General features: G+C 73.1%; 42 protein-coding genes (1 of these 42 cut by a window edge). 25 read left to right on the top strand and 17 right to left on the bottom strand.

The window, feature by feature from the left end; genetic code table 11:
* Positions 1-221: 221 nt before the first annotated feature.
* Positions 222-557, bottom strand: a complete 336-nt coding sequence (locus ACFYM0_RS20605; RefSeq protein ID WP_266905387.1) for a WhiB family transcriptional regulator — start codon at positions 555-557, stop codon at positions 222-224.
* 379 nt (positions 558-936) lie between these two features.
* Between ACFYM0_RS20605 and ACFYM0_RS20600 the strand changes: the two genes are divergently transcribed.
* The 4 genes from ACFYM0_RS20600 to ACFYM0_RS20585 all read left to right on the top strand — a co-directional run bounded on the left by ACFYM0_RS20600 (position 937) and on the right by ACFYM0_RS20585 (position 5476).
* Positions 937-1548: a response regulator transcription factor gene (locus ACFYM0_RS20600; protein ID WP_003948568.1), complete on the top strand. Its 612-nt coding sequence runs from the start codon at positions 937-939 to the stop codon at positions 1546-1548.
* A 370-nt stretch (positions 1549-1918) separates the two neighbouring features.
* Positions 1919-2566 carry a sigma-70 family RNA polymerase sigma factor gene (locus ACFYM0_RS20595; protein WP_388503306.1) on the top strand — a complete coding sequence of 216 codons (648 nt, stop codon included), beginning with the start codon at positions 1919-1921 and terminating at the stop codon, positions 2564-2566.
* Between the two features lie 125 nt (positions 2567-2691).
* On the top strand, positions 2692-4206 hold the full coding sequence (gene guaB / locus ACFYM0_RS20590) for an IMP dehydrogenase (protein ID WP_388503303.1): 1515 nt from the start codon (positions 2692-2694) through the stop codon (positions 4204-4206).
* Between the two features lie 145 nt (positions 4207-4351).
* Positions 4352-5476, top strand: coding sequence for a GuaB3 family IMP dehydrogenase-related protein (locus ACFYM0_RS20585; protein ID WP_243333436.1), 1125 nt, complete (start codon positions 4352-4354; stop codon positions 5474-5476).
* Positions 5477-5560: 84 nt separating this feature from the next.
* Here the strand turns inward: ACFYM0_RS20585 and ACFYM0_RS20580 are convergent, their stop codons facing one another.
* The 3 genes from ACFYM0_RS20580 to ACFYM0_RS20570 all read right to left on the bottom strand — a co-directional run bounded on the left by ACFYM0_RS20580 (position 5561) and on the right by ACFYM0_RS20570 (position 7916).
* Positions 5561-5830, bottom strand: coding sequence for a hypothetical protein (locus ACFYM0_RS20580; protein ID WP_388503300.1), 270 nt, complete (start codon positions 5828-5830; stop codon positions 5561-5563).
* A 158-nt stretch (positions 5831-5988) separates the two neighbouring features.
* Positions 5989-6534: a hypothetical protein gene (locus ACFYM0_RS20575; protein ID WP_388503298.1), complete on the bottom strand. Its 546-nt coding sequence runs from the start codon at positions 6532-6534 to the stop codon at positions 5989-5991.
* Between the two features lie 152 nt (positions 6535-6686).
* Complete coding sequence (locus tag ACFYM0_RS20570) at positions 6687-7916, bottom strand: nucleotide sugar dehydrogenase (protein WP_266880659.1); 1230 nt, start codon at positions 7914-7916, stop codon at positions 6687-6689.
* 345 nt (positions 7917-8261) lie between these two features.
* Here ACFYM0_RS20570 and ACFYM0_RS20565 point away from each other — a divergent pair, with 345 nt between their 5' ends.
* From ACFYM0_RS20565 to ACFYM0_RS20535, 7 genes are all read left to right on the top strand, one after another.
* The gene (locus ACFYM0_RS20565; RefSeq protein WP_388503296.1) at positions 8262-9980 is read left to right on the top strand and encodes a glycerol-3-phosphate dehydrogenase/oxidase; all 1719 of its coding nucleotides are present in this window, start codon (positions 8262-8264) and stop codon (positions 9978-9980) included.
* A gap of 206 nt (positions 9981-10186) precedes the next feature.
* Positions 10187-12736 carry a protein kinase gene (locus ACFYM0_RS20560; RefSeq protein ID WP_388503293.1) on the top strand — a complete coding sequence of 850 codons (2550 nt, stop codon included), beginning with the start codon at positions 10187-10189 and terminating at the stop codon, positions 12734-12736.
* A 117-nt stretch (positions 12737-12853) separates the two neighbouring features.
* Positions 12854-15943, top strand: coding sequence for a hypothetical protein (locus tag ACFYM0_RS20555; protein WP_388503290.1), 3090 nt, complete (start codon positions 12854-12856; stop codon positions 15941-15943).
* Positions 15944-16060: 117 nt separating this feature from the next.
* Positions 16061-17827 carry a serine/threonine-protein kinase gene (locus tag ACFYM0_RS20550; RefSeq protein WP_388503288.1) on the top strand — a complete coding sequence of 589 codons (1767 nt, stop codon included), beginning with the start codon at positions 16061-16063 and terminating at the stop codon, positions 17825-17827.
* 127 nt (positions 17828-17954) lie between these two features.
* On the top strand, positions 17955-19583 hold the full coding sequence (locus tag ACFYM0_RS20545; protein ID WP_388503285.1) for a succinic semialdehyde dehydrogenase: 1629 nt from the start codon (positions 17955-17957) through the stop codon (positions 19581-19583).
* Positions 19584-19682: 99 nt separating this feature from the next.
* Positions 19683-21500, top strand: coding sequence for a GMC oxidoreductase (locus tag ACFYM0_RS20540; RefSeq protein ID WP_388503283.1), 1818 nt, complete (start codon positions 19683-19685; stop codon positions 21498-21500).
* A gap of 169 nt (positions 21501-21669) precedes the next feature.
* Positions 21670-23325 carry an LPXTG cell wall anchor domain-containing protein gene (locus tag ACFYM0_RS20535; protein WP_388503281.1) on the top strand — a complete coding sequence of 552 codons (1656 nt, stop codon included), beginning with the start codon at positions 21670-21672 and terminating at the stop codon, positions 23323-23325.
* Between the two features lie 343 nt (positions 23326-23668).
* On the opposite strand, the gene ACFYM0_RS20530 is transcribed toward ACFYM0_RS20535, so the two are convergent.
* Positions 23669-23968 (bottom strand): chorismate mutase, encoded by a 300-nt coding sequence (locus ACFYM0_RS20530; protein ID WP_388503279.1) that lies wholly within the window; start codon positions 23966-23968, stop codon positions 23669-23671.
* Between the two features lie 295 nt (positions 23969-24263).
* On the opposite strand from ACFYM0_RS20530, the gene guaA reads away from it, so the two are divergent.
* From guaA to ACFYM0_RS20510, 4 genes are all read left to right on the top strand, one after another.
* Positions 24264-25850: a glutamine-hydrolyzing GMP synthase gene (guaA, locus tag ACFYM0_RS20525; RefSeq protein WP_266905358.1), complete on the top strand. Its 1587-nt coding sequence runs from the start codon at positions 24264-24266 to the stop codon at positions 25848-25850.
* 126 nt (positions 25851-25976) lie between these two features.
* Positions 25977-26786 carry a class II aldolase/adducin family protein gene (locus ACFYM0_RS20520; protein WP_388503277.1) on the top strand — a complete coding sequence of 270 codons (810 nt, stop codon included), beginning with the start codon at positions 25977-25979 and terminating at the stop codon, positions 26784-26786.
* 102 nt (positions 26787-26888) lie between these two features.
* The gene (locus ACFYM0_RS20515; RefSeq protein ID WP_388503275.1) at positions 26889-28145 is read left to right on the top strand and encodes a hypothetical protein; all 1257 of its coding nucleotides are present in this window, start codon (positions 26889-26891) and stop codon (positions 28143-28145) included.
* 18 nt (positions 28146-28163) lie between these two features.
* A complete protein-coding gene (locus ACFYM0_RS20510) occupies positions 28164-28694 on the top strand; it encodes a DoxX family protein (protein ID WP_388503273.1) in 531 nt (176 codons plus the stop codon).
* Here ACFYM0_RS20510 and ACFYM0_RS20505 read toward each other — a convergent pair.
* Positions 28640-28864 (bottom strand): hypothetical protein, encoded by a 225-nt coding sequence (locus ACFYM0_RS20505; RefSeq protein WP_388503270.1) that lies wholly within the window; start codon positions 28862-28864, stop codon positions 28640-28642. The two genes, ACFYM0_RS20510 and ACFYM0_RS20505, sit on opposite strands and share 55 nt — an antisense overlap.
* Positions 28851-30242 (bottom strand): PspC domain-containing protein, encoded by a 1392-nt coding sequence (locus tag ACFYM0_RS20500; protein ID WP_388503267.1) that lies wholly within the window; start codon positions 30240-30242, stop codon positions 28851-28853. The genes ACFYM0_RS20505 and ACFYM0_RS20500 overlap by 14 nt, the downstream gene beginning before the upstream one ends.
* Positions 30243-30373: 131 nt before the next feature.
* Here ACFYM0_RS20500 and ACFYM0_RS20495 point away from each other — a divergent pair, with 131 nt between their 5' ends.
* Both ACFYM0_RS20495 and ACFYM0_RS20490 read left to right on the top strand, forming a co-directional pair.
* A complete protein-coding gene (locus ACFYM0_RS20495) occupies positions 30374-31669 on the top strand; it encodes a PspC domain-containing protein (RefSeq protein ID WP_388503264.1) in 1296 nt (431 codons plus the stop codon).
* The gene (locus ACFYM0_RS20490; protein ID WP_327305035.1) at positions 31666-32361 is read left to right on the top strand and encodes a response regulator transcription factor; all 696 of its coding nucleotides are present in this window, start codon (positions 31666-31668) and stop codon (positions 32359-32361) included. The genes ACFYM0_RS20495 and ACFYM0_RS20490 overlap by 4 nt, the downstream gene beginning before the upstream one ends.
* Positions 32362-32429: 68 nt before the next feature.
* Here the strand turns inward: ACFYM0_RS20490 and ACFYM0_RS20485 are convergent, their stop codons facing one another.
* The 4 genes from ACFYM0_RS20485 to ACFYM0_RS20470 all read right to left on the bottom strand — a co-directional run bounded on the left by ACFYM0_RS20485 (position 32430) and on the right by ACFYM0_RS20470 (position 36306).
* Positions 32430-33482, bottom strand: coding sequence for an NlpC/P60 family protein (locus ACFYM0_RS20485; RefSeq protein WP_388503260.1), 1053 nt, complete (start codon positions 33480-33482; stop codon positions 32430-32432).
* Between the two features lie 137 nt (positions 33483-33619).
* On the bottom strand, positions 33620-34279 hold the full coding sequence (locus ACFYM0_RS20480; RefSeq protein WP_388503258.1) for a class F sortase: 660 nt from the start codon (positions 34277-34279) through the stop codon (positions 33620-33622).
* A gap of 159 nt (positions 34280-34438) precedes the next feature.
* Entirely contained in the window at positions 34439-34969 is a 531-nt protein-coding gene (locus tag ACFYM0_RS20475) for a hypothetical protein (protein WP_388503256.1), read from the bottom strand.
* A gap of 272 nt (positions 34970-35241) precedes the next feature.
* A complete protein-coding gene (locus ACFYM0_RS20470) occupies positions 35242-36306 on the bottom strand; it encodes an NlpC/P60 family protein (protein WP_388503253.1) in 1065 nt (354 codons plus the stop codon).
* Positions 36307-36475: 169 nt separating this feature from the next.
* Between ACFYM0_RS20470 and pcrA the strand changes: the two genes are divergently transcribed.
* Entirely contained in the window at positions 36476-39010 is a 2535-nt protein-coding gene (gene pcrA, locus ACFYM0_RS20465; protein WP_388503251.1) for a DNA helicase PcrA, read from the top strand.
* Positions 39011-39096: 86 nt separating this feature from the next.
* On the opposite strand, the gene ACFYM0_RS20460 is transcribed toward pcrA, so the two are convergent.
* Together ACFYM0_RS20460 and ACFYM0_RS20455 are read right to left on the bottom strand one after the other, a co-directional pair.
* Positions 39097-40830, bottom strand: a complete 1734-nt coding sequence (locus ACFYM0_RS20460; RefSeq protein ID WP_388503248.1) for a M23 family metallopeptidase — start codon at positions 40828-40830, stop codon at positions 39097-39099.
* A gap of 113 nt (positions 40831-40943) precedes the next feature.
* The gene (locus ACFYM0_RS20455; protein ID WP_388503246.1) at positions 40944-41705 is read right to left on the bottom strand and encodes an esterase/lipase family protein; all 762 of its coding nucleotides are present in this window, start codon (positions 41703-41705) and stop codon (positions 40944-40946) included.
* Between the two features lie 175 nt (positions 41706-41880).
* Between ACFYM0_RS20455 and ACFYM0_RS20450 the strand changes: the two genes are divergently transcribed.
* On the top strand, positions 41881-42288 hold the full coding sequence (locus ACFYM0_RS20450) for a cobalamin B12-binding domain-containing protein (RefSeq protein ID WP_243333486.1): 408 nt from the start codon (positions 41881-41883) through the stop codon (positions 42286-42288).
* Between the two features lie 233 nt (positions 42289-42521).
* On the opposite strand, the gene ACFYM0_RS20445 is transcribed toward ACFYM0_RS20450, so the two are convergent.
* On the bottom strand, positions 42522-44087 hold the full coding sequence (locus ACFYM0_RS20445; RefSeq protein ID WP_388503625.1) for a DUF5691 domain-containing protein: 1566 nt from the start codon (positions 44085-44087) through the stop codon (positions 42522-42524).
* 280 nt (positions 44088-44367) lie between these two features.
* Positions 44368-45768 carry an SWIM zinc finger family protein gene (locus ACFYM0_RS20440; protein WP_388503243.1) on the bottom strand — a complete coding sequence of 467 codons (1401 nt, stop codon included), beginning with the start codon at positions 45766-45768 and terminating at the stop codon, positions 44368-44370.
* A gap of 134 nt (positions 45769-45902) precedes the next feature.
* Between ACFYM0_RS20440 and ACFYM0_RS20435 the strand changes: the two genes are divergently transcribed.
* The 5 genes from ACFYM0_RS20435 (at position 45903) to sucD (ending at position 53099) form a co-directional block, all read left to right on the top strand.
* Positions 45903-47009, top strand: coding sequence for an AAA family ATPase (locus tag ACFYM0_RS20435; protein WP_388503240.1), 1107 nt, complete (start codon positions 45903-45905; stop codon positions 47007-47009).
* The gene (locus ACFYM0_RS20430; RefSeq protein ID WP_388503238.1) at positions 47006-49342 is read left to right on the top strand and encodes a DUF5682 family protein; all 2337 of its coding nucleotides are present in this window, start codon (positions 47006-47008) and stop codon (positions 49340-49342) included. The genes ACFYM0_RS20435 and ACFYM0_RS20430 overlap by 4 nt, the downstream gene beginning before the upstream one ends.
* Positions 49343-49511: 169 nt before the next feature.
* Positions 49512-50675, top strand: coding sequence for a vWA domain-containing protein (locus tag ACFYM0_RS20425; protein ID WP_388503235.1), 1164 nt, complete (start codon positions 49512-49514; stop codon positions 50673-50675).
* A 333-nt stretch (positions 50676-51008) separates the two neighbouring features.
* The gene (gene sucC, locus ACFYM0_RS20420) at positions 51009-52187 is read left to right on the top strand and encodes an ADP-forming succinate--CoA ligase subunit beta (protein ID WP_388503234.1); all 1179 of its coding nucleotides are present in this window, start codon (positions 51009-51011) and stop codon (positions 52185-52187) included.
* A gap of 21 nt (positions 52188-52208) precedes the next feature.
* Entirely contained in the window at positions 52209-53099 is an 891-nt protein-coding gene (gene sucD / locus ACFYM0_RS20415; RefSeq protein WP_388503233.1) for a succinate--CoA ligase subunit alpha, read from the top strand.
* Between the two features lie 112 nt (positions 53100-53211).
* On the opposite strand, the gene ACFYM0_RS20410 is transcribed toward sucD, so the two are convergent.
* The gene (locus tag ACFYM0_RS20410; protein WP_388503232.1) at positions 53212-55206 is read right to left on the bottom strand and encodes a helix-turn-helix domain-containing protein; all 1995 of its coding nucleotides are present in this window, start codon (positions 55204-55206) and stop codon (positions 53212-53214) included.
* Between the two features lie 119 nt (positions 55207-55325).
* Between ACFYM0_RS20410 and ACFYM0_RS20405 the strand changes: the two genes are divergently transcribed.
* Positions 55326-57125 (top strand): DUF6350 family protein, encoded by a 1800-nt coding sequence (locus tag ACFYM0_RS20405; RefSeq protein ID WP_388503230.1) that lies wholly within the window; start codon positions 55326-55328, stop codon positions 57123-57125.
* Positions 57126-57137: 12 nt separating this feature from the next.
* Here the strand turns inward: ACFYM0_RS20405 and ACFYM0_RS20400 are convergent, their stop codons facing one another.
* Positions 57138-57671, bottom strand: partial view of a hypothetical protein gene (locus ACFYM0_RS20400; RefSeq protein WP_388503229.1) — the 3' portion only. Its footprint extends 183 nt past the window's final position; only the last 534 of its 717 coding nucleotides appear in the window; the start codon falls outside the window, past its right edge — the gene reads right to left on this strand; its stop codon occupies positions 57138-57140.

Below are 57671 nucleotides of genomic sequence, written 5' to 3'. Positions count from 1 at the left end.
GCGGTCCGGCGCCGGCGGTCCGGCCACCCGGCCTATCGGTGCCGGACCGGTTGCGCCGGACGGGGCCGCCACGCGAAGGACCGTACGGCGGTACGGCCGGTCGGGTGACGGGCCCGGTCCGGTACGCGGCACGCGGGTGCGTGCCGGTGCTGCGCTGGTCGGTGCTGTGCTGGTCTACGAGTCGAGGAAACGTTCCTTCGGTCGTTTCGTGTGAAGCCCGCTCAGTGCGGAGCGATCGGCGTGCTCGGTCCGATCGCGCTCGTCGCCGGGATCAGGCGATGGCGTGCGCGGCCCATCAGTTCTTCGCGTTCGTCCTCGGTGAGGCCGCCCCACACCCCGTAGGGCTCGCGGACGGCGAGTGCGTGCGCGGCGCATTCAGAACGCACCGGGCAGCGCATGCAGACCTCTTTAGCCGAGGTCTCGCGCGCGCTCCTGGCCGCGCCCCGCTCGCCTTCCGGGTGGAAGAAGAGGGAGCTGTCGACCCCGCGGCAGGCAGCCAGCAGCTGCCAGTCCCAGAGGTCGGCGTTCGGTCCGGGGAGGCGGGAGAAATCTGCCATTGGTAGTCCTCTTGGTGCCGGTACTGAGGCGGATACGGTCCATGTCTCCACACCTACTGTCGTAGTAGATGTAAATATGACTCATTGGGAATCTAGCCTCAGACATGCGCCAAACGGAAGGAAAGCCGCCAAATAGGGCATACCGTCATCTGGAGGACACGCGGAGAGTGGTGCCTGCCTTGTGTTCGCTTCCTCACGTAGAGTGCCGAAGGTGTCCGTCCGACCCGTAACTCTTTCGAGTGACCATCGTTGAGAGTGCGAAGGCGGTTGAACCAAGAAGTTCTCGGACAGGTGTCCGGGGGCATCGACCGCACAGGTGACGATACGTACCAGCCTGGAGGCTCAAGGTGACGCGCATCAGCAGCTGCGGAGGGCGGTCATGACATCCGTCCTCGTCTGCGACGACTCCCCGCTTGCCCGAGAGGCGCTCCGCCGCGCGGTTGCCACCGTGCCCGGCGTCGAGCGTGTGACGACGGCCGCCAACGGCGAGGAAGTCCTCCGCCGCTGGGGTGCCGACCGTTCCGACCTGATTCTGATGGATGTACGGATGCCCGGGCTCGGCGGTGTGGAGACGGTTCGCCGGCTGCTCTCGGCCGACCCCGGCGCCCGCATCATCATGCTGACGGTCGCCGAAGACCTGGACGGCGTGGCCCTCGCGGTCGCCGCCGGCGCCCGGGGCTATCTGCACAAGGACGCCTCGCGCGCCGAACTGCGGGCCACGGTCACCCAGGCCCTCGCCGACCCGACCTGGAGGCTGGCCCCGCGCCGGCTCCGCTCGGCCGAGATGGGCGCCGCGCCCACGCTCACCGCGCGCGAGATCCAGGTGCTGGAGGGCATGAGCCACGGCCGGTCCAATGCGGAGATCGGGCGCGAGCTCTTCCTCTCCGAGGACACGGTCAAGACGCACGCCCGCCGGCTGTTCAAGAAGCTCGGCGCGTCCGACCGGGCGCACGCCGTGGCGCTCGGGTTCCGCTGGGGCCTGGTCCGCTGACCGTGCGACCGCCGGCCCTCACCGGCCGGCGGTGCCGCGGGCGGGCAGGCCCGCCCGGCTCCCCGGATCTCCCGGTCCCGACCGCCCACCGGAATCTCCCGCCGTCGGATCCGCCGCACCCTGGTGCGTACCGGGGATTGACGGTGCACAATCCGAGGGACGTGTCGCTTCGGGCGCGATGCCGCATGCTTGAGGGTGTGGCGCATCCTGGAGATGTCGCCGCGGGGACGATTCGGCCGAGCGGGAGGGGAGGGGCCAGAGCATGAGTTCCGGTGCACCCACCCCGCACAACCCGTCGACGCATAACGCTTCGACGCACAACACGGGCCACGGTGCCGCGAATACTCCGGCGCCAAGGCACCATGGATTGATGCGCGACGACGAGGCCCCGGGGTCACCCCCGACCACAGGTGGCAGCGGCGCCTCCCGGAACAGCGGCGCCGCCCGGAACAGTGGCGACAGCACCGTCAGCGCGCTCGTACGCCGTGCGGTGGAAGGCGACGAGCAGGCCACCCACGATCTGCTCGCCTTCGTGCACCCCCTCGCCATCCGCTACTGCCGATCCCGCCTGTCGCGACTTCCCGGTGACGCTCGTCACTTCGTGGAGGACCTGGCGCAGGAGGTCTGCGTCGCCGTGCTGATGGCGCTGCCGCGCTACCGCGACACCGGGCGCCCCTTCGAAGCCTTCGTCTTCGCCATCGCCGCGCACAAGGTCGCCGATCTCCAGCGGGCCGCCATGCGCCATCCGGGCAGTACGGCCGTGCCCTCCGACGAGATGCCGGAACGGCCCGACGACTCCCTGGGCCCCGAGGAGCGCGCGCTGCTGAGCAGTGACGCCGCCTGGGCCAAGAAGCTGCTCGCCAACCTGCCGGAGAACCAGCGCGAACTCCTCGTCCTGCGCGTGGCCGTCGGGCTGACCGCCGAAGAGACCGGGCAGATGCTCGGGATGTCCCCCGGGGCGGTGCGCGTCGCCCAGCACCGGGCGCTGAGCCGGCTCCGCGCGCTCGCCGAGCAGTAGGCCGTACGGGGTTTTCCCCGTAGGAAGATACGAACCTTGGCATCGATCTTCGTCGTGGAATGAGAGGCGTCGGGATCCCGTTAGCATGGACATCCGCGCTGAGCAAGACCATCTTGGAAGGTGTCATGACTGTGAACGGCAGCGACTCGACTGGGATGCCCGACAAATTCGCCACGCTCGGCCTCACCTATGACGATGTGCTGCTGCTCCCGGGGTCGTCCGACATGTCCCCGGACGCGATCGACACGTCCTCGCTCATCTCCCGCAACGTCCGCGTGAACGTCCCGCTGCTCTCCGCCGCCATGGACAAGGTCACCGAGGCCCGGATGGCCATCGCGATGGCCCGCCAGGGCGGCGTCGGCGTCCTGCACCGCAACCTCTCCATCGCCGATCAGGCCAACCAGGTCGACCTGGTCAAGCGCTCCGAGTCCGGTATGGTCACCGACCCGATCACGGTGCACCCCGACGCGACCCTGCGCGAGGCCGACGAGCTCTGCGCCAAGTTCCGGATCTCCGGCGTCCCGGTCACCGACCCGGCGGGCAAGCTGCTCGGCATCGTCACCAACCGCGACATGGCCTTCGAGTCGGACCGCAGCCGCCAGGTGCGCGAGGTCATGACCCCGATGCCGCTGGTCACGGGCAAGGTGGGCATCTCCGGCGTGGACGCCATGGAGCTGCTGCGCCGCCACAAGATCGAGAAGCTGCCGCTCGTCGACGAAGCCGGTCTCCTCAAGGGCCTCATCACGGTCAAGGACTTCGTCAAGGCCGAGAAGTACCCGAACGCCGCCAAGGACAAGGACGGCCGGCTGCTCGTCGGCGCGGCCGTCGGCGTCGCGGGCGACGCGTACGAGCGGGCCCAGGCCCTGATCGAGGCGGGCGCCGACTTCATCGTCGTCGACACCGCCCACGGCCACTCCCGCCTCGTCGGCGACATGGTCTCCAAGATCAAGTCGAACTCGACGGTCGACGTCATCGGCGGCAACATCGCCACCCGCGACGGCGCCCAGGCCCTCATCGACGCCGGCTGTGACGGCATCAAGGTCGGCGTCGGTCCCGGCTCCATCTGCACCACCCGCGTCGTCGCCGGCATCGGCGTTCCGCAGGTCACCGCGATCTACGAGGCCGCGCTCGCCGCCAAGGCGGCCGGCGTGCCGGTCATCGGCGACGGCGGCCTGCAGTACTCCGGCGACATCGCCAAGGCGCTCGTCGCCGGCGCCGACACGGTGATGCTCGGCTCGCTGCTCGCGGGCTGCGAGGAGTCCCCGGGCGAGCTGCTGTTCATCAACGGCAAGCAGTTCAAGTCGTACCGCGGCATGGGCTCGCTCGGCGCGATGCAGTCCCGCGGCGACCGCAAGTCCTTCTCCAAGGACCGCTACTTCCAGGAGGGCGTGGGCGGCGACGACAAGCTCATCCCCGAGGGCATCGAGGGCCAGGTCCCGTACCGCGGCCCGCTCTCCGCGGTCGTGCACCAGCTCGTCGGCGGCCTGCGCCAGTCGATGTTCTACGTCGGCGGCCGCACGGTGCCGGAGCTCCAGGACCGCGGCCGGTTCGTCCGGATCACCTCGGCGGGGCTCAAGGAGAGCCACCCGCACGACATCCAGATGACGGTCGAGGCGCCGAACTACAGCCGCAAGGGCTGATACCAGCAGCTCAGGAGGGGCGGACCCGCACGGGTCCGCCCCTCCTGCGTGCCCGGCGGGTGCGTCCGTACAGCGGTCACCGGAACGCGGCGCGCCGGGGTTCGGGGATACTGGACGGGCAGACCCAGAGGAAAGGCCACCACACGTGACTGAGATCGAGATCGGGCGCGGCAAGCGCGGCCGCCGGGCGTACGCGTTCGATGACATCGCCATCGTCCCCAGCCGCCGGACCCGGGACCCGAAGGAGGTCTCGATCGCCTGGCAGATCGACGCCTACCGCTTCGAGCTCCCGTTCCTGGCCGCTCCCATGGACTCGGTCGTCTCCCCGCAGACCGCCATCCGCATCGGCGAGCTCGGCGGCCTCGGCGTGCTGAACCTCGAAGGTCTGTGGACCCGGTACGAGGACCCGCAGCCGCTGCTGGACGAGATCGCGGAGCTGGACGAGGAGTCCGCCACCCGCCGTCTCCAGGAGATCTACTCCGCCCCCATCCAGGCGGACCTGATCCGTCAGCGGATCAAGGAGGTGCGCGACTCCGGTGTCGTCACCGCCGCCGCGCTCTCCCCGCAGCGCACGGCCGAGTTCTCCAAGGCCGTCGTCGACGCGGGCGTGGACATCTTCGTGATCCGCGGCACCACCGTGTCGGCGGAGCACGTCTCCGGCGCCGCCGAACCGCTGAACCTCAAGCAGTTCATCTACGAGCTCGACGTCCCGGTCATCGTGGGCGGCTGCGCCACCTACACCGCGGCCCTGCACCTGATGCGCACCGGCGCGGCCGGTGTCCTGGTCGGCTTCGGCGGCGGCGCCGCGCACACCACGCGCAACGTGCTGGGCATCCAGGTTCCGATGGCCACCGCCGTCGCCGACGTGGCCGCGGCCCGCCGCGACTACATGGACGAGTCCGGCGGCCGCTACGTGCACGTCATCGCCGATGGCGGCGTGGGCTGGTCCGGCGACATCCCGAAGGCCGTCGCCTGCGGCGCCGACGCCGTGATGATGGGCTCCCCGCTGGCCCGTGCCACCGACGCGCCCGGCAAGGGCAACCACTGGGGCATGGAGGCCGTCCACGAGGACGTGCCGCGCGGCAAGAAGGTCGACCTCGGCACCGTCGGTACCACCGAGGAGATCCTCACCGGCCCGTCGCACTCCCCGGACGGCTCGATGAACATCTTCGGCGCGCTGCGCCGCTCGATGGCCACCACCGGCTACAGCGAGCTCAAGGAGTTCCAGCGGGTCGAGGTCACGATCGCGGACTCGCAGCACAGCCGCTGACGCCCGTCCCGTACCGCCTGAGGCCCGGCTTCCCCTGTGGGGAGCCGGGCCTCGGTCGTGCCGGGGTGCGCGGGCGGGGGCCGGTCAGCACTTGCCCTTGGTCCGTCGGTTCACGCAGATGGACCACGGGACGAGGAAAGCCGCCGCGAGGAGCAGCCAGGGCACCAGGGAGTACGCGTCGTCCCGGGCGAGCTGGCCGTGCCGGTCGCCCATGAACGTGCCGGCCAGGACCACCCACGCGAGGGCGAGCATTCCGGGGACGCCGAGCACCCACAGCAGGACGGTGAACCGGGCGGAGGGTTCGGAGCGCGCGGGGTGTGGGGGGCGCGAGGTGTTCGGGAGGTTCGGGGACACGCGCGGATCATAGGGCCGGAGGCCTGGCGGAAGACAGGTTTCCGGACGTCGCGTGATCATGGGTCCGGCAGGTCGGGGCCGCTCCGGCCGGGGCCGGGGACGGGAACGGCCCCGGAGTCCTGGGCGGAGTCCGGGGCCGGCCGTGTGGAACCGAGGGGTCAGGAGGCCTTGCGGGCCGACTGGAAGGCGGTGTAGCCGCCGAGGGCGAGGAAGAGGTACGTCATCGGGCCGGACGTCTCCTTCCAGGCGTCGACGAGCAGGGAGGTGCCGAGGTCGAGCACGTCGAGGGTGCTCACGCCGAGCTCGTCCGCACCGATCATGGCGATGCCGAGGATCTGGCCCCCGAAGACGGCGGCCAGCGAGAGCAGGGCGCTGAGCACCGGCAGGAGGGGGTTGGGCCCGCCGAGCTTGCCGGCTGCGAAGCCGACCGCTGCGCCGACGGCGACGGCCGCGAAGCCGATCTGGTACTCGGTCAGGCCGATGATCGTGCCGTAGACGGCGCCGGTGACCAGGGCGGCGCCCACGGCCGCGGCGATCCCCAGGCCCACGTTGGCGGGGCGTGCCGGGGCCGGGGCCTGGGCCTGGAGGAAGTCGGCGCCGGACGGGCCCGGGTAGCCGGCCGGGGCGGCGGCGTCGGGTGCGGGCGCCGAGGGCGTCGCCGGAGTGGTGGAGTCGGACGCGGGCGACGGGAACTGCTGGCTCATGGAGAAATCCCCCCCCAGGGATTCGTGGGCACACGGGGCCCGCACGACTGACGTGGGGGTGTATGCGCGAGATAAGTCGCCGCAGGCTAGCAGCAGCCTGCGACATCCGTGGAGGGGTTTCGGGTGGAGGGGCCGTGCGCGCGGGGCACGCCCTAGAGGCGGTGCGCGGCGCCCGCCGGGCTGGCGCCGCGGGTGTCCAGGAGCAACTGGGCCTTCACCGCGAGGCCTTGCAGATCGTAGGTGCGGTGGTGCTGGAGCAGGATCGTCAGATCGGCGTTGGCGGCGGCCTCGTACAACGATTCGGCGCGGGGGACGGGCTGGTCCCTGACGCGCCAACCGGCGATGTACGGGTCGTGGTAGCTGATCAGCGCCCCGAGGTCGAGGAGACGGCTGGCGATCTCGCGCGCCGGTGAGCCCTCCTGGTCGGCGAGGTCGGGCTTGTAGGTGACGCCCAGGAGGAGGACGCGGGCGCCGCGCGCGGACTTGCCGTGCTCGTTGAGCAGGGTCGCGCTGCGCTGGATGACGTACTGCGGCATCCGGTCGTTGATCTCCTGCGCCAGACCGACCATGCGCAGCGGGTGGCCCGGGGTGCGGGTGGTGTGGGGGAGGTAGTTGGGGTCGAGGGGGACTCCGTGGCCGCCGACTCCGGGGCCGGGGCGGAAGGCCTGGAACCCGTACGGCTTGGTCTCGGCGCAGCGGATGACGTCCCACAGGTCCACGCCCAGGTCGTGGCAGAGCACGGCCATCTCGTTCATGAGGGCGATGTTGACGTGCCGGTAGTTCGTTTCGAGGAGCTGGACCGTTTCGGCCTCGCGCAGGCCGCGGGCGCGGACCACCTTCTCGGTGAGCCGGGCGTAGAAGGCGTGCGCGGACTCGGTGCAGGCGGGGGTGAGGCCGCCGATGACCTTGGGGGTGTTGGAGATGCCGTGCGTGCGGTTGCCGGGGTCGAGGCGGCTGGGGGAGTAGGCCAGGTGGAAGTCCCGGCCGGCGCGCAGGCGGGAGCCCGATTCGAGGATCGGGCGCAGGTAGTCCTCGGTGACGCCGGGGTGGGCCGCCGATTCGAGGATGACGGTGGTGTGCGGACGCAGCCGGGCGGCGAGCGTGCGGCCCGCCTCGCCGACCGCGGACAGGTCGAGTGCACGATCCGCGCCGAGCTGGGTAGGGGCGCAGATGACGGCGGTGCGGACCCGGCCCAGTTCGGCGGGGTTGGTGGTGATCCGGAAGCCGGCCGCCGACATGCGGCGGATCTCGGCGGCGGTGAGGGTGGAGTCCGTCGCCGGACCGCTGTCGTAGCCGACCGTCTCGATCCCGGCGGCCACGGCTGCCTGGGCGAGCGGGAGGCCGAGATGGCCGAGTCCGATGACGGCGAGATCTGCGGGCATGGGGGTGCCGTCCCTTCCCTTCCCTGACATGCATGAGGGGGCGGAGCGCGCAAGTCCTGTGGAGGAGGAAAGCTGGCGCAATGTCAGACTAGGCGTATATATGACAGATATGTCGTATTCAGGGGTCTTGGCCGCCGCCGTGTTATCCACAGGCGGTGGCTGATGTGGGTGCGGCCGGTGAGAATCATGAACGGGCGATGTGAGCGGGATCACCCATAACCGGTGGGATGACCGCATAGGGCGAACGGGGCGACCCGCGTCAACGGGAGGCAGGCAGCCGTGAGGACTGGGACAGGGGCAGGCACGGGCGCAGCGGCAGGTACGGGTGCGGGGATGGGTGCGGGGATGGGGGGAAGGGGTGGGCGGGCCTCGCTCGGGCCCGTGCAGCGGGCCGAGGCGCTCGCCGGGATGGCCGAGCGGGAGCTGGACGTGTTGGTGGTCGGGGCCGGTGTGGTGGGCGCCGGTACCGCCCTCGATGCCGTGACCAGAGGCCTCGCGACCGGGCTGGTGGAGGCGAGGGACTGGGCTTCGGGCACATCCAGCCGTTCCAGCAAGCTCATCCACGGCGGGCTCAGATACCTGGAGATGCTCGACTTCGCCCTCGTGCGGGAGGCGCTCAAGGAGCGCGGTCTGCTGCTGGGGCGGCTCGCACCGCACCTGGTGAAGCCGGTGCCGTTCCTCTACCCGCTGCAGCACAAGGGGTGGGAGCGGTTCTATGCCGGCTCGGGCGTCGCGCTGTACGACGCCATGTCGCTGTCCAGCGGCCACGGGCGAGGGCTGCCGACGCACCGGCACCTCTCGCGCAAGCGCGCCCTGCGGATCGCGCCGGCGCTGCGCAAGGACGCGCTGGTGGGCGCCCTGCAGTACTACGACGCCCAGATGGACGACGCGCGCTACGTGGCGACCCTGGTCCGGACGGCCGCCGCGTACGGGGCGCAGTGCGCCAACCGGGCGAGGGTCGTCGGCTTCCTGCGGGAGGGTGAGCGGGTGGTCGGCGCGCGGGTGCAGGACGTGGAGGGCGGCGGGGAGTACGAGATCCGGGCGAAGCAGATCGTGAATGCCACGGGGGTGTGGACGGACGACACCCAGGCGCTGATCGGGGAGCGTGGACAGTTCCACGTGCGGGCTTCGAAGGGCATCCACCTCGTCGTTCCCAAGGACCGGATCCACTCCTCGACCGGGCTGATCCTGCGGACCGAGAAGTCGGTGCTCTTCGTCATCCCGTGGGGCAGGCACTGGATCGTGGGCACCACGGACACCGACTGGGACCTGGACAAGGCGCACCCGGCGGCGTCGAGCGCGGACATCGACTACCTGCTGGAGCACGTGAACTCGGTACTGGCCGTCCCGCTCACCCGGGACGACGTCCAGGGGGTCTACGCCGGCCTGCGGCCGTTGCTGGCCGGGGAGTCGGACGCGACGAGCAAGCTCTCGCGCGAGCACACGGTGGCGCACCCGGTACCGGGCCTGGTGGTGGTCGCCGGCGGCAAGTACACGACGTACCGGGTGATGGCCAAGGACGCGGTGGACGAGGCGGTGCACGGGCTGGACCAGCGGGTCGCGCCGTGCGTGACGGAGGACGTGCCGCTGGTCGGTGCCGAGGGGTACCGGGCCCTGTGGAACGGCCGGGCGCGGATCGCCGCGCGGACGGGGCTTCATGTGGTGCGGGTGGAGCACCTCTTGAACCGGTTCGGCTCGCTGACGGAGGAACTGCTGGCACTGATCGCGGAAGACCCCTCCCTCGGGGAGCCGCTGACGGGGGCGGACGACTACCTCCGGGCCGAGGTGGTCTACGCGGCCTCGCACGAGGGGGCACGGCACCTGGACGACGTGCTGACGAGGCGTACGCGGATCTCGATCGAGACCTTCGACCGGGGGACGCGATCGGCGCGCGAGTGCGCGGAGTTGATGGCTCCGGTCCTGGGATGGGACGAGCAGCAGATCGAGAAGGAAGTGGAACACTACGAGAAGAGGGTGCAGGCGGAACGGGAATCGCAGCGCCAGCCGGACGATCAGACGGCGGACGCGGCGCGGCTGGGGGCGCCGGACATCGTGCCGTTGTAACTCCGTCACTTCGCGGGCGGAACCGCGGACCCGGGGCTCCCGTCCGTTGCGGAGTAAGGGACAATGAGGGTTCTGCCGGGGCGGGTTACCGGGCACCCCGGCCGCTGCCAGGGCAACCGGAGCAGGCGGCACGAACGCAGAGGGGACGCATGTCGAAGCCGGAGCACACCGAGTCGCCGGAGCCGTCTGTCGGGACGGGATCGCCGGTGCCTCCGGCGACACCCCCGACGGACCCGAAGCCTCCCGCCGAGCCGCCCGCGGCGGGAGCCGCGAAGCGTGCGGCGGCGGGCGCCGCGAAGGCCGGTGACGAGCCGGTTGCCGACCCCGCCGGTGCCGGAGCCGGTGCGGGCGGGGCCGCGAAGCCCGCTGAGGCCGCCGCTGCGGGGGTGACCGGTCCCGAGGACGCGAAGCCCGCGGCGAAGGCCGAGCCGGAGGATGCCAAGCCCGCGGGTGTGGGTGCCGGTCCCGGGGACGCGAAGCCCGCGGTGAAGGCTGCCCGGGTGAAGGCCGAGCCGGCGGACGCGAAGCCCGCGGCTTCCGCGGCGGAGCCGGAGCCGCGGAAGCCGGCTGCGGGGAAGGCTGCCGGTGGGGCCGAGCCGGAGGATGCCAAGCCCGCGGGTGTGGGTGCCGGGTCCGAGGACGCGAAGCCCGTGGCGAAGGCTGCCCGGGTGAAGGCCGAGCCGGCGGACGCGAAGCCCGTCGGTGCGAAGGCGGAGTTGCGGAAGGCCGCCGCCGTGCGGGCGGACGGTGGGGGCGACGGCGCCAAGCCCGCCGCGGTGAGCAAGGCCGACGAGGTGGCCGCCGCCGTCAAGGCCGCCGCGGCCAAGGCGGGAGAGGGCGCTCAGGACGAGGGCAGGCTGCTCGCGGGCCGGTACCGGCTCAGTGACGTCCTCGGCAAGGGCGGCATGGGCACGGTCTGGCGCGCCCGGGACGAGACCCTCGGCCGGACCGTCGCCGTCAAGGAACTCCGCTTCGGCAGCGGCGTCGACGAGGACGAGAAGCGCCGCCTGATCACCCGTACCCTCCGCGAGGCGAAAGCCATCGCCCGGATCCGCAGCGGCGGCGCGGTGACCGTCTACGACGTCGTCGACGAGGACGGCCGGCCGTGGATCGTCATGGAGCTCATCGAGGGCCCCTCGCTCGCGGAATTCATCCGTGAGAGCGGCCCGCTGACCCCCCGCCGCGCCGCGGAAGTCGGCCTCGCCGTGCTCGACGTACTCCGTGCCGCCCACCGCCAGGGCATCCTGCACCGGGACGTGAAGCCCTCCAACGTGCTCCTCGCCGACCACGGCAACGGCCGCGTGATCCTCACCGACTTCGGCATCGCCCAGGTCGAGGGCGACCCCTCCGTCACCTCCACCGGCATGCTCGTCGGCGCACCCTCGTACATCTCGCCCGAGCGGGCCCGCGGCCAGCGCCCCGGCCCGCCGGCGGACATGTGGTCGCTCGGCGGCCTGCTGTACGCCGCCGTCGAGGGGGTTCCCCCGTACGACAAGGGGTCGGCGCTCGCGACGCTCACCGCCGTGATGACCGAGCCCGTCGAACCGCCCAAGAACGCCGGCCCCCTGACCGAGGTCATCTACGGCCTCCTCGTCAAGGACCCCGCCCACCGGCTCGACGACGACCGCGCGCGGGCACTGCTCACCGCCGTGATCGAAGCACCCGAGCCGCCGGCTCCCGTACTCGCCCCGGAGGTCGAGGAGACCCGGCAGATATCGCTCGCCGAGGCCCGCGACGCCGCCGAGAAGGCGGCTGCCGACAAGGCGGCGAAGGCCGCCGAGAAGGCGGAGAAGAAGGAGCGCGAGCGGCGTGAGCGCGAGCAGCGCGAGCGCGCCCGCGCGGCGTTGAAGTCGGCCCGCAAGGAGGCGGCCGCCAGCGCCGCGGCCGCGGCCGCCGCCGCCACGGCCGCGACCGCCGCGGAGTCCCCGTCGCCGCGCCCGTCGCCCGTCGCGGCCCCGCTCACCGACGTGGTGCCGCGCCGCACCATCGCGCTCGCGATAGCCGGCGTGGTCGTGGCGCTCGCCGTCATCGGCTCGGTCATCGCGTACGCCATCAGCGGTGGCGACGAGAAGGACGGTTCGCTGAAGGACGGCAAGAGCGGCAGCTCCGCAGCCGCTTCGAGGCCCGCGGCCGGCTCCTCGCCCCCGCCTGCGACCTCTCCCTCGCCCTCTCCCTCGCCGAAGTCCGGCGAGTCGTCCGGCGGAGGGGCCGCTTCGCCGGACCCGGGCACGTCGCAGGGCTCCGGCACCAATCCCGGCCAGGGCCAGGGAGCCACGCCCGGGGGAGCCCTGCCGGGGATCCCGCCCGGGTACGTCCAGGTCGACGACCCCGGGTTCCATTTCGCGATGGTCATGCCCGAGGGCTTCAAGCAGACCGGCGTGATAGGGAAGAAGGACGGCGTCATATACAGCCGCGACGGCGGTTTCCCGCGCATCCAGATCGACTTCAACAGCTCGCCGAAGGACGACGCCCGCGCCGCCTGGCTGGCGCTGGCCCCGAGCGTGGCGAGCAGCAGCAGCAACTACAAGCTGGTGCGCCTCGAAGCGGTCGACTACCGCGGGTACCCGACCGTCGCGGACTGGGAGTTCGAGCGGGACCAGAAGGGCGTGCGGGTCCGGGTGCTCGACCGCGGGTTCCGGATCGACTCGACGCACGGCTACGCCATCATGATCACCTGCCTCGCGGACCAGTGGGCCGCGGCGGAGTGCACGCAGCTGCGCACCACGGCGTTCGACACCTTCCAGCCACGCGGCTGATACCCGCCCTGAGCGTGCCCGGGTCAGCCTCGCCAGGGCCGGGACGCGGGCGCCTCGGGCGTCGTATCGTGTCAGCGGGGCCTGGGGGACGGGCCCGCAGCTCTCGGGGGAGGCGATGTGGAGGACTACGCGGGCCGGATCCTGGCCGAGCGCTACCGTCTGCCGCTGCCGCCGTCGGACGCTTACGAACTGATCGAGACCCGGGCCTTCGACACGCGCAGCGGCCAGGAAGTCCTCGTACGGCAGGTGCCGTTGCCGGAGGTCGTCGACGCGGAGCTGCTGGACGGCACGCGGGGCGGTCCCCCCGCCGCGGGGGGCCGGCGCGTACCGCACGGTGAACTGCCCGCCGTGCGCAGGGCGATCGAGGCGGCGCAGGCGGCGGCGTCCGTGCCGGACCATCCGCGGCTGGACCAGGTCTTCGACGTGTTCGCGGAGGGCGGTTCGCTGTGGATAGTGAGCGAACTCGTCCCGGCCAGACCGCTGGCGGCGCTGATCGCCGACGAACCGCTGAGCCCGTACCGGGCCGCGGAGGTGGCGGCGGACGTGCTGACCGCACTGCGGGTGCTGCACGGGCACGGGTGGACGCACCGGAACATCACCATGCGGACGGTGCTGATCTGCGAAGACGGGCGGGTCGTCCTGACGGGGCTCGCGGCGGGGGCGGCGGAGGACGCCCTGTGCGGGTACGACCCGGTCCCCCCGCGGGACGGCACGGGCGACCCGGCGGGGCCCTGGCCGGGCGGTGAACCGGGTGGCACACCGGGCGGTGGCGCGGGGTTCGCGGCGGGTCGGCCGGAGAGCGGCGGCGGGTACGGCTACGGCAGTGGGTACGCAGGCGGGTACGGCCGGGCCGCCTTGGCCGGGCCGGGGGCGGACGCCGGGTACGGACAGGGATCCGATTCCGGTGCCGGGCCGGTCGGCGGGCAGCAGGGCCGGGAGCTCGGCGAGCGGTACGACGACTCCTACGGGAGCGGGCCCGCGGAGCCTTCCGGGCGGAATGGCGTGCACGGTGCCGGTGCGGCCGTCCAGGGGACCGGCAACGCGGCGGAGTACGCGCCGCTCGTGGCTCCGGGGTACGACACCGGGCCGCGCTACCGGGACCACATAAGCCCGGGCACGACCGATGCCTCCGGCACGTCCGCAGCCGCCGGCGCTTCCGGCACTGCCGGGAACCCCGGCCCTCCCAGCACCTCCGGCACTCCGGGAACTCCCGGCGCTTCCGGCACTCCCGGCGCTCCCGGGTCCTCCGGCAACCCCGGGGACCGGCCCGATCTGAAGGCCGCCGCGCGGGCCGGGGCCATCGCCGCGTACCGGGCCGGGGCCCAGGCCGCCGCGCGGATCACCGAGCAGCGCAAGGCCGGGGCGGAGGCCGCGCCGGAGCAGGAGCCGGAGCCGAGGCCGGAGGGGCCGAGGCCGGAGGGGTCGAAGGTGCCGCAGGGGTACTCGTACCCGTACGGCGGCCCGGACAGCGGTGCGACCTGGCACGGAGCCACCCCGCGCCGCCAGGCCCTGCCCCCGGCCGAGGCGGCACCGCCGGCCCGAGCCGCGCTGCCGGCGCAACTCGCCCTTCCCCAGGGCTACCAGCAGGCGGAGACCCCGGGCGACGGCCGGGCCCCCGGGCAGCCGACGGCGGCGGGCGGCCGGGCGCAGCCCCAGGACGGCGCGGAGCACCGGGCGGCCCCCGGGCCGGGGCACGACCCCGGCTACGGGCAGCCCCGGCCCGGGCCGGGCCGCCCGGATCCGGCGGGCCCCGGCCACGACGGCCCGCAGGGCGCCGCCGGATACCCGGCGTCTCCCGGCGACGGGGCCTACGGGCAGGCCGGTCCACAGACCGCCGCCGGGTACGCGGCGGGCCCCAGGGGCGACGGCTACGGCCAAGGCGGCCCGCAGAGCGGCCCGCAGGGCGCCGCCGGGTACGCGGCGGCTCCCGGGGCCGGTGATTACGGGCCGGTGCGCCCCGGTGGCGGCGGTGCCGGGTGGGGGAGCGGGCCGCGGAGCGGGCTCGATGCCGAGCGGGCCCGGCAGACGCGGATGGCCGTGGTCGGGGCCGTTACCGAGCGGTGGGCTCCCGAGCAGGCGCAGGCCGTGCACGGGCCGTGGCAGCTGGCCGCGCCGGTCGGGCCGGCCACCGACCTGTGGGGGCTCGGCGCGCTGCTGTACCGGGCCGTACAGGGCCATGCCCCGTACCCCGAGGACAGCGTCGCCGAGCTCGTGGAGATGGTCTGCGCCGAGCCCCCCGCCTTCGCCGAGGAGTGCGGCCCGCTGCGCCCCATCGTGGAGTCCCTGCTGCGCCAGGACCCGACCGAGCGGCCCGACTTCGAGGAGCTCCGCGGCTGGCTGCGCTCCCTCGTGCGGTCCGCCCCGGAGCCCGAGGGCGGCTTCGCCATGCTGCCGCCGGTGGTGGAGGACCCGGCGAGGCTGCCCGTCGTACGGCGGCGAGCCGACCTGCACGGCCGGCACCGCAGCGCCGAACACCCCCGCACGTCGCGTTCGCTGGGGCGTTCCCTGTTACTCGGGATCCTCGTCCTGCTCTCGGGAGCGGTGGCCTACGCCCTGTTCTTCATGCCGGGAGCCGCCGATCCGCAGGGCGGCGGGCAGAAGGCCGCCGGGATGAGGCCGCCCGCCACGACCCCGTCGCAGAGCCCGGGCCGCGGCGCCGGCCAGAGCCCGAGTCCGAAGGCGAGCGGGTCCGGCCAGGCGAGCCCTTCCGCGAACCCGCCCGAGTCCAAGCCCGCCCCGCAGACCAACGCCCCCGCTCCGTCCGGGTACACCGTCCAGCAGGACGCCGAGCACTTCTCGATCAACGTCCCGAACGGCTGGGAGCGCCGCGGAATGAACGAGTCCGGTCAGGTCCGGTACACGGAGGGGGACTTCGTGCTGACCGTCGTCCCCGGCCGGGACAAGGTCCAGGGCAACCCCGACCCGGCCACCTACCAGAAGGACAAGGAGCCCGAACTGGCCCCGTACCGCTCCTCCACCTGGTCCAGCGTCAGCGACATCAAGTCCACCAAGGTCGGCAACCAGCTCCGCGTGACCGGCCGGTACACCTGGATCGACGGCAACGGCCGTTCCGTCGTGGCACGCAACTTCGTCGTCGCGCTCGGAGGTTCCTACCATGTCGTCATGGTCACGGGCCCGCAGGACCAGGAGGGCAAGGTGACCGAGACCTTCGAGCAGGCGACGGCCAGCTACAAGAGCGGCGGCTGACGAGGTATCAGTACGGCGATTGCGTCACAGTGCGGCCCAACCGCCTCCGAGTGGTTCCGTCGCCGCCCGGGATCTCCGTAGTCTGACCGGAAGTGCACAGAGCGGCGGCGGGGATTCGTGGAACAGCAGACAGGTGCGGGTGCGGTGCTCGCGGGCCGGTACCGGCTCGTGGAGCCCATCGGCAGGGGCGGCATGGGCAAGGTGTGGCGCGCCCACGACGAGCTGCTGCACAGGACGGTCGCCGTCAAGGAACTGACGGCCGGGCTGTACGTGGCCCAGGCGGACCGGGACGTCCTGCACGCCCGGACGCAGAAGGAGGCCCGGGCCGCGGCCCGGATCCAGCATCCGGCGGTCGTCACCGTGCACGACGTACTGGAACACGACGACCGGCCCTGGATCGTCATGGAGTACATCGACGGCCCCTCCCTCGCGGACGCGGCGAAGACGGCCGGCCGGATCGAACCCCGTGAGGCGGCCCGGATCGGGCTGCACGTGCTCGGCGCGCTGCGCGCCGCGCACGCGGTCGGCGTACTGCACCGGGACGTGAAACCGGGCAACGTGATGCTCGCCAAGGACGGGCGGGTGATGCTCGCCGACTTCGGCATCGCCGCGATCGAGGGCGACTCCTCCATCACGCGCACCGGCGAACTCATCGGCTCCATCGACTACCTGGCCCCCGAACGGGTCACCGGCGGGTCCCCCGATCCGGCCTCCGACCTGTGGTCGCTCGGCGCGACGCTGTACACGGCCGTCGAGGCCCGTTCGCCGTTCCGCCGTACCTCGCCCATCTCCAGCCTCCAGGCCGTGGTGAACGAGGAGCCGCCCGCCCCCACCCACGCGGGCGCGCTGGCCCCGGTCATCACGGCGCTGCTGCGCAAGGATCCGGCGCAGCGGCCCTCGGCCGACGAGGCCGAGCAGATGCTGCTGCAGGCGATGGAGGGCCGCGAGCCGAAATCGGCGCAGGCGTACGTACCCACGCGCGCGATGGGATCCGAGGAGCTGGGCGCCGCCCGGAACGAGTCGGCGGACACGGCCACGCTGGCCGGGAGCGGGGAGCCGGGAGCGCACCAGGGCCGGGTGCCGGAGCCGGAGCCGGGCCAGGGGCCGGGCCAGGGGCCGGGTCCGGCGTTCGCCGCCCGGTCCGAATCCGGGCCGGGCGGGCAGGGCGGGCAGGGCGGACAGTCCGGGCCGGGCGGATCCGGCGGGCCGGGCCGCCGGGACGCCGGAGCCCCCGGCTGGATCGGGCGCGCGGCGGTCATCGCCGTGGTGGCGGCGCTGCTCGGCGGTGGCGGGGTGTTCGGGATCCTGAAGTACACCAGCGACTCGGACGCGGACGGCGGGATTCCGGGCCGGACGGCCGGTTCGACGGAGTCGCCCGGTGCTTCGTCCGGTGTCGGGGACGCCAAGGGGCAGGCGGATGAGGTTCCGCCGGCGGGCTGGTCGAAGGTGGTCGACAAGCAGGGCTTCGCCCTCTTCGTCCCGGACGGCTGGAAGCGCCGGGAGGACGGGTCGCAGATCGACTACACCGGGGACGGCGGCAAGCACTTCATCCGGATCGCGATGGACCGCAAGCCGCTCTTCAAGGACCCGTACGCGCACCTGCTGGACCTGGAGAAGCAGGTCCAGAAGCGCTCCGACTACGTGCGCCTGACCCTGCATCCGAACACCTTCCGGGGGCAGGTCAAGGCCGCCCTGTGGGAGTTCGTCTGGACGGAGAAGACCGGGGCCTTCACCGGGCCGCGGAAGGCCATCGAGCAGATGTACTACGCGCCGGACGGCACCGAGTACGCGGTGTACATGTCGGGTCCGGTCGCGGACTGGGACACGACCCGGTCACAGTTCGACATCGTGCTCAGCGGCTGGCGGCCGGCCCCGGCCCGCTGAGACCGGGCCCCGGCGGCTGCCGCCGGGCCCGGATTCCGCCATCCTGCCAGCGATCACTGGCGGAAATGGCAAAATCCGGTTACCGGCGGGTACCCAAAGCACCCCCGGGCGCAATACGCTCACGGCCATGACGGACACGCAGGCCCCGGCCCCCCTCCGCAGCGCCCCGCAGCCCACCAATCCGGTCGCCCCCGCCCCGGCCGGCGCCCGGAGCGCCGCCGACGTGGTGACCCCCGAACTGGTCGCCCGGCTGACCCGCGGGGTGGCCGGCTCCGGCCGCACCGCCAACCACAGCCCCTTCACCGGGGACCGGCTGGCGGAGCTCCCCGAAGCCACCCCCGAGGACGTGGCGGAGGCCTTCGCCGCGGCCCGCGCCGCGCAGCCCGCCTGGGCCGCCGTGCCCGTCCGCGCCCGGGCCGCCGTACTGCTGCGCTTCCACGACCTGGTGCTGGCCCGGCAGGCCGAGGTGCTCGACCTGATCCAGCTGGAGACCGGCAAGGCCCGCCTGCACGCCCACGAGGAGGTGCAGGCCGTCTCGATCGCCGCCCGGCACTACGGCCGCAAGGCGCCTTCGTACCTGCGCCCCAAGAGCCACACGGGCGCCATGCCCACCCTCACCAAGGTCACCGAGCTGCGCCAGCCGCGCGGGGTCATCGGCCAGATCGCCCCCTGGAACTACCCCCTCGAGCTCTCCGTCGGCGACGCGCTGCCCGCCTTCGTCGCGGGCAACGCCGTCGTGATGAAGCCCGACACCGAGACCGCGCTCACCGCCCTGTGGGCCCGCGACCTGTTGATCGAGGCGGGCCTGCCGGCCGAGGTGTTCCAGGTCGTCCTCGGCGAGGGCCCGGTCGTCGGTCCCGAGGTGGTCCGGCACGCCGACTACGTTTCGTTCACCGGTTCCACGCGTACCGGCCGCGAGGTGGCCCAGGGCGCGGCCGCCCGCCTGGTCGGGGTCTCCCTCGAACTCGGCGGCAAGAACGCCATGCTCGTCCTGCGCGACGCCGACGTGGAGAAGGCCGCCGCCGGCGCCGTCCGCGCCTGCTTCTCCTCCGCGGGCCAGCTCTGCATCTCCATCGAGCGGCTGTACGTCCACGCCTCGATCGCCGACGAGTTCGTCGCCCGGTTCGCCGCCCGTACGAAGGCCATGCGCCTCGGTTCCTCCCTCGCCTACGGCGCGGACATGGGCTCCCTGGCCGGGGAACGCCAGCTGGCGGCCGTACAGCGCCACGTGGATGACGCCGTCGCCAAGGGCGCCACCCTCGTCACCGGCGGCGTCGCCCGCCCCGACATCGGCCCGCTCTTCTACGAGCCGACCATCCTCGACGGCGTCGAGACCGCGATGGCGGTGTGCGGGGAGGAGACCTTCGGCCCGGTCGTCTCCATCTACCGCTTCACCGACGAGGACGCGGTCATCGAAGAGGCCAACGGCACCTCCTACGGCCTGAACTCCAGCGTGTGGACGAAGGACGCCCGCCGCGGCCACGCCGTCTCGGCCCGCCTGCGCACCGGCACCGTCAACATCAACGAGGGCTACGCCCCGGCCTACGGCAGCGCCCAGGCGCCCATGGGCGGCATGAAGGAATCCGGCCTCGGCCGCCGCCACGGCTCCGAGGGCATCCTCAAGTACACCGAGGCCCAGACCGTCGCCCACCAGCGGCTGCTGCCGATGGGGCCTTCGTTCGGGATGGACGACGAGAAGTACGCGGAGTTCATGACGCGCAGCCTCAAGGTCATGAAGGCCTTCCGGCTCCGCTAGGCCGTCTCTTCCGCTCCGCAAGACCGCCCGGCCGGCCCGTTCCGTCGGCCCGTTCCGCCAGTCCGTTCCGCCAGTCCGTTCTGCAGGGGAGGCACCGCAGTGTCGTACGACCATGCCTACGACTACGACGTCATCGTCATCGGATCGGGTTTCGGAGGGGCGGTCTCGGCGCTGCGGCTCACCGAGAAGGGGTACCGGGTCGGCGTCCTGGAGGCGGGACGCCGCTTCACCCGCGAGAGCCTGCCGAAGAACAGCTGGGACCTGCGCAACTACCTGTGGGCCCCGGCCCTCGGCCTGTACGGGATCCAGCGCATCCACCTCCTCGGCAACGTGATGGTCCTCGCGGGCGCCGGGGTCGGCGGCGGCTCCCTCAACTACGCCAACACCCTCTACGTGCCCCCCACCGCCTTCTTCGAGGACCGGCAGTGGGCGTCCATCACGGACTGGCAGGACGAGCTCGCCCCCTACTACGACCAGGCCAAGCGGATGCTGGGGGTCCGGCTCAACCCGACGACGACCCCCTCCGACGTCCACCTCAAGGCGGCCGCCGCCAAGATGGGCGTCGCGGACTCCTTCCACATGGCCCCGGTCGGCGTCTTCTTCGGGGACGGCGACGATGCCGAGGGCCAGAGCAGGGTCCGCCCCGGTGACGAGGTCGCCGACCCGTACTTCGGCGGCGCCGGCCCCGCCCGCAAGGCCTGCACCGAGTGCGGCGAGTGCATGACCGGCTGCCGGCACGGCGCCAAGAACACCCTCAACGAGAACTACCTGCACCTCGCGGAGCGGGCCGGCGCCGTCATCCACCCCATGACCACGGTCACCGCGCTCTCCGAGCACCCCGACGGCGGCTACCGCGTCCGCACCGTCCCCACCGAGGGCCGCCGCCGCGCCGAGCCCAAGGTGCTGCGCGCCCGCCACGTGGTCGTCGCGGCGGGCACGTACGGCACCCAGACCCTCCTGCACACGATGAAGGACCTCGGCGAGCTGCCCCGCCTGTCGGACCGCCTCGGCGATCTGACCCGGACCAACTCCGAAGGCCTCGTAGGGGCGCAGACCGATGACCGCCGCTACGGCAAGCGGCACGGCAAGGGCAAGCGGGCGGACTTCACGCGCGGCGTGGCCATCACCTCCTCGGTGCACCCCAACGCGGACACGCACATCGAGCCGGTGCGCTACGGCAAGGGCTCCAACGCTATGGGGTTCATGACGATCCTCCAGGTGCCCTACTCCACCCACCGGGTCCGCGCCTGGTTCGGGCGCACCGCCCGGCACCCCGTGCAGCTGCTGCGCTCGCTGTCCAACCGCCGCTGGTCGGAGCGGACCATCATCGGCCTGGTCATGCAGTCCCTCGACAACTCCCTGACCACCTACCGCAAGCCCGGCGGCATAGGGAAGGGCCTGCTCACAGCCCGCCAGGGCCACGGAGCGCCCAACCCCGTACAGATCGCCGAGGCCACGCGGGCGGCGACGCTGCTGGCCGAGGAGATCAACGGGTTCCCGGGCAGCAACGTCGGCGAGCTGATGGGCACCCCGCTGACGGCGCACTTCCTCGGCGGCTGCCCGATCGGCGCCTCGCCCGAGGAGGGCGTGGTCGACCCGTACCACCGGCTCTACGGGCACCCGGGCATCTCGGTGGTGGACGGCTCGGCGGTCTCCGCGAACCTCGGGGTCAATCCGTCGCTGACGATCACCGCGCAAGCGGAACGGGCGATGTCCTACTGGCCGAACAACGGCGAGCGCGACCCGCGCCCGGAGCAGGGGGCGTCCTACGCCCGCCTGGACGCCGTGGAACCGGTCCGCCCCGCGGTACCGAAGGAGGCCTTCGGGGCGCTGCGCCTGCCGTTCCTGGCGGTACCGGAGGTCCCGCCGCGCACGGAGCCCCCCGCCGCACAGCCGCCGGCGCCGATGGGCCGCTGAACGACTTCGGCGGGCACCGCACTCCCCCTCCGAGCGCGGTACCCGCCGAACTACAAGCAAGACAGCTGTCCGGCCCGGATGGTTGTAGCGGAAACCGGCGATGGAAGTGTGGCGTCCGTCACACACCCAAGGGGGCAACCGTGGAGGGCCTTCGGGTGTCAAGACCGTCATGAGAAAGCACATCTCCCTGCTGGCGGCAGCCGGCCTGGCGGCCGTCGGTCTGGCCGCCACCCCTGCGAACGCCGCGGACCCGGCGTTCACGCTCACCAGCCCGGCGGAGATCGGCCTGCACCCGCACCCCGGGGACGCCGGGAAGCCGCGGACGACCACGGTCGGCTTCGTCGTCGAGAACGAGACCGGCAAGAACTTCGGCGAGCAGAGCACCTACACGATCGACCTGACCCCCCTCAAGGGCGTCGCCGACGTGAAGCTCACCCCGGAGCGGGCCAACGACTGCACCCTCACGGCAGCGAAGGTCACCTGCACGGACTGGACGGTCCGGACGTACGCCAGTGAGGTCGTGGCCCTGGACCTCACCGCCGCCAAGGGCAGCAAGACCGGTACGGTCGCCGACCTGACGATGACCGGTGCGGCGCAGGGCGCCACCTTCAAGCCCACCACCACCAAGGTCAAGGTCGGCGGCCCGGACCTGGTGCTGGAAGAAGCCAAGCTGAAGGCGAAGCTCGTCCCGGGCGAGACCCAGCCGCTCCCGGTCGTCTTCGCCAACGCGGGCACCGAGTCCGTCAAGGGCGTGGCGCTGGAACTGAACACCACGCACGGCATGGGCCTGGTCGAGCAGTACGACAACTGCGCCTACAGCGAGGACCGCAGCGACGACGAGCCCTGGAACGTGGGCTGGGGCAAGACGGTCTGCACCTTCGACAACGAGATCAAGCCGGGCGAGATCTGGGAGATCGCCGGTGCGCTCACCCTCAAGGCCGCTCCGCACGCCTTCATCGACGAGCTGATCTACGGGGTGCACGAGGCCGGCTCCGAGCCGAAGTCCACGCAGAGGTTCAGCACGCCCCGCACGGGCAAGAAGCTGGGCATCAAGGCGCGCTCGGCCAAGGCCGCTCCGAACGCGGCGGACCTGGACCCGTGGAACAACCAGCACGAGTTCGGCTTCTCGGTGAAGAACACCGCCGACCTGGTGGCCGCGCCCACCTCCGTGAAGGGCAAGGCCGGCGAGACGGTCAAGGCCGACATCGGTTTCCGCAACGACGGCCCCGCGTGGGTCGCCTACCTCCGCTCGGGCGAGGAGGTCGCCATGGTGGACGTGGTGATCCCGGCGGGTGCGAAGGTCACCAAGGCGCCGAAGTCCTGCAGGGCCGTCACGGCCTCGGGGGGCTACCGTGAGGGTCAGCTGGGCGCACCGCGCTACTTCTGCCCGACCTCGCACGTCATCGGGGAGAAGGAGAAGTTCGTCTTCCCGTTCGAGCTGAAGATCGAGAAGGTCATCGCGGAGGCAACCGGGTCCGTCACGGTCGGCTCCTGGTCCCCCGAGGGCGCCGCGCCGATCGGCTGGGACCCGAAGCACGGCAACGACACGGCCGCCTTCGTGATCAATGGCAAGCAGATCACGCCGACGCCGGCTCCGACCACCCCCGGCCCGAAGCCGACCTCTTCCACGAGCCCGACGCCCACGCCGGGTGCGAGCACCACTCCGAGCCCGGGCGCCAGTACCGGTAACGGCAAGACGCCGAACGGCGGCCTCGCCGAGACCGGCGCCACCACCGGGCCGATCCTGATCGCCGGTGCGGCGCTGGTGGCCGCCGGTGGCGCGGTATTCCTGGTGTTCCGCCGACGGGCCACCGGCCGCGCGTAACGGCGTAGGCGGGGGAACCAAGCGGGGGGACAACGGGGGAATCACGGGGGAAATTGCGGGGGAAACAGAAGAACGGCCGGTCCGGGGCGTCCCCCGGGCCGGCCGTCCTTGTGTGGTGACCGGGCTGCTGTCCCCTGCCGTCCGGTCACATGAAGGAGCGAGGTCCCACGACACACGCCCCGCAGGGGGTGCGTCTCATCGCTCCAGCGAGCCACGCGTGGTGCTGCGGTCCCGCACCTGGCTGGCACGGTCATCGGCATCAACGAAGAGCCGTGGGGGCGGTCACGGTCCGGACGGGTGACGAACAGGCGTCACGCGACGGCCGCGGGACCCGGCGCGCGCCTCACACCCGGCCCCGGCACAGCTCCAGCAGGGTCATCGCGAGCGTGGTGCCGGGCTTGCCGAGGGCGTCGCTCCAGTGGGTCAGGACCTCCATCTCGCGGGACAGGTGCACCCGGCGCCCGCCCGAGCCGATCCGGGCCTCCTGGATGACGGTCGAGACGGCCATCCGTTCCTGGATCAGGCCGATGATCCGGTCGTCGATGGCGTCGATCCGCTCTCGGGAGCCGGCGATCAGCTGCTCGGGGGTGATCGGGTTCGAGATCGTGTGCGAGGTGGTGTGCGAGATCGTGGTCGTGCTCATGGTCGTTCTCCTGTCGGTGGGGTCCGACCGGAGCGGGAACGCCAGAGCGCCCCGGTCCTGTCGGACCGGGGCGCTCTGGGAAGTCAGTGGCTCAAGCGAGCATCACGGTGACCCATGGCGACCGGACCGGCCGGTGCCATAGGTAAAGAGGAAGCTCAGCTGCTTGCGCATGGAGGGATTATGGCCCTCTGTCCCGCTCCGTGCCAAGCCGGTTCGGACACTGAGACGAAGAGGGGTATCCGTCCCCCGTTAGAATCGACAAAACAACCCCCTCTTCCGCCGGAAGGCCTGCCCCGTGCCAGAAGCCACCTTCGCCACCCACGACAGCGCCCCGGACACGGTTCTCGTCGTCGACTTCGGCGCCCAGTACGCGCAGCTCATCGCACGCCGCGTCCGCGAGGCACGGGTCTACTCCGAGGTCGTGCCCAGCACGATGCCCGTGGCCGAGATGCTCGCCAAGAACCCGAAGGCGATCATCCTGTCCGGCGGCCCGTCCTCCGTGTACGAGGAGGGCGCCCCCCAGCTCGACGGCGCGATCTTCGAGGCCGGCGTCCCCGTCTTCGGCATGTGCTACGGCTTCCAGCTCATGGCGGTCACCCTCGGCGGCACCGTCGACAACACCGGCTCGCGCGAGTACGGCCGCACCCCGCTGGCCGTCTCCAAGGCCGGATCCACCCTCTTCGAGGGCACCCCCGAGAACCAGTCGGTGTGGATGTCCCACGGCGACGCCTGTTCCGCCGCTCCCGAGGGCTTCACCGTCACCGCGTCGACCGACGTCGTCCCGGTCGCGGCCTTCGAGAACGACGAGAAGAAGCTCTACGGCGTGCAGTACCACCCCGAGGTGATGCACTCCACGCACGGCCAGCAGATCCTGGAGCACTTCCTCTACCGCGGTGCGGGCCTGCAGCCCACCTGGACCCCCGGCAACATCGTCGAGGAGCAGGTCGCCCTCATCCGCGAGCAGGTCGGCGACAAGCGCGCCATCTGCGGCCTGTCCGGCGGCGTGGACTCCGCGGTCGCCGCGGCCCTCGTGCAGAAGGCCATCGGGTCGCAGCTCACCTGCGTGTACGTGGACCACGGCCTGATGCGCAAGGGCGAGACCGAGCAGGTCGAGAAGGACTTCGTCGCCGCCACCGGCGTGCAGCTGAAGGTCGTCGACGCCCAGGAGCGCTTCCTGAACGCGCTGGCCGGGGTCTCCGACCCGGAGACCAAGCGCAAGATCATCGGGCGCGAGTTCATCCGCGTCTTCGAGGCGGCCCAGCTGGAGATCCTCCAGGAGGACGGCCCGGCGGTGGCCTTCCTGGTCCAGGGCACCCTGTACCCGGACGTCGTCGAGTCCGGCGGCGGCACCGGCACCGCCAACATCAAGTCCCACCACAACGTGGGCGGGCTCCCCGACGACATCGAGTTCGAGCTCGTCGAGCCGCTGCGCCAGCTGTTCAAGGACGAGGTCCGGATGGTCGGCCAGGAGCTCGGCCTGCCCGCCGAGATCGTCCAGCGCCAGCCGTTCCCCGGCCCCGGCCTGGGCATCCGCATCGTCGGTGAGGTCACCAAGGAGCGCCTGGACCTGCTCCGCGAGGCCGACGCCATCGCCCGCCACGAGCTCACGGCGGCCGGCCTGGACCGAGAGATCTGGCAGTGCCCGGTCGTCCTGCTGGCCGATGTCCGCAGCGTCGGCGTCCAGGGTGACGGTCGTACGTACGGCCACCCGATCGTGCTGCGCCCCGTCTCCTCCGAGGACGCGATGACCGCGGACTGGACGCGCATGCCGTACGAGGTGCTCGCACGGATCTCCACCCGCATCACCAACGAGGTGCCGGACGTCAACCGCGTGGTCCTGGACTGCACGAGCAAGCCCCCGGGCACCATCGAGTGGGAGTAAGTCCCCACTCGCCCCTCCGTAGGTGACGAGGCCGCCGCTCCCGCGCAGGGAGCGGCGGCCTCGCCGCGTGTATGGCCTCTTCGGCCGGTCGCCGGTACTTTGCGCCGCGACCTTGAAGGAGGGGCCATGGCCGAGCAGGCAGCAGGGACACGCGTACTCCCACCCGCACCCGTGCCCACCGGGCGGCTGGGCTTCGAGATGCCGCCGGTGTTCGCCACCGCCGGGGAGGAGCGCGCCCACCGCAAGGAGCGGCTCGCCGGGGTGCTGCGGCTGCTGGGGCGGCTCGGGTACGAGGACGGGGTGGGCGGACACGTCAGCGCCCGGGACCCCGAGTTCGAGGACTGCTACTGGGTGAACCCCTTCGGCCGGGCCTTCGGCGCGATCGGCCCCGACGACCTGCTGCTGGTCGACGGGGAGGGGCGGGTCCGCCAGGGGGAACGCAGGGTCAACCAGCTGGCCTTCGCCGTGCACGCGGCAGTCCACCGGGCCCGGCCCGCCGTGGTGGCCGTCGTCCGCACGCAGGCCCCGTACGGCAGGGCGCTCGCCGCGCTCGGCGAACTGCTCGCCCCCGTCACCCAGGAGGCCTGCGCCTTCTACGAGGACCACGCACTGCTCGACGAGTTTCTGGGCGGCGGGGCCGCGGGCGGCGGGGACGCCGAGCGGATCGCGGGCGCGCTCGGACCCTACAAGGCGCTGGTCCTGCGCAACCTCGGGGTGCTGACGGTCGGCGACTCGGTGGAGGCGGCCGCCTGGTGGTTCATCGCGGCCGAGCGGGCCGCGCAGGTGCAGCTGATCGCGCGGGCGGCCGGGAAGGCGGTGCTCATCAGCCACCACAGCGCCCTCGCGACCCGGGAGCGGTTCGGGTCGGATCTGGCGGCGTGGGTGAACTGCCAGCCGCTCCTGGAGGCCGCCGGAGCGGGTGCGTCAACATCATGAACGGTTAATCACCTGCTCTGACATCGTGCGCAATCCGGAACACTGCCCCAGTGGTGCACAATTCGCTGGCATCGCACCGGAGTTCAGAGAGGCGGCACGTTCGTGGCTGTCCAAGAGATGTCCAGAAGCACCCATACCGCGGCCTGCGCCTGCGAGGACTGCACACGAGAGGGGCACCGCCGCGCGGTCGCAGCGTTCCTGGAGAAGCGCGACGAGTTCGCCTCGGGGCAGGGAGTGCCGGCCGCCGTGGCCCACTCCCTCGGAGCATCCCGCCAGTGGGTCTCCGACGAGCTGACCCTGTCCGCCCGGATGGTCGCCGACCGGGGCCGGGAGGCGGGCAGCTCCTGGCTCTACCTGTTCTCCCGGCGGGCCGTCCTCGCCGTGTGGATCGCCGCCGGGGTGCTGCTCCTGGTCCAGGTCGGCACCGCACTCGGCACCGGCTGGTCCACGGCGCGCACCGCCGGGCTGCTGGCGGCGCTCGTGCTGGCCGCCCTGCTGACGGTGGCGGCCCGCGCCCAGACGCTCCGGGGCGGTCTGCTGGCCCCGCTGGTCGGCGAGGACAACCGGCTGTCCACCTCGAAGGCGGTACCGAGCGCCTGGCTGGTGCTCACCGCCTTCGCGACGCTGCTGCCCGCGCTGCGGCTCGCGGCCTCCTCGCCGGGACCCGAGCGCCAGGCCCTGTACGAGGGGCTCGCGCTCGACCGGGCGCTGCCGCTGCTGGCGGTGCTCGGGCTGACCTCGGGGGTCGCGGTGCTGGTGCGCCGGGTGGTCTCCGTGCGGATCATGGGGCAGCGGCTTCAGAAGCTGCCGGCGGACCGCCCGACCGGGGCGGACCTGCTCACGGACGACGCGGGCCGGGGCTCCTTCCCGGACGCCCAGTACGTCCTGGTCTCCACCGTGGTGCTGGGCTTCGCGGCGGTCTCGCTGGCCCGGTTCCCGGACCGGCTGCCGGCCCTGCCGTGGGCGCTGGCACTGCTGGTGGCGCTGTCGGCGGCCGTGTACCTGGCGGCGAAGTACGCGGAGGGCAGCCGCCCGCTGGTCCTGTCGGTGGTGCGCAGACGCGAGCCCGGGGATCTGGACGCGGCGATCCGCCCCGGGGACGACATCGAGATCCGCGGCGTGGGCTTCGTCCCGCCGGGGGCGCAGACGCCGGAGATGCTGGCCCGGCTGGTGGTCCGGGTGGGCGCGGTCCATGTGCACGTACCGCTGGTCCCGGTGGCGGGCGGCTTCACCAACCCGTCCGACGCCGTGCTGACCGTACCGGTCCCGGCGGAAGTGGAGCCCGGGCGGATCGAGATCCAGGTCGTCACCGCCGCGGGGGTGGAATCAAACCGGTGCACCATCGACGTGGCGGAGTGAAGCGGGTACACATAGCGCGTGACCCGAACTGACGTCCCCTCCGGCGCCCCTGACGCTCCCACCGGACCGAGCGGCTTGCGCGGCCTGCGCGAGCTCGCCGCCCGCCACGCGCTCCTGCCCCTGCGGATCTTCCTCGGCGTGACCTTCGTCTACGCCGGCCTGGACAAGCTGACCGACTCGGCGTTCCTCAGCGTCACCGGCAGCGGCTCCATCGGCGAACTGATGAACGGGGTGCGCGACACCTCGGCGGTCCCGGCCCTGGTGGACCTGGCCCTGAAGTCGCCCGTCGGATTCGCCGTGGCCCTGGCCATCGGGGAACTCCTGGTCGGCCTGGGGGTCCTGGCCGGACTGCTGACCCGGATCGCGGCCGTCGGCGGGGCCCTGATCTCGCTCAGCCTGTGGCTCACCGTGTCCTGGGCGGTGACCCCGTACTACTACGGCAACGACCTGATCTACCTGATGGCCTGGACCCCGCTGGTCCTCGCCGGGGCGCCCTACCTGTCGCTGGACTCGCTGATCCGCTCGCGCCGGTCGCGGCGCACGGCGTAGGTCACCAGCCCGGCGACGGCGGCGAAGGCGAGACCGCCCGCGGTCATCATCAGGACGAAGAACCAGGGCGGATCGGCCTCGCCCGCCGCGCCGAGGAGATAGAGCACTCCGGCCGCCATCAGGACCAGTCCCGCGATCAGCCGTCCCGGCTGGAACTCATGACGCCGCACGGGCCACCTCCACCTGTCCCACACCCGCGCTGAGGTGCAATTCGATCGTGCCGCCGGCCTTGGTGCCCGAGTCGGGGGGCAGGGTTGCCGTCCGGGTCTCGGTGCGGCTGCGCACCCGTACGTCCTCGCCCGTGTCGCCGGGCATCTGGATGTCGCCCAGCCGGATCGTCGCCTCCGTCTCCGCGGTGACCTCCCTCGGGAGGATCACCCGCAGCCGGCCCGCGTCGATGGAAGCGCGGACGGGCACGGTGGTGCCCTTGGGCACGTCCACGTGACTGAGGTCCAGGGTGGCGAGCCCGGTACCCGCCTCGTACACCGGCGCCACCTCGGCCACGGCGGTCGGATGCCAGTCCACGACGCGCCAGTCGGTACTGATGTCCTTGGGCAGCGCGACCGCCCCGGCCAGCAGGACGGCCGTGATCATCGAGAGCAGCACGGTGCCGAAGCCGGTGCGGCCCTTGAACGAACTCACCGCGAGCCCCAGGCCGAAGACGGCGAGGGCGGAGGCGAAGCCGACCTGCAGGGCGTGGCTCAGGGTGCTGCCCTCCCAGACCGCGGCGGTGGCGATGCTCCCGGCCAGCGCGGCCAGGACGAAGACCCGGCCGCCGATGCCGCCGCGGGGCTGCCAGGGGACGCGCTCCCCCGGCGGAGGGGACGTCGTCGGTCCGTCGCCGGGGACGGCCCCGGCCGAGTCCTCCGGCCCCCACAGGTACCCCGTCGAGCCGACCGGCCCCGTGGTGCCGTCCTTGACCAGCGGATCCCGCCACCAGGACGGACCCCCGGGCGCGGGCGGCGCCTGGGTCTCGGGCGGCGCCGGACTGTGCGCGGTGCGGTGCCCGGTGCGGGTGGCCGCCGGGTACACGAACTCCGCGCCCGCCGCGGCGGCCTTCTCCTCGGGAGCTCCGCCGGGCCCGCTGCGCCGGCGCTGCGACCAGTACGCCGCGGCGCCCAGCGCCAGGACGGCCAGGACGGAGAAGACCGCCAGCCCGCCGTTGTCCAGCATCGACAGGAACAGGGCGCAGCCCACCAGCGCGGCGAAGACCGCCGCCAGGGTCGAGCCCTCGACCCGGCCGGTCAGCAGCTTCTTCGCCTCGCTGTCCTCCTCGCCCTCCTGGGGCAGCAGCAGCCACGCGAAGCCGTAGAAGATCAGGCCGACGCCGCCGGTGACGGCCAGGACGCCGAGCACGATCCGGAAGATCACAGGGTCGAGACCGAAGTACCGGCCCAGCCCGCCGCACACGCCCGCGAGCACCTTGTCCCGTTTGCCGCGGCGCAGGGGAGGTCGCTCGGCGAGCGGCGAAGCGGAGCCGGCGCTCGCACCGGCCGCACTCCTGCCGGCTCCTGCGTCCGGCGGCGGGGAATCGTGTACTTCGGTCATGCGTCCATGGTGACGGTCCGCCGCCGCCGCGGACATCCGGATCTACCCTGGCGCAACCCTGATATCCCCCCGAAAGAACTGGGGGGCTGCCCTGATGCCACGGCCGCCGCGAGCGTGTGACCATCGGTGACATGCCCGTAGCAGCCGCCCCACGCACGCCGTACGCACCGGACTCCGACGAAACGCCGCAGCGCAAGCTCTACCGCAGCGCCGACGGCCGGATGCTCGGCGGAGTCGCGCGCGGCCTCGCCGGGCATCTGGGCCTGCCCGTCATCTGGGTCCGGCTCACCTTCCTCGGCCTGTTCATGTGGGGCGACGGCCTCGGCGTGCTGCTCTACGCCGCCTTCTGGGTCTTCGTACCGCTCGGCGTCGGAGGCCGCAGCGGCCACCGCTCCTACTTCGACACCCTCCCCGACGGCACCCGGCGGCTGCGCAAGCCCGAGCGGGGCCAGATCATCGCGCTGATCGCGCTGTGCGTCGGCGCGGGCATCTTCATCTCCCAGGTCCAGGTCGGCGGCAGCTCCGGACGGTACGTATGGCCGACCCTGCTCGTCGGAGCCGGGGTGGTCCTCGTCTGGCGCCAGGCCGACAACGCCCGCCGCGCCCACTGGAACGCCGCCGCGGGCCGGCACGCCCGGCTGCTGCAGGCTGCCCGCGCGCTCGCCGGCGTCGCCCTGGTCGGCGTGGGCCTGACCGTCTTCATCGTGGTCCGCGGCTCCGCCGCCCAACTGGGCAACGTCCTGACCGCCACCCTCGCCGTCCTCGTCGGCGTCGCCCTCCTGGCGGGACCCTGGCTGATACGGATGACCCAGGACCTCTCCGAGGAGCGCCTGATGCGCATCAGGGCCCAGGAGCGCGCCGAAGTGGCCGCCCACGTCCACGACTCCGTGCTGCACACCCTCACCCTGATCCAGCGCAACGCCGAGGACGTCGGGGAGGTGCGCCGACTCGCGCGCGCCCAGGAGCGGGAGTTGCGCAACTGGCTGTACAAGCCCGAGGGCACCGGCAAGGACGAGGGAGAGGAACCGACGACACTGTCCGAGGCCGTGAAGAAGACCGCCGCCGAGGTGGAGGACCACCACGGGGTCCAGATCGAGGTGGTCGTCGTCGGCGACTGCCCGCTCGACGAGAAGCTGGCCGCACAGATGCAGGCCGCGCGCGAGGCGATGGTCAATGCCGCCAAGTACGGTGGCGACGGCGGCCCCGTCCAGGTGTACGCCGAGGTGGAGGGCCAGACGGTGTTCGTGTCCGTACGGGACCGCGGACCCGGCTTCGACATCGACGCGGTACCGGACGACCGGATGGGCGTACGAGAATCGATCATCGGCCGGATGCAGCGCAACGGCGGGACCGCCCGACTGCGGTCCGCGCCCGACGGCGGCACGGAAGTCGAGCTGGAGATGGAGAGGGCGGCGAAGGCAGCATGACCGAGGACAGCGCGAGCACCGGCGGGGCGACCAGGAGGGTCCGGGTGGTGCTCGTCGACGACCACCGGATGTTCCGCACCGGGGTACAGGCCGAGATCGGCGAGACCGAGCGGACCGGGGTCGAGGTCGTCGGCGAGGCCGCCGACGTGGACCAGGCCGTCACCGTCATCACCGCCACCCGACCCGAGGTGGTGCTCCTCGACGTGCACCTGCCCGGTGGCGGCGGCGTCGAGGTACTGCGCCGCTGCGCCCCGCTGATGGGCGCCGTCGAGGACCCGGTACGGTTCCTGGCCCTGTCGGTGTCGGACGCCGCCGAGGACGTCATCGGGGTCATCCGGGGCGGCGCCCGCGGCTACGTCACCAAGACGATCACCGGCACGGATCTGGTGGACTCGGTCTTCCGCGTCCAGGACGGGGACGCGGTGTTCTCGCCGCGGCTGGCGGGCTTCGTGCTCGACGCCTTCGCCTCGACGGACGCCCCGCCCGTCGACGAGGACCTGGACCGCCTCACCCAGCGCGAGCGCGAGGTGCTGCGGCTGATCGCGCGCGGGTACGCGTACAAGGAGATCGCCAAGCAGCTGTTCATCTCGGTCAAGACCGTGGAATCCCACGTCTCGGCCGTTCTGCGCAAGCTCCAGCTCTCCAACCGCCACGAGCTGACCCGCTGGGCGACGGCCCGCCGGCTGATCTGACCCCGGTGCGGGCCCCTCCGGGGGTCCCACCGGGTCACACCGGGGGCCCACCGGGTCCCGCCCGGAGCTCAGGCGGGCCGCGAGGCTCCGGCCCAGGGCATCGAGTCCACCGGCGCGACGCGGACCGTGGAGCCGGGGCGCGGGGCGTGGATCATCTGGCCGTTGCCGATGTACATGCCGACGTGCGTGACGCCGGAGTAGAAGAACACCAGGTCACCGGGGGCCAACCGGTCGCGGGAGACCCGCTGTCCCGCGTTGATCTGCGTGTAGGTGGTGCGCGGCAGCGACACCCCGGCCGCCCGCCAGGCCGCCTGGGTCAGGCCGGAGCAGTCGAACGAGCCCGGGCCCGTCGCGCCCCATACGTACGGCTTGCCGATCGCCCCGTACGCGAACGCCACCGCGCGGGCCGCGCGGGAGCTGTCGGCGGGCGGCGGAGGCTGGGTGGCGGGGCCGCTCGGGGCGGGGCCGGCCGAGTGGGCTTCGTAGGCCGCCCGCTCCTCGGCCGTCAGCTTGGTCAGCAGCCGCTGAGCCGCGGTCAGCTTCTCCTCGATCTCGGCCTTGTGGCCCGCGAGTTCGCGCTGCCGGGCCCGCAGCTCGGCGAGGCGTCCGGCGGCCTGGTCCTTGAGCTTCCCGACCTCGTCGAGCCCACGTCGCACGGCCGAGAGATCGGCCGCGTTGCGGTTTCCGGCGCGGGTGATGAGGGCGGCCCGGTCCAGGTACTCCTGCGGATCGTCGGACATCGCCAGCTGAACGGCGGCGCCCAGGGTGCCGCTGCGGTACTGCGTCGCGGCCAGCGAACCGAGCGCACTGCGGGCCGTGTTGAGCCGGTCGGTCTTGCGGGCGGTCTCGTCCCGCAGCCCGTCGAGCGCGCGCTGCGCCTCGTCGGCCTTCTCCTTCGCCCCGTTGTACCGGTCCGTCGCGGCCTCGGCCTCCTCGTAGAGCCGGTCCATCTCCGACTTGACCTGCGAGGGCGTCGGCTGAGGATCGGCGTGGGACGTGCCTTCGAACGCGGTGGCGGTGGCAGCGCCCGCGAGGGCGAGGGTGGCGGCGGTGGTGCGTACGGAGCTCCGTGCCGTGCCGCCGGTGAGCGGGCGCTGCCTGGGCTTTCGATGACTGGCCACGAGGGCCTCACGTCCTTCCTCCATTGGTGCTTGGGGGAGGACGCTAGACCCGAAGGTAACGGGAAGATGACGAGATGATCAGAAGTGCCCGGACGCGACCGGAGTTGCCTGGTCGGACGTCTGTCTATGGCGGTCCGCTATCCGCGGATCTCCGTCAGACGGGCGAAGACGACCACGTTCCCGTCATAGCCCCCCTTCTTCGAGAAGCCGCCGCCGCAGGTGATCACGCGGAGTTCGGGGGCGCCCTTGGGGCCGTAGACCCGCGCCGCCGGGAAGTCGTCCTTGCCGACGACCTCGATGCCGTAGACCGTGAACACGACGGTACGGCCGTCCTGTCGGTCCACCTCGATGTGCTGCCCCTGCTTGAGCGAGCCGAGCGTGTAGAAGACGGCGGGACCCCGTTTGTTGTCCACGTGTCCGTCGATCACCGTCGTGCCCTGGGCGCCCGGGGCGGGGGAACCCTCGTACCAGCCGGCCAGGTTCCGGTCCTCCGGCGGCGGGGCGTCCACCCACCCCTCGGCATCGAGTCCGACCCGGGTGACAGGGGCGTCGACCTGTACGGCCGGAATCCGGATCCGGGTCGGCGGGGAGGGCTTCAGCGGCTGCGGCGCCGGCGGGAGGCGGCGGGCGGCCTCGTCGTGGGCCGGGTCGCTGATCAGCACGGCGGCCTGCGCGGGCTGCGGCGGACCGCCGTCCAGGTCGAGCCCGTTGGTGAGGAGGAACGTGCCGCTGAGGGCGACCACGGCAACGACGCCCCAGCCGCCGCGAGGCTTCGTACGCTCCTGGGGGCGGGGCATGATGCGCGCTCCTTCCGTGGTGCGGGGAGATTCAGGGGCGGGGCCCGGCGTCCGTGGCCCGTGGCCGGGGCCGCCGAGATCCGGGCGGCCGGTACTGGACCGGGCCCGTCCGGTCGCCAGGGGCGGGTCGGACGGGCCCGGCGGTCAGGGGGCGGGTGGTCAGGCGTGGTCGCCCGCCCGGCGGCGCATCAGGAACACGCCGCCTCCGAGCGCACCGGCCAGCAGCGCGGAACCGGCCGCGATCTCGGTGCCGTTCAGGCCGCCGGCGCCGCCGCCGAGGCCGGCCTTGACGCCCTTGGAGGGAGCGGTCGTGCCGGTGCCGGTACCGGTACCGGTCGAGTGGCCCGCGACCGTGAGGGTGGTCGTGCCCTTCTCGCCCTTGCAGTCGAAGGTGACCTCGTACCGGGCACCCGGCTTGGCGTCCGCGTCCACCTTGACGGTGGCGGACTTGCCCTCGTTGAGCTCGACCGCGTCGAAGACGCCGGAGGAGACCTTCACCAGCGGTTCCTGGCACTCGGTGGCGTTCAGCGTGACGGTGCCGCCCGGGGCGACGGTGGCGGGGGAGACGGTGAAGCCGAAGGACGTGACGTTGGGCGTGGTCCCGCCGTCATTGGCCGAGGCCATCGGCGCGGTGAGCGCGAAGGCGGCGGTGGACAGCAGGGCTACGGACGCGACACGTATGGAACGCATGGTGAATCCTCCGGGTCCCCGAGGCGCAGCCGCGAACGGTTTGTCCGCAAAAGGCAGGAAATGCTCCTCGATGTGCAAGACGCTAGGTCCGGTTGGCGGAACCTGCGAATCGAACGGCACGAACGGACCAACGGAGAGAGTGAGTTGGCGGGCACCCCGCCAACTCCTCTGATACGGACGGTGAGCGCCACGCCGGAGGGCCCGCCGTGGGGTGGCGCTGAGTGACGGACACGCCGACGGGGCGGCCGACGAAAAAGTCTCCGCTGCCGAGTTCACCCCGGCCGGACGCTCCCGTAGATCGGCTGGTAGTAGACCGAGTCCTCGCGGACGGACGTCCCCGGCCGCGGGGCGTGGATCATGCGGCCGCCGCCGATGTAGATCCCCACGTGACTGATGTCCGCGTAGAAGAAGACCAGGTCCCCCGGGCGCAGATCCCTGGTCGCGATCCGCGGAGCCGCCTTCACCTGGTCCCAGGTGGTGCGCGGCAGCGTGATCCCCGCCGCCCGCCAGGCGGCCTGGGTCAGGCCGGAGCAGTCGTACGAGCGCGGGCCGGTCGCGCCCCAGACGTACGGTTTCCCCAGCTGGGCCCGGGCGAAGGCCACCGCCCTGGCACCCGACGCCGACGCGGCGGCGTCCCCGGGCAGCGGCCCCGAGGCGGCCGGGGCCCGCGGGGCCAGCGCCCGCGCCCGCTCCGGTGCAGTGAGCCGGGCCAGCAGGGTGTTCGCCTCCGCGAGCCGGGCCTGCACCTCCTGCTTGCGCCCGCGCAGCTCCTCCTGCGCCTGCTCCAGTTCCCCGACCACCGCGGCCGCCTCCCGGCGCTTGCCGGCCGTCTCCGCCCTGGCCCGGGTGTACTGGGTGAGCAGTGCGTCCTCGCGGCCGCCGAGCCGGTTCAGCAGGTGCGCCTGCGCGAAGAACGCCTGCGGATCGGCGCTGAGCAGCAGCGTCGCGGTCCCGCCGAGGCCGCCGGCGCCGCGGTACCGGTCGGCGGCGTAGCTGCCGAGCAGCCGCCGGGCCTCGTTCAGCTTCTGCGTGGTGCCGGCGACCTGGTCCATGAGCGCCGACAGCAGGGCCCGCTGCTCCGCGGTCCGCCCGGCCGCCGCGTCGTAGGCCTGGGTGGCCGTGCCCGCCTGCCGGTGCAGCTCGTCCACGCGGGTCCGTACCTCCTCCACCGAGGGGCGGGGAGCGGGCGCCGCCGAGGCCTGGTGGGGGAGGAGCAGGCCCAAGGAGGACAGAGCCGCGGTCGTGACGACCACGGCGGGGGTGTTCGGATGTCTTCGGGTGCGCGGCTTGCGGTGGTGGGGGGAGGGGTGGGACGAGGGGAATCCGTACGCGTACACGGGCCGGCACCTCCTTCCGGTTGGCGGAGCACGCTAGCGCCGGAGGGGAAGCCTCGGAAGGGGGCGGGACCGTTCCACAGGGCATATGCCGCCGAATTTTCCTTGGGGGGACCGGGATTTTCCGGGGGCGGGACCGGCTGTCGGTCCCGCCCCCTAAACTCGGAAGGCGATGAGCAGCCTCTTTGACGACAGCTTCCTGGCCGACCTCTCCCCCTCCGAAGAGGTCCCCCCGCCGCCCGAAGACCATGCCGCCCCCGAGACGGGCGCGGACGATCTCTTCGGGGGCCGGTTCGATGCGCCCATTCACGGGGACGCGTACTACCGGGACGGCGCCCCCAGGCCCGTCATCGACCCGGCGGCGCTCCTGGAAGGGCTGAACACGGAGCAGCGCGCCGCCGTGGTGCACGCGGGTTCCCCGCTGCTCATCGTGGCCGGCGCCGGATCCGGCAAGACGCGCGTGCTGACGCACCGCATCGGCCACCTGCTGGGCGCGCGCGGGGTCCACCCCGGCCAGATCCTGGCGATCACCTTCACCAACAAGGCCGCCGGTGAGATGAAGGAGCGCGTCGAGGACCTCGTCGGCCCGCGCGCGAACGCCATGTGGGTCTCCACCTTCCACAGCGCGTGCGTGCGCATCCTGCGCCGCGAGTCCAAGCGGCTCGGTTTCACCTCGTCCTTCTCGATCTACGACGCGTCCGACTCGAAGCGCCTGATGGCGCTCGTCTGCCGCGACCTGGACCTGGACCCGAAGAAGTTCCCGCCGAAGGCCTTCAGCGCCAAGATCTCGAACCTGAAGAACGAGCTCATCGACGCGGACGCCTTCGCGGGGCAGGCCGCGGACGGCTTCGAGAAGACCCTCGCCCAGGCGTACGCGATGTACCAGGGTCGCCTCGGCGAGGCCAACGCCCTCGACTTCGACGACATCATCATGACCACGGTCCACCTGCTCCAGGCCTTCCCGGAGGTCGCGGAGCACTACCGGCGCCGCTTCCGGCACGTGCTGGTCGACGAGTACCAGGACACCAACCACGCCCAGTACACGCTCGTGCGCGAGCTGGTCGGCACCGGCTACCCGGACCTGCCGCCCGCCGAGCTGTGCGTCGTGGGTGACGCCGACCAGTCGATCTACGCCTTCCGCGGCGCGACCATCCGCAACATCCTCCAGTTCGAAGAGGACTACGCGGACGCGACCACGATCCTGCTCGAGCAGAACTACCGCTCCACCCAGACGATCCTGTCCGCCGCCAACGCGGTCATCGAGCGCAACGAGAACCGCCGCGCGAAGAACCTGTGGACCGAGGCGGGCAGCGGCGCCGTCATCACGGGCTACGTCGCGGACACCGAGCACGACGAGGCGCAGTTCATCGCCGACGAGATCGACCGGCTGACGGACGCGGGCGACGCCAAGGCGGGCGACGTCGCGATCTTCTACCGGACCAACGCGCAGTCCCGCGTGTTCGAGGAGATCTTCATCCGCGTCGGACTGCCCTACAAGGTCGTCGGCGGCGTCCGGTTCTACGAGCGCAAGGAGGTCCGCGACGTCCTCGCGTACCTGCGCGTCCTGTCGAATCCCGAGGACAACGTCCCGCTCCGGCGGATCCTGAACGTGCCCAAGCGCGGTATCGGCGAGCGCGCCGAGGCGATGATCGACGCGCTCGCGATGCGCGAGAAGATCACCTTCCCGCAGGCGCTGCGCCGGGTCGACGAGGCCTTCGGCATGGCCGCCCGCTCGACCAACGCCGTCAAGCGCTTCAACGTGCTGATGGAGGAGCTCCGCACCATCGTCGACTCGGGCGCCGGCCCGGCGGTGGTCCTGGAAGCGGTCCTGGAGCGTACGGGCTACCTCTCCGAACTCCAGGCCTCGACCGACCCGCAGGACGAGACGCGCATCGAGAACCTCCAGGAACTCGCCGCCGTGGCCCTCGAATTCGAGCAGGCCAGGGAAGCGGCGGCGGCCGAGGCCGCCGAGAACGGCGCCCCGCCGGTGGGCCCCGGCACGCTCGCGGAGTTCCTGGAGCAGGTCGCGCTGGTCGCCGACTCCGACCAGATCCCGGACGAGGACACCGACGGGAACGGGGTCATCACCCTGATGACCCTGCACACCGCCAAGGGCCTCGAGTTCCCGGTGGTCTTCCTGACCGGCATGGAGGACGGGGTCTTCCCGCACATGCGCGCGCTGGGCCAGACCAAGGAACTGGAGGAGGAGCGCCGCCTCGCCTACGTGGGCATCACGAGGGCGCGCGAGCGGCTGTACCTGACGCGCTCGAGCATGCGCAGCGCGTGGGGCACCCCCTCCTACAACCCGCCTTCGCGGTTCCTGGAAGAGATCCCGGCCGAGTACCTGCAGTGGAAGCGCACGGGCGCGGCGCAGAAGCCGGCGGGCCCGATGCGGAGCTCGGGGTACGGGTCCTCCGGCTCGGGTGGGGCCGGGGGCGGGTCGAAGGCCTCGTTCGGCACCTCGCCGGAGGCCTTCCTGTCCTCGTCGCGTACGAAGTCGGGCCCGTCGGGGTTCGCCACGCGGCGGGCCTCCGACAAGCCGGTCATCGCGCTGGTGGTCGGGGACCGGGTCACGCACGACCAGTTCGGGCTGGGCACGGTCATGGAGGTCAGGGGAGCGGGCGCGGACGCGCAGGCCACCATCGACTTCGGGGACGAGAAGCCCAAGCGGCTCCTGCTGCGGTACGCGCCGGTGCAGAAGCTCTGACGCGCGAAGCGATCCTGCCCGACGCGGAACGGCCCGCCCCCTCGGGGGCGGGCCGTTCCGCGTCGGGCCCCGGCCGGGGCCCTGTCCTAGTTCGGGTTCAGGCCCTTGGCGCGGAGCCAGGCCTGGGGGTCGACCGGGGAACCGCCGCCCGGCCGCACTTCGAAGTGCAGGTGCGGGCCGGTGGAGTTGCCGGTGTCACCGGAGTACGCGATCACGTCGCCGGCCTTGACCTTGCCGGACCGGATCTTGGCGCTGCTGAGGTGGCAGTACCAGGTCTCGGTACCGTCGGGCGCGGTCAGTATCACCATGTTGCCGTAGGCGCTGTTGAACTGGCTGCGCACGGTTCCGTCGGTGGCGGCCATGACCGAAGTCCCGTAGCCCACCGGGAAGTCGATGCCGGTGTGCACGGACATCCAGTTGACGCCCGCCTGGCCGAAGCCGGCGCTGAGGCCGTGCCGTGCGACGGGGAGGGCGAACTTGGGGCGGGCCGCTTCCTTGGCCGCGGCCTCCTCCGCCTTCTTCTTCTTCTCCTCGTCCTGGCGCAGGCGCAGGTCGATGCGTTCCTGGGTGCGGCTCGCACGGTCCGCGAAGTCGCCGGCGTCGGCGCTGAGGGCGGTGAGCTGCGTGTCGAGCTTGCTGTTCGCCGCGACCGGCTTGATCGAGGCCGGGTCGGGGGCGGCCAGGGTGGTGGTCTCCTCGGACGGCTTCTCCGCACCGGTGAGACCGCCCACGGAAGCGGCGGCGACACCCGCGACGCCCATCACGCAGGCCGAGGGAACGGCCACGGTCAGCAGCGCGGAACGCTTGGCCGGAGTACGGCGCCGGTTGGTGCTGCCGGCCTTGGCGGCACTCGCCTTGGCGGCGGGCTTCGATCCGGGCTTGGAACCGGCGCGGCGCGAGGGGCGCGGCTCGGCGGGCGCGGCCGGGGTGACGGGCATGGCCTGGGTGGGGAGATCGTGCACCTCGGTGCCCGCATCCCCGTCCTCATCCGCATCCGTGTCCGTGTCCGCCTCATCGGCGGGGAGGAACTCGAAGACGGCGGTCTCGGTGTAGGACCCGCCGAGCGGGACCTCGCCCTCGGCCCGGGCCTCGGGCGAGGTGGCGGCGGCGTAGACCTCGTACCCGTAGTCGTAGGCGTACTGCTGCTCGTGCTGCTGCTCGTGAACCGGGGCGTGGGCGTGGGCGTGGGCTTGGGCGTGGCCGTAGGCCTGCTCCTGCTCCGGGACTTGTTGCTGCTGCTCGTAACCGCCGTACCCGTAGGTCGGCTCGGAGGCCGTGTTCCAGGCGGTGGCGTCGTAGGCACCGGTCTCGGTCCCGTAGCCCGGGACCGCCCAGTGGCCGGTCTGCTCGGCGGAGGTGTCGTAGCCGAAGGCCGTGGACTGGTAGTCCATGGAGACGCCGCCCTGGGTGGGGACGGTCGAGAGGTAGCCGTCGTGGCCGGCGTACTCGCCGACGGACGGCTGCGCGTAGGAGTTCTGGGGGGCGGTCCAAGCCGTGGTGTCGTACGAGCCGGTGTCGTAGGAACCGGTGTCGTAGGAACCGTAGGTGGCGCCGTAGTTGTAGCCCTGACCCTGCGTTTCGTAGGACGCATAGGCTGAATCGCCAGCGAAAGTGGTGGTGGAAAGGCCGTCATACCCAAAATCGGGGTACTGGCCCGACGAGGGGCGGTCGTTCACCAACTTCTCTTTCGCCTCGGCAGCGGGGGGCCTGGGTGGCCGAGGAATGTGGGGTCCTCGGAGGAGAGCAGTGGCGTGACTGTACCCGGCGGTTACACGCAACGACAATCTTCGGAGGCTTTTGTGCTCGGCGGAACCGGGCATTCGGCCGCCTTTCGGTCCGCTGAAGACCCACCCTTGGCCTTGAGTTCGAAAAGTGTTCGACTGGAGGTCGGTTTTCGCTCCCGTGGTCGAGGCCGAACCGGGGCGGTCGCCGCTCAGGCGACGGAAGCGGCGCCGGGCTGCGGGAGGGCGATCGGCCTGGGTCCGTCGAGCGAGCGCCGGACTGCCGCGATGACGGTGGGGTGCGCGGGCAGGGCGAGGTGTCCGATGCCGGTGACCTGCACGTTTTCCGCGAGCAGGTCCGGGTGCTCGATGCGGGCGGTCCCGGTCGGGTCCATCAGCTCGTCGAACTCGCTCCAGAACGCCACGCACCGGGTCCGGCAGCCGGGCGCGGGGGCGCGCAGTTCGGTGAGCACCTCGGAATCCGGGCGCATCTGCCGGACCAGGGGGTGCGCGTCCATGAAGGGCGCCACGCGGGTGCCGGAGTGCGGGGTGCCGAGCGTGACGAGGGTGCGGACGCGCGCGTCGCCGCCGAGGCGCTGGACGTAGTACCGCCCGACCAGCCCGCCGAGGCTGTGCCCCACCAGGTCCACCCGGTCCTGCCCCGTGTGCTCGCACAGCTCCTCGACGCGTCGGGCGAGATGCCGGGCGGTGACGCGCAGGTCGCGGGTGAAGGGGGAGTAGTTGTACGCCTCCACCTGCCGTCGCCCGCCGGCCCCGAGGGTGCGGCGCAGCAGGACGAAGACGGAGCGGTTGTCGGTGAATCCGTGGAGCAGCAGCACCGGCGGGCGCTCGTGGGTGGCGGCGGCGGGTCGCTCCGGCAGTACCCCGGTGGGATACAGCAGGATGTGCCCGCCGAGCACGATGACTTCCAGTACGCCCGCCCGCAGCGCGGCCCCGGACATGGTCAGCCCCATGGACGGCCCCCCCTAGCCTCTCGGGACCGGGGCGTCCGACCGCCCCGTGCCGTGCGGCTGTCGGCGCGGAGCGGTGGTACGCCATCCCACGTGTGATTTCCCCCTCGTGGTTGACCGCGAAACGGGGGTGTGCGCGATGCTGTACTTAACGTTCGTTCACTCGGGAGGCAGTGCGATGGGTGTGACCGGTCCGATCCGTGTGGTGGTGGCCAAGCCGGGCCTCGACGGCCACGACCGAGGCGCCAAGGTGATCGCGCGGGCCCTGCGGGACGCGGGCATGGAGGTCATCTACACCGGCCTCCACCAAACCCCCGAACAGATCGTCGACACGGCGATCCAGGAGGACGCCGACGCGATCGGGCTGTCGATCCTGTCGGGCGCGCACAACACGCTGTTCGCGCGCGTGCTGGAACTCCTCGCGGAGCGCGACGCGGAGGACATCAAGGTGTTCGGCGGCGGCATCATCCCGGAAGCGGACATCGCTCCGCTGAAGGAGAAGGGCGTGGCCGAGATCTTCACGCCGGGCGCGACGACCACGGCCATCGTCGACTGGGTTCGCGCGCACGTCCGCCAGCCGGCGTAGCCCCGCGCGGCGCCGCTGCCGGGGACCCGTCCCCGGACACCTGCTCCCCAAACGCCGGAGGGGCTGATTTTGGTCGGCGTCAGCCTGCACGTTCGGGCTGACGCCGACTGCATCCAGCCTCGCCGGCGTTTGAGGAGCGGTCCCGGGACTCGGGACTCCGGGCGGGACCCGGGACTCCCGGGCCTGGGCCCGCACTCCGGGCCTGGGCCCGCGCTCCGGGCCGGGGCCGGCGGTCAGCTCGGCGGCGCCAGTTCCGCGTGCAGCGCTGCCCGCAGCCGCAGGGTGGCGACCAGGCGCTGGAAGGCTTCCGACCAGTACGCCGCCGCGCCACCCTCCTCCACCGGCTCCGCCGCCAACGCATCGAGCCGCCCCGCCTCCGCAGGATCAAGGCACCGCTCGGCCAGTCCCATCACGCCGCTGAAGCTCCACGGGTAGCCGCCCGACTCCCGCGCGGAGTCCAGCGCCTCGATCACCGCCCGCCCCAGCGCCCCCGCCCACGGCACCACGCACACCCCGAGCAGTTGGAACGCCTCCGACAGCCCGTGTGCCCGTATGAACTCCGCCACCCACGCCGCCCGTTCCTCCGCCCCGAGGGTCGACAGGAGCTTGGCCCGCTCCGCCAGGGACGCCGTCGCCGGGCCCGCCGCGGGCGGTGCGGACGCCGAGCCGAGCAGGGCCTGCGACCACGCGGGGTCGCCCTGCCGCACCGCGGCCCGGCACCAGGCCGCGTGCAGTTCCTCCGCCCAGCCCTCGGCCACCGGCAGCGCCACGATCTCCGCCGGACCGAGTCCCCCGAACCGGTCCCGCCAGCACGACAGCGGCGCGGACTCCACCAACTGCCCCAGCCACCACGCCCGCTCCCCGCGCCCGGCCGGTGGCCGCTTGACCACGCCGTCGCGCAGCATCCCCGCATCGCACTCGGCCGGCGGCGTCACCCCCTCCGGGCCGACACAGGCCAGCGCCCGCACCGCCATCCGCCCGGCCAGCGCCGAGGTCGGCAGTGCGGACAGCAGCTCGGCGGCGGTCGCCCGGACATTGCGGCTGCGGTCACCCAGCGCCGCCTCCAGGAACGGCTCGTCACCCGCCGACAGCCCCACCCGCAAGGAGTCGAGGAACATCAGCCGGTCCTCGGCCCGTTCGGTGCTCCACGTGGTCTCCAGCAGCCGCGGCCCGGCGGCCGCCTCGTGGGCCCGTACGAGGCCGAGCAGCGCGACCCGCTCGGCGAACAACCCCTCCTGCCACAGCCGCTCCACCCCCACCGCGTCCCGCACGTCGGGCAGTTCGCCCGCGCCCCCGGAGCCCCCGCGCAGTGCGAACCGCCAGTCCGGATTGAGCCGGGCCAGCCACAGCCCGCGCGTCCCGGCCAGGGCCAGCGCCTGCGGCCGGAGGTCGCTGCGGGCCCGCGCGACGTCCAGCAGTGCGGGCACGAGCGAGGCCGGCGCCCGGTACCCGTGCTGTCCGGCGGCTGCCAGCCACTGCGGCAGCAGCTCCGTCAGGTCCGGGGCGGCCCCCCGCCGCCCGCTGCCGCCGCCCGCACCGGCCCGGCCCGCCAGCAGCTGCGCGAGCCGCCGCCGGGCCGGCTCCGGAGGCTCCGGACGCGGGTCGCGCGGGGCGGGCTCGGGACGCGGACCCGCCTCGGCGGGTCTCAGTCCGGCCCGGCGCCGTACCGTCTGCACGGCCGCTGCCCCGAGCAGGGCCTCGGGACTGCCCCGGCGCCGCTCGGTGCCCAGCAGCGCGGCGCTCACCAGCTCATCCCAGTTCCCGTCCGCGTAGGCCGTGTCCGCCGACCCGTCCGGCATTCCGTCCGGCGTTCTTTCCGTATGCGTGCCCGTATGCGCGTCCGTGGTCGTGTTCACCCGATGCCCTCCCTCTTTCCCTCGTGTGCCGTGCCGTGTGCGGGTGGTCGTGCTCCGGTCCCGCCCCCTCCGCGGGACCGGAGCAGCTCGGTCTGTTTCCCTGTGGCGCACACGGCCGTACCTACGGCCTCAACTGGCGTGGTTGTCGTCCACGAAAGCCCCCCGGCTCACTCGTTTCGAATACGTCGGCGCCCCCGCGCCGCCGCTTTCCCCCTGCGCCCGCTCAGCCCAGCACCACCGGCTCCGAGGAGTCCGGATGCCAGGCCGTCAGCGGGGTGAATCCGCGGTGTCCGCATTCGCCGAACACCGTCAGCGGGCCGCCTCCCGACAGCGCGGCCAGCTGCCACATCCCGGTCCCGGACCGGCTCCCGGCCCCGGTCTGGGGCACGGGCAGGGCGGACGTCCCCTCCGCGTCCGCCAATTGCCATGTGGCCGAGCTCTGTTGCTCCCCCTGTCGCCCTCCCTGCTGTCCTCCCGGTATCGGAACCACCGGGCCGAGCACCACCGGCCAGGACTCCAGCCAGGGGTCCTCGCGCAGTGCCGCGCCGTACGCCTCCAGTGCCGCGCCCGTGCTCACGCCGGTCGGCGCGGTACGGCACGGCGCGGCCGGTGCGAACCTCTCCCCGAGATCCGCGCGCAGCCCGGCGGAGCCGGGCCGGAAGCGGGCTTCCGCCTCCAACACGAGACCGACGGGCAGCGCCAGCCCGGGCGGTCGCCCGGGCGGGCCGAAGTCCAGGACCAGGGCCGGCCGCCCGCTCGCCAGCCCGCGCAGCCATATCCGGCGGGTGGTGAGACGGCCGTCCGGTGACGCCGTGTCGTACTGGGCCAGCACGAGCCAGTGGTCCCGTACGGCCTCGCCATCCGTCTGGGGCTGCAGTCCCAGACGGCTGCGGACCGTCGCGGCCAGCGGTTCCGGCAGTCCGGAAACCCCCAGCCAGGCCCGGTCCAGCAGGTGCAGCAGCGAGGCCTCCTCCAGCATCCGGGCGGGCCAGCCGGCGCCGCAACTGGGTATCGTCCCCAACTCCCGCACACGCCCGGCCAGTCCGGGTGCCTGGGCGTCGACCATCCGGGCGGCGGTCTCCTCCCAGGCCGCGTATCCCGCCCGCTCCTGACCGGCGAGGCCGCCGCGCACCAGGTCCGCGAGCCGCTGTTCCAGCTCGGTGACGCCCGCGCCGATCCGGGCCGCCCGCCGCTCGGCCCGCTTGCGGGCCCCTTCGGCGTCGGCCGGCTCCGCCCGGCCGGAGCGGTCGGCGGCCGGGCGCGCTGCCTTCGCCGCCCGCTCCGCGAGCCACCCGTCCGCCCAGTCCGGAGCCTCGGCCGAGGTGCCGGCCGAGGTGTCGAGTCCCTCCGCGGCCCAGAGCAGCAGCAGGCCCAGAGCGTGCTTGCACGGGAACTTCCGGCTCGGGCAGGAGCAGTTGTACGCCGGCCCGGACAGGTCGACGACCGTCCGGTACGGCTTGCTGCCGCTGCCCTTGCACAACCCCCACACCGCACCGGAAGCGGAACCTCCGGTCTGCGACCACGGCCCCGCCCCACCGAGTCTGGCCCCCGCCTTGCGTGAGGCATCGTCAGGAGCCAGAGCCAGTACCTGTTCCGCCGTCCAGCGGACCCCCTGCTCAGTCATGTGTTCCACCGTAGAGACCCCCACTGACAATCGCTCTGACCTGCAACGACACATCTCCCGGGGCTCGTTGTCAGTGGTCGGGTGCATCGTGGTTCCAGCAGTCGGAAGCGGCTGCGCAGCATTGGAGGGGGACCATGGCCACGACCGGGAACGAGACCACCGCAGAGGCGCTGCGACCGCACGCCGAAGACGCCTTCGCGCACGAACTGAAAGCCCTGGCGGCCGCCGACGACCGGCCCCGACCGGCCCGCTGGAAACTCTCCCCGTGGGCCGTGGCCACGTACCTGCAGGGCGGCACGCTCGAAGACGGCACCGTCATCACGCCCAAGTACGTCGGCCCGCGACGGATCGTCGAAGTCGCCGTCACCACCCTCGCCACCGACCGCGCGCTCCTGCTCCTGGGCGTGCCCGGCACCGCCAAGACCTGGGTGTCCGAGCACCTCGCCGCGGCCGTCAGCGGAGACTCCACGCTCCTCGTGCAGGGCACCGCCGGCACCCCGGAGGAGGCCATCCGCTACGGCTGGAACTACGCCCGCCTCCTCGCCCACGGCCCGAGCCGCGAAGCGCTCGTACCGAGCCCGGTCATGCGGGCCATGGCCGAGGGCATGACCGCCCGCGTCGAGGAGCTCACCCGGATCCCCGCCGACGTCCAGGACAGCCTCATCACCGTCCTGTCCGAGAAGACGCTCCCGATACCGGAGCTCGGCGAGGAAGTGCAGGCCGTGCGCGGCTTCAACCTCATCGCCACCGCGAACGACCGCGACCGCGGGGTCAACGAGCTCTCCAGCGCGCTGCGCAGGCGCTTCAACACCGTCGTCCTGCCGCTGCCCGCCACCGCCGACGCCGAGGTCGACATCGTCGCCCGCCGCGTCGACCAGATGGGCCGCGCCCTCGACCTGCCCGCCGCCCCGGAGGGCCTGGAGGAGATCCGCCGCGTCGTCACCGTCTTCCGCGAGCTGCGCGGCGGAGTCACCGACGACGGGCGCACGAAGATCAAGTCGCCCAGCGGCACCCTGTCCACCGCCGAGGCCATCTCCGTGGTCACGGGCGGCCTCGCCCTGGCCGCCCACTTCGGGGACGGCGTCCTGCGCCCCTCCGACGTGGCCGCGGGGATCCTCGGGGCCGTCGTCCGGGACCCGGCCGCCGACCAGGTCGTGTGGCAGGAGTACCTGGAGGCCGTGGTCCGTGAGCGCGACGGCTGGAAGGACTTCTACCGGGCCTGCCGGGAGGTGACGGCATGAGCCCCGGGACGACGGGCCCGGACGGCGGCCGCACGGTCGCCGCGGGCCCGCTGCTGCTCGGCGTACGGCACCACGGGCCCGGCTCGGCCCGTGCGGTGCGCGCCGCCCTGGACGCGGCGCGGCCGGCGGCGGTGCTGATCGAGGGACCGCCGGAGGGAGACGCGCTGCTCCCGCTCGCCGCGGCCCCGGGGATGCGCCCGCCCGTCGCCCTGCTCGCCCACGCGGCCGACGACCCGGGGCGGGCAGCGTTCTGGCCACTGGCCGGCTTCTCCCCGGAATGGGCCGCCATCCGGTGGGCGCAGGAGCGGGACGTTCCGGTCCGGTTCATCGACCTGCCGGCCGCGCACTCGCTGGCCGTACCGGAGGCCCCGGATCAGGACCCGGAGGGGGCGGCGGACGGAGCGGACGGAGCGGCGCCCGGATCCGTACGGCTGGACCCGCTGGCCGTGCTGGCGCAGACCGCCGGGTACGAGGACCCCGAGCGGTGGTGGGAGGACGTGGTCGAGCACCGCGGCGGGGCCGGACCGGCCACCGACCCGCTCGGCGTGTTCGAGGCGCTCGGAGAGGCCATGGGCGCCCTGCGCGAGGAGTACGGGTCGGGCGGCCACCACCGGGACCTGGTGCGCGAGGCGTACATGCGGCAGCGGATGCGGGCCGCGCGCCGGGAGTTCGGCGACGCCTACGCCGTCGTCTGCGGGGCCTGGCACGTCCCGGCCCTGCGGACGAAGACCACCGCGGCCGCGGACAAGGCGCTCCTCACCGGTCTGCCCAAGGTCAAGGTGGAAACCACCTGGGTGCCCTGGACCCACCGGCGCCTCGCCCGGGCCGGAGGGTACGGCGCGGGCATCACCTCGCCCGGCTGGTACGCACACCTCTTCGCGGCCCGGGACCGACCCGTCGAACGCTGGCTGACCAAGGTCGCCGGCCTGCTCCGCGAGGAGGACCGGCAGGTCTCCCCGGCCCACGTCATCGAAGCCGTCCGGCTCGCCGACACCCTGGCCGCGATGCGGGGCCGGCCGGTGCCGGGGCTGACGGAGACCCTGGAAGCGGTCCGGGCGGTGATGTGCGACGGCTCCGACATACCGCTCGCCCTGATCGAGGACCGGCTCGTCGTCGGAGACGTGCTCGGCGAAGTCCCCGACGCGGCGCCCGTCGTACCGCTCCAGCGCGACCTCACCCGCCGGCAGCGCTCGCTGCGGCTCAAGCCCGAGGCGCAGGACCGGGAACTGGAGCTCGACCTGCGCAAGGACACCGACGCGGCCAAGTCCCTGCTGCTGCACCGGCTGCGGCTGCTCGGCATCGACTGGGGCGTCCCGACGGCCTCCCGGGGGAGCACGGGCACCTTCCGCGAGACCTGGCGGCTCCGCTGGGAGCCGGAGCTCGCGGTGCGGGTGGCCGAAGCCGGCATCTGGGGGACCACCGTCCTCGGGGCGGCCACCGCCAGGGCCGAGGCCGACGCGGCGGGCGCAGGGGACCTGGGCGAGGTCACCGCCCTCGCGGAGCGGTGCCTGCTGGCCGGGCTCTCCGGGGCCCTGCCCGCCGTACTGGGGGCCCTCGCCGACCGGGCCGCGCTGGACACCGATGTGGCGGGCCTGGCCAAGGCGCTGCCCGCGCTGGCCCGTTCGCTGCGGTACGGGGACGTACGGGGCACGGACGCGGTGGCCCTGGGGGCGGTGGCGGCCGGGCTCGCGGAGCGGATATGCGTGGCGCTGCCGCCCGCCTGCGCGGCCGGGCTGGACGCCGACGCGGCGGAGGAGCTGCGGGGGCACGTGGACGGCGTACACGGTGCGGTCGGGCTGCTGGAGGCGCTGGACACGGACGGCCTGCGGGAGCGCTGGGCGGCGGTGCTGCGGACGCTGGCCGGGCGGGACACCGTCCCCGGACTGATACGCGGCCGGGCGGCGCGGCTGCTGCTCGACGACGGGCGGCTGTCGCCCGGGGACACCGCCCGGCTGATGGGGCTCTCGCTGTCCCCGGCCTGCGCGCCGGCCGACGCGGCGGGCTGGATCGAGGGGTTCGCGGGCGGGGGCTCGGGCGGCGGCACGCTGCTGGTGCACGACGAGCGGCTGCTGGCGCTCATCGACGGCTGGCTGGCGTCGGTGCCGGAGCGGGCGTTCATCGATGTGCTGCCGCTGCTGCGGAGGACCTTCGGCGGGTACGAGTCGGGGGTCCGGCGGAGCCTGGGGGAGCTGGTGCGGCGGGGGCCGGGCGGGGGCCCGGCCCGGGTGGGGGCCGGGGGTGCGCCGGCCGGCTTCGGTTCGGAGCTGGATCCGGTTCGGGCGGATGCGGTGGTGGACCTGGTCCGGCTGCTGCTGGCGGGGGCACGGGGGTGAGGGGCCCTGGCTGGGCCGGGGCCAGGGCCGGGGCCGGGGGCGCCCGGGCCCGGCGCGGGCGGGCCGCGGTGGGCCGCTGCGCGGGTAGGGGACTCCGGTCCCGCGCAGCGGCACCGGCGCGGGGGCTGCGGGGGCGGTCGGTAGTGCTTCGAGAGCGGGAGGTTGGCAGATGGCCGGGGCAGAAGTGAGGGACGGCGGCGCCGAGCGGTTGCGGCGGTGGCGGATGGTGCTGGGCGGGGGAGAGGGGGAGGGGACCGGGTGTGCGCTGAGCGGGGCGGACGCCGGGATGGATGCCGCGCTCGGGGCGCTGTACGGGGGAGACGGCGGCGGAGGGCGCAAGCGGGCGGGGGAGAGGTCGGCCGGGCTCGGCGGCTCCGCGCCGAACGTGGCGCGCTGGCTCGGGGACATCCGGACGTACTTCCCCACCTCCGTGGTGCAGGTCATGCAGCGGGACGCGATCCAGCGGCTCGGGCTGTCGGCCCTGCTGCTGGAGCCGGAGATGCTGGAGGCGGTGGAGCCGGACGTGCACCTCGTCGGCACCCTGCTCTCCCTCAACAAGGCCATGCCCGAGACCACCCGGGAGACCGCCCGCGCCGTCGTCCGCAAAGTGGTCGAGGCGTTGGAGAAGCGGCTCGCGAGCCGGACGCGGGCCACGCTGACGGGTGCGCTCGACCGGTCCGCGCGGATCAGCCGGCCGCGGCATGCGGACATCGACTGGGACCGGACCATCCGGGCGAACCTGACGAACTATCTGCCCGAATACCGGACCGTCGTCCCCGAGCGGCTGGTCGGGTACGGCCGCGCCGCGCGGGCGGTGAAGAAGGAGGTCGTGCTGTGCATCGACCAGTCCGGTTCGATGGCGGCCTCCGTCGTCTACGCCTCCGTCTTCGGGGCGGTGCTGGCCTCGATGCGGTCGATCGCGACGCGGCTGGTCGTCTTCGACACCGCGGTGGTCGACCTGACGGATCAGCTCGACGATCCCGTCGACGTGCTCTTCGGCACCCAGCTCGGCGGCGGCACCGACATCAACCGGGCGCTCGCCTACTGCCAGTCGAAGATCACCCGTCCCGCCGACACCGTCGTCGTCCTCATCAGTGATCTCTACGAGGGCGGCATACGCGACGAGCTGCTGAAACGGGTCGCGGCGATGAAGGCGGCGGGGGTGGAGTTCGTGACGCTGCTAGCGCTGTCCGACGAGGGAGCTCCGGCCTACGACCGGGACCACGCCGCGGCCCTCGCCGCGCTCGGCTCCCCGGCCTTCGCCTGCACTCCGGACCTGTTTCCGGAGGTGATGGCCGCGGCCCTGGAGAAGCGTCCCCTGCCCGTCCCGTGACCGGCCGGGCACCACCGCGGCCGGCCCGCCGCACCGCCCGCGCGGGGGCCCGTAGGGGAGTCCTCGCGGCGGCCGGCCATCGGCAGATCACACGAAGATGCAGTTCAACCGTGAGGCGATCTGTGACAGGTATCACCGCTCAGGTGTGATCTGCGATTTAGGGACCTACGTCCCACGGGGATAACCTGCGGGACGGACATGCCGCGTCCACGGTCACCGTGTGCGCCTTCCTTGTGACAGCGCCGTCACGTTGCCCTCCGCGGCACGCCCACGCAGATAGCAGACAACCGCGAATCACTGCGAATCTTTAAAAAAGACAAGGGACGGACGCGCGTGGACCTGTTCGAGTACCAGGCGAGGGACCTCTTCGCCAAGCACGGTGTACCGGTGCTGGCCGGTGAAGTCATCGACACGCCTGAGGCAGCCCGAGCGGCCACCGAGCGCATGGGTGGCAAGTCGGTCGTCAAGGCACAGGTGAAGGTCGGCGGCCGCGGCAAGGCCGGCGGCGTCAAGCTCGCCGCCACCCCGGACGAGGCCGTCGCCCGTGCGACGGACATTCTCGGGATGGACATCAAGGGCCACACGGTCCACAAGGTGATGATCGCCGAGACCGCTCCGGAGATCCTGGAGGAGTACTACGTCTCGTACCTCCTCGACCGCACCAACCGCACCTTCCTGGCCATGGCCTCGGTCGCGGGCGGCATGGACATCGAGCAGGTCGCCGAGGAGACCCCGGAGAAGCTCGCCAAGGTCCCGGTGAACGCCAACGAGGGCGTGACCATCGAGAAGGCCCGCGAGATCGTCGCGCTGGCGCAGTTCCCGGCCGAGGTCGCCGAGAAGGTCGCCGAGGTCCTCGTGACCCTGTGGGCGACCTTCATCGCCGAGGACGCGCTCCTCGTCGAGGTCAACCCGCTCGCGAAGGTCGCCTCCGGCGACGTCATCGCGCTCGACGGCAAGGTCTCGCTCGACGAGAACGCCGAGTTCCGCCAGCCGGGCCACGAGGAGTTCGTGGACCACGCTGCCGCGAACCCGCTCGAGGCCGCCGCCAAGGCGAAGAACCTCAACTACGTGAAGCTGGACGGCGAGGTCGGCATCATCGGCAACGGCGCGGGTCTCGTCATGAGCACCCTCGACGTCGTCGCGTACGCCGGCGAGAACCACGGCGGCGTCAAGCCCGCCAACTTCCTGGACATCGGCGGTGGCGCCTCCGCCGCCGTCATGGCCAACGGTCTCGAGATCATCCTCGGCGACCCGGACGTCAAGTCCGTCTTCGTCAACGTCTTCGGTGGCATCACCGCGTGCGACGAGGTCGCCAACGGCATCGTCCAGGCGCTGCAGCTGCTCGAGGACAAGGGCGAAGCGGTCACCAAGCCGCTGGTCGTCCGCCTCGACGGCAACAACGCCGAGCTGGGTCGCAAGATCCTCTCGGACGCCAACCACCCGCTGGTTCAGCGCGTGGACACCATGGACGGCGCGGCCGACAAGGCCGCCGAGCTCGCGGCTGCGAAGTAAGGGCAGAGGTCACAGACTCACATGGCTATCTTCCTCAACAAGGACAGCAAGGTCATCGTCCAGGGCATGACCGGTGCCACGGGCATGAAGCACACCAAGCTGATGCTGGCTGACGGCACCAACATCGTCGGCGGCGTGAACCCGCGCAAGGCCGGCACCAGCGTCGACTTCGACGGCACCGAGGTCCCGGTCTTCGGCTCCGTCGCCGAGGCGATGGAGAAGACGGGCGCCAACGTCTCCGTCCTCTTCGTCCCGCCGGCGTTCGCCAAGTCCGCCGTGGTCGAGGCGATCGACGCCGAGATCCCGCTGGCCGTCGTCATCACCGAGGGCATCGCGGTGCACGACTCCGCCGCCTTCTGGTCGTACGCCTCCAGCAAGGGCAACAAGACGCGGATCATCGGCCCGAACTGCCCGGGTCTGATCACCCCCGGCCAGTCCAACGCCGGCATCATCCCGGGCGACATCACCAAGCCCGGCCGCATCGGTCTCGTGTCCAAGTCGGGCACGCTGACCTACCAGATGATGTACGAGCTCCGTGACATCGGCTTCTCCTCCGCCGTCGGCATCGGTGGCGACCCGGTCATCGGCACCACGCACATCGACGCCCTCGAGGCGTTCGAGGCGGACCCCGACACCGACCTGATCGTCATGATCGGCGAGATCGGCGGCGACGCCGAGGAGCGTGCGGCGGACTTCATCGCGAAGAACGTCACCAAGCCGGTCGTCGGCTACGTCGCGGGCTTCACCGCCCCCGAGGGCAAGACCATGGGTCACGCCGGTGCGATCGTCTCCGGCTCTTCCGGCACCGCACAGGCCAAGAAGGAAGCCCTGGAGGCCGCCGGCGTGAAGGTCGGCAAGACGCCGACCGAGACCGCGAAGCTGGCGCGCGAGATCCTCAACGCCGCTCAGTAGGCAGCAGCAAGCGGCAGCGCCTTCGGCTGTACGTGCAGACGGGCGTGGCCCGCACCCTGTGAGGGGTGCGGGCCACGCCCGTTTCCGTACGCGGCGAGCGCCGGCCGTACGGCTATTCGAGGCTCGGCGCGATCCGGGCCGGTCCGGCCGACGGATCGGACAGCAGCTTGTCGTGGAGCTGCCGGCCCTCGTCCGTGAGCTGCTGCGGGCCACTGTGCGGGGGCACGCCCGACACGCTCGCGCCGGGGGCGCGCGGAGGCTCGTACTCGGTCGGCGCGGTCACCCAGGTGTAGGCCGTCGCCGCGGCGATGGCCGCCGTCACCCCGATCACCGCCCGTGTCCACAGCCGGTTGCGGTGCTCGCCGGCCACCCGGACGACGGCTGCCGCGCGCGGCTCCAGCGGGAGGGCCGGCGTCAGCGTGCCGAGCCGCTCGCGCAGCACCGCGGACAGCTTCGCGGGCGCCACGCCGTCCAGTTCGGGGATCAGGTCGGCGAGGTCGGCGTGCGCGTTGACGAGCCGGTTGCCGGCGGTCGGCGTGGACGCCTCCGTCTCGGCGGCGGTGTCGGGGAGGTCCAGCCCGACACCGTCGTAGAGCAGCACGGTGCGGCGGTGTGCCGGGGGCAGCCCGAGCATCGCGTCCAGCAGGATGCGGTCCGCGGGGTCGGCCGGGGGCTCGTCGGGGTGCCGGTGCGAACGCCGGAACCGGTGCCAGGGGGAGAGCGCGTACTCGTACGTCGCCGCGCGTACCCACCCGACCGGATCGGGATCGGTGGCGACCTCGGGCCAGCGCTCCCACGCCTGCTGGAAGGCGCGCTCCACGGCCTCACAGGCGAGGGCGTGGCGGCCGGTGAGGAGATAGGCCTGGCGGGACAGGGCGGGGGCCGTGCGGGCGTAGAGGGCGTCGAAGGCGGAGGTCGCCGTCACCGTCGGGGCGCCGTCGCCGGGGGCGTCCCCGGGCGCGCCGTCGGGGGCGGTACGGGCCTCCGCGGCCGGGCCACCCGTCGTGCCGGCGCCTCCCTTGGGGGCGGCCGGTCCGGCATCCTCGCCGGTCGGCGCGGAGCCGGGAGCGGGGGCCTTCCCGGCGGCCTTCCCGGCGGCCGGGTCAGAGCCCGGCCCGGATCCGGAGCCGGGTCCCGGCCCGGTGACCGGCTTGGGGCCCGGCCCGGAGTCGGAACCGGAGCCTGGCCCGGTGGCCGGCCCGTTCGGCCCCGGCCCGGTGGCCGGCTTGGAGCCCGAACCGGTGTCCGGCCCGGAGCCCTGCCCGGTCGTGCTCGTCCGGGTGGCGGCTTCGGGGTCCCGTCCGGCGGGGTTGCCCGTGCCCGGCCCGGTGCTCGGCGCGGCGGCCTTCCCGGAGCGCGGCTCCGAGTCCGGTCCGGCGCCTGAGCCGGTGTCAGGGGTCGTGTCCGTAGCGGTACCCGTGCCCGTGCCCGTACCCGTACCGGTGCCGGAGCCCGGGGGGACGGGGCCACTTGGGCGAAGGGCTGCGAAGCCGCCGCCGTGGGCGGCTCCGGCCCTGACCGTGGACTTCGCCTCGTGCCGGGGCATCCCCACGGGCGGCTTCGCGGCGCGCTTGACGGCGGCCTTGGGCCGGGTCTGCGCTCCGACGGGCCGGGTGAGTCCGCGCATCATGCGCAGCCCGAACCGGCTCTCGGAGGCGTCGGCGGCTGACGCCGCGTCTGCGTCCCCGGGTTCGGCGCCGGTTGCCGCCTCGGCGCGCTCCGTGTCGCTGTCGAGCGGGCTCTCGGGCGCGGTGTCCGGGGCTGACGCCGCGTCCGTGTCCGCCCCGGCGGCGCCGGTTGCGGCGGACGCGCCGACGACGGACCCTGTGGCCGCACCGTCCGGGGGAGCCGAGCCGTCGGTCCGCACGGTGGGGCCCGTGGGGGCTGAGCCGGCGGATTCGTTCGCGGACAGGCGGGTCAGGAGCTTGGAGTAGGCCTCCAGCTTGCGGCCCCGGGGGTGGGTGCGGCCGGTCTCCCAGGAGCGGACCGTGTTCGAGGTGACGCCCACTGCCGCCGCGACCTCATCGTGCGTCAGGTCGGCCGCTTCGCGCAGGCGTCGGCGTTCCTTCGGGGTGGGGAGGCCCAGCTCCGTGACGCTTTGTGTCATGCCACACTCCCCGCGACCCGGACGCCCTGAGCGAAAAAGTACATAAACGTATATTGAGCGACACCACGGTCATTCGCCTGTTACCCGCCCATAGCGCGTGTCGTTGGCACCATGGCGGGGTGACCCAAGTGACCGAACGCGGGACCTCGTTGCCCATGCCCCCCAGGGCCCCCGCACGGCGCCGTTCACCGGCGGCCGCCGCGTGTGTCGTGGGTGGCGCCGTCGCCGCAGTACTGGGGCTCGGCTTCCTCGCCGTGCTCGTCATCGTGCTGTGGATCAGCTCCCCCTACCCCGACAGCGGCCCCGGCGGCGCCCTGCACCTCGCGGCGGGCCTCTGGCTGCTCGCCCACGGGACCGACCTCGTCCGCTACGAGACCCTCTCCGGGGTGCCCGCCCCCGTCGGCCTGACCCCGTTGCTGCTCGTGGCCCTGCCCGCGCTGCTGATCCGGCGCGCCGCCCGGCTCGGCAGCGCCGGGCAGGAGGACCGGGGCGCCGAGCCGCTGCCCGCGGGGGTGGTGTTCTCCGCCGTGCTCTGCGGCTACCTCGGGGTCGGCGCCCTGGCCGTCGTGTACGCCGCCGCCGGGCCGCTGCCGGCCGACCCGCTCAGCGCGGCCCGGCACCTCCCGGTCGTCGCCGCCCTCGCCGCCGCCGGCGGGGTCTGGGAGTCCCGGGGGCGGCCGCTCGGGCAGCTGCCCGGCCGCCTCACCCGGCCCCGCTACACGCTCGCGCTGCGGGCCGGCGCCGGCGGGGTGCTGGTGCTCCTCGGCGGCGGAGCCCTGCTGGTCGGGGGCTCGCTGGCCTGGCACGGGGCGGAGGTGCAGGGCTCCTTCGCGGCGCTGACCGGGGACTGGTCAGGTCGCTTCGCGGTGCTGCTGCTCGCCCTCGTGCTGATCCCGAACGCCGTCGTCTGGGGCGCCGCCTACGCCCTCGGTCCCGGCTTCGCGCTGGGCACCGGAGCCGCCGCGACCCCGCTCGGCTTCGGCGGCTCGCCCGCGCTGCCGCGCTTCCCGCTGCTTGCGGCGCTGCCCCCGGAGGGCCCCGGTACGCCGCTGACCTGGGCCGTCGGCGCGCTGCCGGTGCTGGCCGGGCTGGCGGTGGGCTGGTTCGCGGTACGCCGGGCACGCGATGTCTCGTACGGGGAGACCGCGCTCACGGCGGCGCTGGGCGCCCTGGTGTGCTCCCTGGCGACGGCCGCCCTCACCGCGGCGTCGGCGGGGCCGCTCGGTTCCCGGGAGCTGGCCGCCTTCGGCCCGGTGTGGTGGCAGACGGGCGGGGCGGCCCTGGGCTGGACCGCGGCCCTCGCGGTCCCGCTGGCCGTCACCGTGCACGCCTGGCGGAACCGGCCCGCGAAGGGCCTGGCCGGCGCCGGCGCCGAGGACGGCTGGCACGACAGCGGCGTGCGCGAGGTCCGCTGGGCGGCTCTGCGCCGGGCGGCGGGCACCTTGATCCCGGACTTCTCCAGCACCCCGGTCCAGAGCGACGGGCCGTCCCCGGCCCGGGCTCCGGAGGAAGTGTCCAAGCCGGCGTCCGCACCGCCGAAGCGTCCCGTGCTGGTCATGCCCGGCCTCAAGCTGGACCTGACCCCGATCCCGCTGCCCGCGCTCCCCGCGGAGCCGCACGCGCCCGCACCGGCACCGGCACTCGCGGCCGATCCCCGGGGCGGGGCCCTCGTACCGGCAGGATCGTCCCTTCCGGCGCCCCCGCCCCCGTCCCGGCAGCCCCCGGCCCAGGCCCAGGCCCCGCTCGTCCCACCGGTGGCCGGAGCCCGCGTCCTGACCCGCCGGAAGCCCGAAACGGAACCGGCAGGGGAACCGGGAACCGAACCGGGAACCGAACGGGGGACCGGACCGGCAACGGAAAGGGACCCGGGGCAGGCCGAGGCCGGACGGCCCGCGCCGCAGGCCGCCCGGATCGACTAGCCCCTCGACCGGCTAGCGCTGGACCTCGAGCATCTTGCCGATGAAGTTGTCCGGCAGCAGGTCGTTGCACTGCAGCTCGGCCGGCTTGGTGAGGGCGTCCTGCTTGCAGACGTAGAAGTCCTTGTACGTGAGCTGCACGGCGTACGAGGACAGCGCCAGCAGGATCGCCAGGGAAGCCGTCACCAGGCCGCTCGCCGCCGCCGTCCGCTGGGGCCGGGCGGCGGCGCCCAGCGCCGCCAGTCCGCCCCGGGCCGCACCGGGAGCCGCACCGGCACCCTTGGCCGCACCGGCATCGGCATCCGCGGCGGCGCCCCTGCCCGTCCCCGTACCCACGTCCTCCGCCGAGGCGCCCGTGCCGCGCGAGCGGCCCGACGCGCGCTGCGCCCCGTCCCCGGACGGCTTCGCCGGGACCCCGCGCAGCGCGCTGATCCCCCAGTACAGGGCGAGCACACCCAGCAGCAGCCCCATCGAGGGGATGCCGAAGACGCCGAAGAAGAAGCCCCACATGCCCGCCAGCAGCGCGTACCGCGCCCGCCGCTGGATCGG

Source organism: Streptomyces sp. NPDC006487 (assembly GCF_042870555.1).
In the GTDB taxonomy this organism is placed as follows: domain Bacteria; phylum Actinomycetota; class Actinomycetes; order Streptomycetales; family Streptomycetaceae; genus Streptomyces.
This window is presented reverse-complemented; position numbering and strand designations above follow the sequence as displayed.

Bases quoted from the DNA above. Each gene is read 5' to 3' on its own strand.
- ACFYM0_RS20605 (WP_266905387.1), bottom strand. From the start codon at position 557: ATGGCAGATTTCTCCCGCCTCCCCGGACCGAACGCCGACCTCTGGGAC.
- ACFYM0_RS20600 (WP_003948568.1), top strand. From the start codon at position 937: ATGACATCCGTCCTCGTCTGCGACGACTCCCCGCTTGCCCGAGAGGCG.
- ACFYM0_RS20595 (WP_388503306.1), top strand. From the start codon at position 1,919: ATGCGCGACGACGAGGCCCCGGGGTCACCCCCGACCACAGGTGGCAGC.
- guaB (WP_388503303.1), top strand. From the start codon at position 2,692: ATGACTGTGAACGGCAGCGACTCGACTGGGATGCCCGACAAATTCGCC.
- ACFYM0_RS20575 (WP_388503298.1), bottom strand. From the start codon at position 6,534: ATGAGCCAGCAGTTCCCGTCGCCCGCGTCCGACTCCACCACTCCGGCG.
- ACFYM0_RS20570 (WP_266880659.1), bottom strand. From the start codon at position 7,916: ATGCCCGCAGATCTCGCCGTCATCGGACTCGGCCATCTCGGCCTCCCG.
- ACFYM0_RS20565 (WP_388503296.1), top strand. From the start codon at position 8,262: ATGGGGGGAAGGGGTGGGCGGGCCTCGCTCGGGCCCGTGCAGCGGGCC.
- ACFYM0_RS20545 (WP_388503285.1), top strand. From the start codon at position 17,955: ATGACGGACACGCAGGCCCCGGCCCCCCTCCGCAGCGCCCCGCAGCCC.
- ACFYM0_RS20535 (WP_388503281.1), top strand. From the start codon at position 21,670: ATGAGAAAGCACATCTCCCTGCTGGCGGCAGCCGGCCTGGCGGCCGTC.
- ACFYM0_RS20530 (WP_388503279.1), bottom strand. From the start codon at position 23,968: ATGAGCACGACCACGATCTCGCACACCACCTCGCACACGATCTCGAAC.
- ACFYM0_RS20520 (WP_388503277.1), top strand. From the start codon at position 25,977: ATGGCCGAGCAGGCAGCAGGGACACGCGTACTCCCACCCGCACCCGTG.
- ACFYM0_RS20500 (WP_388503267.1), bottom strand. From the start codon at position 30,242: ATGACCGAAGTACACGATTCCCCGCCGCCGGACGCAGGAGCCGGCAGG.
- ACFYM0_RS20495 (WP_388503264.1), top strand. From the start codon at position 30,374: ATGCCCGTAGCAGCCGCCCCACGCACGCCGTACGCACCGGACTCCGAC.
- ACFYM0_RS20490 (WP_327305035.1), top strand. From the start codon at position 31,666: ATGACCGAGGACAGCGCGAGCACCGGCGGGGCGACCAGGAGGGTCCGG.
- ACFYM0_RS20480 (WP_388503258.1), bottom strand. From the start codon at position 34,279: ATGCCCCGCCCCCAGGAGCGTACGAAGCCTCGCGGCGGCTGGGGCGTC.
- ACFYM0_RS20475 (WP_388503256.1), bottom strand. From the start codon at position 34,969: ATGCGTTCCATACGTGTCGCGTCCGTAGCCCTGCTGTCCACCGCCGCC.
- pcrA (WP_388503251.1), top strand. From the start codon at position 36,476: ATGAGCAGCCTCTTTGACGACAGCTTCCTGGCCGACCTCTCCCCCTCC.
- ACFYM0_RS20460 (WP_388503248.1), bottom strand. From the start codon at position 40,830: ATGCCCGGTTCCGCCGAGCACAAAAGCCTCCGAAGATTGTCGTTGCGT.
- ACFYM0_RS20455 (WP_388503246.1), bottom strand. From the start codon at position 41,705: ATGGGGCTGACCATGTCCGGGGCCGCGCTGCGGGCGGGCGTACTGGAA.
- ACFYM0_RS20450 (WP_243333486.1), top strand. From the start codon at position 41,881: ATGGGTGTGACCGGTCCGATCCGTGTGGTGGTGGCCAAGCCGGGCCTC.
- ACFYM0_RS20445 (WP_388503625.1), bottom strand. From the start codon at position 44,087: ATGCCGGACGGGTCGGCGGACACGGCCTACGCGGACGGGAACTGGGAT.
- ACFYM0_RS20440 (WP_388503243.1), bottom strand. From the start codon at position 45,768: ATGACTGAGCAGGGGGTCCGCTGGACGGCGGAACAGGTACTGGCTCTG.
- ACFYM0_RS20435 (WP_388503240.1), top strand. From the start codon at position 45,903: ATGGCCACGACCGGGAACGAGACCACCGCAGAGGCGCTGCGACCGCAC.
- ACFYM0_RS20430 (WP_388503238.1), top strand. From the start codon at position 47,006: ATGAGCCCCGGGACGACGGGCCCGGACGGCGGCCGCACGGTCGCCGCG.
- ACFYM0_RS20425 (WP_388503235.1), top strand. From the start codon at position 49,512: ATGGCCGGGGCAGAAGTGAGGGACGGCGGCGCCGAGCGGTTGCGGCGG.
- sucD (WP_388503233.1), top strand. From the start codon at position 52,209: ATGGCTATCTTCCTCAACAAGGACAGCAAGGTCATCGTCCAGGGCATG.
- ACFYM0_RS20410 (WP_388503232.1), bottom strand. From the start codon at position 55,206: ATGACACAAAGCGTCACGGAGCTGGGCCTCCCCACCCCGAAGGAACGC.